The following is a 54,741-nucleotide window of genomic DNA, read 5'->3' as shown; positions in this document are numbered from 1 at the left end:
ATTCGAAGCGCTCAGGCCGGAAGCTGCCGTGCGTAAGAGGCCACGTCATTGCCCGCCGCGGATAAGTTTGCAGCCGGACAATATTGGCCAGCCGGGCGGTCCCAGCATTTGGCGCTTTCTCGGCGAGTCAATACTGAGCCTGCGCTTACGCGCCATCCTGCTCGACAAGACCAACGGCTGGACCCGATCGAGTGCAGACGGGTTCAGTTGGTGCTGGTTGTGGCGGTGAACCCGCACTGCTTTTGTTCCATATCGATCTGCTTCGTGATGCGGACGGCGTTCTGTGCGTAGGCCTCCGTCACGGAGCCACTATTCACAGTCTTGTCCTTCAGCGGGCTCACGCCTGCGCAGAGGTGGAAAACATGCGGCTCGCTGGACTTCGCGGCTCCGTTTTCGGGCGCGATCCAGTAGACGACATCCTGACCGGCGGGGTGGCTCGCGTCCCGCGTCGCCGCCGCCACGGCGGCGGTGTCCGTTGCAATCGCCTGCGCCTGAGCGGCGACATCGGGCGAACAGGCCGTGGTGGGCTGCCCCGACTTGATCTGGGCTGCGCATGCGTTCATATCCTGGGTGTACTGTTCGACCGACGGGGGTTTGAAACTGATCCCCATGACCGTCGCGAGCACGGCCAGCGCAGCGCCGACGCCGCCGGCAACCTTCTTGGTCCGCGGATCCATGTTTTTGTCGGTGAGGATCAGGAAAACCAGCGGGAGGAAGGCAATCAGCGTGATGATTGCGCCGAGCTGGTTTTGGAAGAAGAACCTGGCCGCGTCGGATGCACGAGCCGGATCGTGCCTGTTGGCCGCCTTCCATAGCAAGTTGCCGGCGATTGCGAAAATCGCGATGCCGACCAGAAGGCCGATGACCAGCGGCAGGTGTCCCTGGTCGAACTTGTTCTGGCGAAGGAGCATAATTCCGTAGATCTCGCCGCCAATGGCGACGACCCACGAGAGTGCGGCGAAAAGGCGAAGACGTGTGGCGGAGGACTTCTGGCCCTGCGTCGCTTGCCAATCCTTGGTAACGTCTGGCTTGTTGTCGGTCATTGACCAGATCCCCTGATATCGACACTTCTGCCGGCGGCGTTAGACCAGAAGGCCAACCCGCCCTGCGCAGCGTCATTGAACGAGCGTCACCTGCCTCAGCGACACGGCGAAAATGTGAGCGCCACGGCAGGCCTCATCTCCATTCATGATTCATATTGCGCATGAGTGAATCCGTCCATACCCACGCAGGCAGACGCCTATGCGGCGATGGCTTCGTTCTTGTTAATCTCTGGCTCGAACTTGACGCTGCCTTCCCTCGCTTCCCGGCGGCGGTCGCGCCATTCCCGACACCAGCCGAAGCGAAGTGACGAGCCATTTTTAACGAGACAGTTCTAACGAGACAAACATTGCGGCAAGATCGACGCGGATAGCGGCCGTGGTGTTGGCTTGCATGCTGACCTCCAGGTGATGTTTGGCGACTTCGCTCTGGCAGAGCGCTGGTCGCGATTCAGTCGCCGCATGGACGCCAAGCTTGGCCCCGACCATTTGCATTGATAATAATGCAGATTTGCATTGTCTTATCGCGATGAACAGGAATGTTAACATGACAACGTTGACAGTGACGACAAGGGGACAGGTGACGTTCCGCAAGGACGTGCTGCAACATCTGGGCATCAAACCGGGCGAGAAGATCGAGCTTGATCTGCTGCCCGACGGTCGGGCGGAATTGAGGGCGGCACGGGCAAAGGGGTCGTTCCGGGACCTCCACGGGTTCCTCAGAGGCAAGACGAACGGCCGGGTGCTCAGTATCGAGGAGACCAACGAGGCAATGGCGGAAGCGGGCGCTATGGCCGGGTCCGGCGAGGAATGAGGGTTACGGCCGACACGAATGTGCTGCTGCGCGCCTATGTCGTCGATGATGAGGGGCAGGCGGCCATTGCCGTGGACCTGCTGGCCAAAGCGGACGTGGTGGCCGTGAGCGTGAAGGCCTTGTGCGAGTTCCCAGGGTTCTGGCCCGGCAGTACCAGACAGAGCGCGAAAATTTGCCGCAGCGATCCGGGCGTTGCTGAACACCGCGAGTGGTTGTCGTCAACCGGCCGGCAGTTGAGGCAGGGCTGTCAGTCCTCGATGCCGGCGGCGATTTTCGCGGACGGCGTGATCGCTTTTGACGGCGGCTGGCTTGGCAGGGATAGGCAGGTAGCCGTACAGCTTGCGGAGTTGCGACAATCTCGGACCAAAGGCAACAGGCGAAAAGATGAACAAAATTGATACTTTGATCCACCGAAGAGCTGACGATCGCCGGAAGACCGCGCAAGCCTGTGTAGCGCGTATTCTCCGGAACGCCAAAGCCCGCGGCGTCGATATCTCTGTTGTCGGATCCCTCGCGAAAAACCGTTTCCGCGTCCATTCGGACGTAGATCTGCTGGTGCACGGACGCACAGATCCCGCGCGCCGGGCCATGATAGAGCGCTTGGTGGCAGACCAGCTTCGGGGAACGAACATTCCTTATGACCTGATCTTTGCCTCAGACGTTTCGTCCGAACGAGTGCAGGAATTGCTTAATGACAGCGTTTAAGCATCCGGCATTCGCAAAACTGTCGCCAAAAATCGACTGCGCTGCGAAGGAACTGCAGCAAATCTAGGAATATCTGGCGGCTCATCGGAGTGAGCTGTCATACGGCGAATGGGGCGCGGTCGCAGCAGTTTCGCTGGGAGTCCACAATGTCTACAACGGCATCGAGGACACGCACGACAGTGATGGCGGCGGCGACGGCTCAGGAGGCCGGGCATCAGGTGGTCGCTGAACCAATGGCTCAGTTGTGCGCGCCGGAAGAGACTCTGCGGGCGTTGACCCCTGAGAATTGTCGGCTGATGGCGCTGATCCATCGGTATCGACCGCAAAGCATCACGGAACTGTGCAGATTGGCGGCGCGTCCGCAGCCGAACGTATCCCGCTCCTTGGCGGCCCTTGAGCGGGCGGGAATTGTCTCAATGGCGGGCTCCAGGCCGAAGAGACCCGAATTCGCCGTGCAACGAGTCACGATCGACCTCGCTGAGCTTCCAGAATGGCCGATGCGAGGCCGACGATTCGTGGAGACAAATTGCCGGACCATCATCTTTGCTGCGCGATGGGTGACAGGGGCAAAAGTCGATCAGTGGGTTGCGAAACCGCCGCTGACCAGGTTTCGCAAGTACTGGACGTGAAGCCGCATTTGCGCAGGGCTCGGCGTCCCGGAAGCATCGCCGATGCCTGCGCTGTGACTGCGTCCTTGTTATAGCCGGCATCGCCAACAATCGCCCAGCCTGACCCGTATGGCTTGCTGGCAACGCTGCGCCAGCGAGTGGCCTCTCGCGCCTTGCTGCGCCAAGACGGTCGGCGAAGGCAGGCCGTCCCGGCTCCGATCAAGAGCCCCGCGCGCCAGCCGGCCCACCAAGGTTGCCGCGATCACCCTTGATGTCGTAGAGCCTACGGTCGGCGGTTAAAATTGGTGGAGAAGAATATATGCCAGAGCACCTGAAACTCGTCTCGACTGCCAAGTCGCATGGCGGCGCCCAGCATGTTTACTCTCATCTTTCGACGAGCTGCTCGTGCGAAATGACGTTTGCCCTTTTCGTGCCTCCGCAGGCACGGGAAAGCCGTTGCCCCGTGGTCTGGTACCTCTCCGGGCTCACCTGCACCCATGCGAATGTAATGGAAAAAGGCGAATACAGACGTATTGCCGCCGAACTTGGCGTGATCGTTGTCTGTCCCGACACCAGCCCGCGCGGTGCCGACATTCCGGATGAAAAGGACAATTGGCAGTTCGGCAGCGGCGCCGGTTTCTACCTCGACGCGACGCAAGAGCCGTATGCCAAGAACTATCGCATGTATTCCTATATCGTCGAGGAGCTGCCAGCCGTGATCGGGCGCGAATTTCCCGCCGATATGGCGCGCCAGTCGATCTTCGGCCATTCGATGGGCGGGCATGGCGCGCTGACGATCGCACTGAACAATCCCGCGCGTTTCAGAAGTTGCTCGGCCTTGGCGCCGATCGTGCAGCCAAGCACAGCCGGCTGGTCGAAGCCGGCTTTCGAAAAATATCTCGGCCTGGATGAGGCCTCGTGGCGGCGCTACGACGCCACTTCGCTCATCGAGGATGGACACCGTTTCCCGGAATTCCTGGTCGATCAGGGAACGTCAGACGGTTTCCTCCAGGAGGGCCTCAGGCCTTGGCTGCTCGAAGACGCCTGCTCCAAGGCAGGCATTCCGTTGAAATTGCGGATGCAGGACGAATACGATCACTCCTATTTTTTCATTTCGACATTCATGCATGACCATATGACGTGGCATGCCGAACGGCTTTCACGAGGGTAGGCCGTAGGAATAGGTCGGCAGTCAGGCGGGCTCGGTGACGACGCCGATGCGCCGGTAGACGAATGGTTCGTCCTTCGAAGGAACCGTCGCAGCGCGCTGGGCCTCGTCGATCAGCATTGCCATGCGCGCATGGATCGGCGATTTCGCGCAAGCCGGGTCCGTCGCGGCGGCATCGCCGGCGATTGCCATCGCCTGGCAGCGACACCCGCCCCAGTCGATCTCGCGCCGCTCACAGTTGCGGCAGGGCTCCTGCATCCAGTCCGTGCCTCGAAAGGCATTAAATGCCGGGGAATCGGTCCAGATCGCGGCCAGGCTGCGTGTTCCAAAACGCTCGAAACCGAGCGACGGGATGGTCTGGGCGGCATGGCATGGCAGTACGGTGCCGTCCGGCGTCACCATGAAGGCGTCGCGCGCCCAGCCGCCCATGCACGGCTTGGGATAGATGGCGAAATAATCCGGCGTGACGAAATCTATGTTCATGATGCCGGTGAGCCGTTCGCGCGCCGCCGCGACGATCTCCGCCTGGCGGTCGACGGCCGCACGCTCGGGCATCAGTTGATCGCGATTGGTCAGCGCCCAGCCGGCGTACTGCACGTTGGCGATCTCGAGACGCTCCGCACCCAGCGAAAGGGCCAGATCGATGAATTCCGGTACCTCCTCGATATTGTGGCGATGGATCGGCGCGTTGACGGTAAGCGGCAAGCCGGCCGCGCGAGCGCGGCGTGCCGTTTCCAGCTTCTTTTCGTGGCTGCCCCTGTGATTGCCGATGCGCTCGGTGGTCGCCGGCCGTGCGCCTTGAAAGCTCAGTTGCAGATGGTCGAGCCCGGCTTCGGCAAATGCCTCGATGCGGCCATCCGCAATGCCGACGCCGGCGGTGATCAGGTTGGTGTAGACGCCGCGCGCCGAAAGCCCGGCGATCAATTGCTCGAGATCGCGACGCAGCGTCGGTTCACCGCCGGACAGATGCACCTGGAGAACGCCAAGGTCGGCCGCCTGCGAGAACAAGTCGAGCCAGCTCTGCGTGTCGAGTTCGCGATTGGCCTTCAGCAACTCGAGCGGATTGGAGCAATAGGGGCATTGCAGCGGGCAGCGATGCGTCAGTTCCGCCAGCATGCCGATCGGGGGGAGAGGGGGCTCGCTCATAGCTTCACCAGCAGCTTGTCCGACCATTCCTGCAGGAAGGCGACGACATCGGCCGCCACAGCCTCCCGTTCGGCATCATAATCTGCGGCAAGGCCGGCAATGATGTCGCCGACCGTGGACCGTCCGTCGCAGCGGCGCAATATGTCGAGGCTGATCTCGTTTGGCCAGAACACCTTTTCGGGCGACAGCACTGCGAACGCCTGGCGCACGGGGTCATATTGTATGCGCACGTGCTTCGGCAGCGATGGAACCGACTGCAGCGACACCATGGCTCTTTCGCGCAGTGCCATCATTGGGCTGCCTCCGGACGGAAGGCGCCGGGCGGGACATTGCCCGGCTCGCCATAGGCGTGTTGAAGCGCGTCGAGCATGGCCCAGAGTATATCGCATTTGAACACCAGTGCATCGATCGCCTGCTGCTGGCGTTCTGCCGTGTCGGCATGTTCGAGCACATAGGCGAGCGCGAAGTCGGCGTCGCGCGAGGCCTGTTCGGGCCGTCGGGTGAAATAGGCCAGCGTGTCCTCGGTGATATAATCGTATCTGGCCAGCATCGCGGGTACCCGCTCGCCGATGATGAGCGGCGAGAACATCTCGGTCAGCGACGACGCGACCGCCTCCAGCAGGGTCCGGTTCGTGCAAAAGGAGAGGTAAGCGCCAACCGCAAAACGTGTCGCCGGCAGGGCCAGCCTCTCGCTCTTCACCGCGTCGGCATCGAGACCGAGCGAGGTCGCCAGGTGCAACCAGCGCGCAATACCGCCGCTCCAGCCGTCCTCGCCGTCATGATCCTCGATGCGTTTGCGCCAGGCGGCGCGAAACGCCGGATCCTCGGCATGAGCGAGGATCATGGCGTCCTTGCGCGGAATGACCGCCTGATAGCAATAGCGGTTCAGCGCCCAGGCCTGCATCTCGGTCCTCGACAGCGCACCGCTGGTCATCCTGTGATGGAAAGGATGGCGGTTGTGATAGCGCTCGGCACCGACCTGCCGCAGCACGGCTTCGAGCTCTCTGGAGGACAGGCCGTTGCTGGCCGCGTCGTGCAAATCACTCAAAGTTCCATCTCCATCCCGTCGCAGCCCACTTCCCAGCCAGCCGCTTCGACGGCTGCATGCTCGGCAGAATTCTCGTCCAGAACAGGATTGGTGTTGTTGATGTGGACGAAGACACGGCGGCCGATCCTCACATCGGCCAAGCCGGCGATCGACCCCGCGTCTCCCGACATTGCCAGATGCCCCATGCGTGCACCGGTCTTTTGGCCGACGCCGGCAGCAATCATCTCGTCGTCGGTGAAGACCGTGCCGTCGAACAGAAGGCATGCGGCATCGGCCAGACGCGTGCGCAGGGTCGCATCGATGCGCGCGCAGCCGGGGATGTAGAAGACGGAGCCGCGACTGCCGGCACCGGCGATACGGACGCCGATCGTGTCGCCGGCATCGGAGCTGAAATTGGCATCCGGCTGGCCTCTTTCTTCGAGATAGAGGGCTATCTTCCCGGGCACGGGAAAGCTCTCGACAGCCACCCCGGTGTCGTGGCCGTCTGCGTCGCAGATCGACAGTTCTTGCGCCGGCGGCAAGATGCGTCGCGGCACGAGCGCCGGATCGAGGACATTGAAAATCGAATTCGCCTCCAGCGTCGCCAGAACCTGTGTCGTTGCATAGATAGCGAAAGGCTGCCGCTCACGCAGGCTGAGCAGGCCGGCCACATGATCGACATCGGCATTGGTCAGCACCACCGCGCGAATAGGTGTCGAGCGCAGCGGCGCATCGTGCGCGGGCTGCAATTCAGGCGTTGCCGCGATCTGCTGGCGAATGTCGGGCGAGGCGTTGAACAGAACCCACCCGAGGCCATCCGCCGACGCGGCGACACTCGATTGGGTTCGTGAATGCACACCAGCTACCCCGGTGCGAGCCGCACGGCTCAGACGATAATTGCAGTTCCATTGCGGAAAGCCTCCGCCGGCCGCCGATCCGATGATTCTCAAGCGCATGAAAACGCCCGCCCCGCGGCTTCTCTGACCAGCAGCCAATTTGCAGCCGCAAAAAACGGCCCGCCCGCTTTGCGCGCCTCAAACTCTTTCACGAAAATCCCATACGGCAAGGGGATGCGTGCCCCTGTTGCCAGGGACACGCACCTCTGCGGCCTACTTCTTGGGAGTAATTTCAGCAGGCAGATAGCGCGAAATTTCAAAGCCCGCAGCAACCTGACACATGGTCGGTTTTGTCCAGCTCTTCTTCATAACATTTCTCCTCTTCTACCAGCCCGAAGGGGCCGATCCGGTGGTTAGCCAACCATTGCAGGGCACCGAAGCAATGGCTCGTCCATCACGTTCTCAAAATGGACAAATGAACGCAAGGTTTTGAAAGACCGAAAAACAACTATCGAAAGTAGCTGTAGTCTTCTCTTCAATTGTTCATCGCGTAGGTTTTTCCTCCTCCTGACTCATCCCAACTATTGCGTAATCGGATTGTCGTGCTCGTCGATCAGCGGCACATTGTAACCCAGCAGGAGCTTGGTGATCTCCGCCTGGTTGTCCCTGATCACCCGGTTTAGCGTCCGTTTCCATTCCTGGTCGGACGGACGTACACCCATGGTAATGCGGTAGGACATGCGCGAGCCGGTTTTTTCCTTCAACAGCGGAACAATGGTGACATCGGCTCCGAGTTCCCTGGCATAGTAGCCCGCCATCGGCCCCCACAGGACCGCCGCGTCGATCTTGCCGGCGAGCATGTCCTTGATCATGACCTCCCCCATGGAAGGGGTGACGCGCGTATCCACCGCCAGCGGGTAGATCTTGGCGGTCCGCAGAAGCTTGTTGGCGGCCATGTTGGCGGTTGGCGGCGTGCTTTCGACGACGCCGATTCTCTTGCCGGAAAGTTTCGGGTCTTCGATCGTCTCGATGCCTTCCATGCCGTTGCCTTTGGGGTATACCAGCACATAGGCGGAGCGGTAGTAGGCGTTGGTGTTCTGCACCAGTTCATCGCCTTGGGCGTAGCCCATGATGATGTCGCATCGATTGGCCCCCAGCGTATTGCGCACAAAGCCGGTGACAGTGGGAAACCACGTGTAAGCGACTGATTTCCGCCCCGTCTTCTTGGCAACCAGTTCAGCCAGCTTGTTTTCGAAGCCTTGGCCGTTCTTGTCGGTAAAGGGCATGTTCGAGGGATCGGCGCAGACGCGCAGAATGTCGGGATCGACCAGTTCGCCCGCAGCGCCAAGCCCGGCATTTTGCGCCAGAACATTCGACGGCAGCAAGGCGAGCGCGCCGAGGATCGATAGAACGACACGCAGCTTCGATGCAGTGCAGCCGGTCATATCATCCACCCATGCAGGATGCTTCGGCATCCTTGGCTGCCTGAGCCTTGTTTTCGTGCTTCGGCGGCCTGCCGCGGGGTGCCGCGCCATCGGCGCGCGCGCGCAGATAGACGTAGAGATCGTCCAGGTAACAATAGACGTTCTTGTTGTCGCCAAAGGCGGGCATGACGTTTTCCTTGCCGCCGCCGACATTCTTGCGGCCCTCGGCGACGATCGACAGGAACGTGGCGTAATCCATGGTCTTCAGGCTATTAGCCAGGGCAGGCGCATAGCTCGAACCTGTGGCGTCCTGTCCGTGACAGACATGGCAATCTGAGTGATACCGGCGGTACCCGCTGAAGGTGTACCAATCGACGGTTCCGTTTTCGATCTTGTAGGTCGGATTTCCGTCCGCATCTAAATATTTGCCTCCTTCTTGCTTCACCGCCTTGGCTTTCTCCATGCTGTCTTCGGCCCGTACCAGACTTGAGCTGGCCAGAGGCAGCAGGACCAGGGCGAGAGCGGAAACTGCAATGCGAACGATCATTCAGGCTCTTCCTTCGTTTGCCAGAAATCCTGGCTGCCGTCGTGCAGCGGCATTGATCGGAGTTGGGTGCGCGGCGCAATCGAGAGCCCGGTTCCCGGCTTCGGGGTGACCCGGGCTCTCGTTTTCGAACCTAGCCGTGAGGCTCTTCCCGGTTATCAGTCCGGGAGGCCGAAGACGGTGAGCTGGCCGCCCAGCGTCGTATAGTCGGCAAGTGCCGCATAACCGCCGACGGCACCCAGACCGGCGGTTCCAACGACCGCGGCCTGATCGCCCTGCGCACGGCCCTGATCAACGGCGCCATGCCAGGCGGCGGCGTTATCGGGCGAAAGCAGCCCACCTGCCAGACCGATACCGGCCCATCCACCGACGCCGGACAGAACGGCGACGTACTGCTTGCCGTCATGCTCGTAGGTCGTGATGTTGCCGATGATGCCGGACGGGGTCTTGAACTTGTAGAGTTCCTTGCCGTCCTTATCGACCGCCTTGATGTAGCCTTCGAGGGTACCGTAGAAGACGACGTCGCCATCCGTCGCCAATGCGCCCGACCACACCGAGAACTGCTCGGGCTTCGACCAGACGATCTCACCCTTGGCTGCATCCCAGGCAATGAAGTTGCCCATGTTACCGTCACCGCCGGGCGCCGCATACATCGACACGGTGGCGCCCACATAGGGCTGACCGGCGGTGTAGCTCACTTTGTAAGGCTCATAGTCCATGCAGACATGGTTGGTCGGCACGTAGAACAACCCGGTCTTCGGCGAGTAGGCGGCCGGCTGCTGGTCCTTGGTTCCAAGCGCGGCCGGGCAGATACCGGTCGAGTTGTTGTCTTCGCCGTTCTGCTGGGTCGAATACTTGGCCACGACCTGCGGGCGGCCATACTGGTCGCTCTTGGGATCCATGTTGACTTCCGTCGCCCAGTTCACTGCCGGATCGTATTTCTTGGCGACGAGAAGTTCGCCGGTGGCGCGATCCATTGTGTAGGCAAAGCCGTTGCGGTCGAAATGCACCAGCACGTCGTGCTTGGCGCCGTTGACCTCCATGCCATCGACGAGAATCATCTCGTTGATGCCGTCATAGTCCCACTCATCATGCGGGGTCATTTGGTAGAGCCATTTGGCAACACCGGTATCCGCATCGCGAGCCATGATTGTCATGGACCAGCGATTGTCACCGGGGCGCTGGACCGGGTTCCAGGTCGAGGGATTGCCGGTGCCGTAATAGACCAGGTTCAGCTTGGGATCATAGGAATACCATCCCCATGTCGTGCCGCCGCCCGTCTTCCACTGTTCGCCTTCCCAGGTGTTCGTGCCGGAATCCTTTCCGACAGGCTTGCCGAGATGGGTCGTCTTCTCGGGATCGAGAAGGGTGTCTGCGTCAGGACCTTCCGAATAGGCTTTCCAGGCGAGCTTGCCGTCTTTCAGATTGTAGGCGGCCAGCCAGCCGCGAACACCGAATTCAGCACCGGAGACGCCCACGAGCACCTTGTCCTTGATGACTACGGGTGCCGACGTGCCGGATTCGCCCTTTCCGCCGTCGGTCTGGTCTCCGTTCTTGACAGACCAGACGACCTTGCCGGTCTTGGCATCGAGCGCGACGACGGTGGTGTCGGCCTGGTTGAGAATGATCTTGCCGTCGCCATAGGCAACACCGCGATTGACCGTGTCGCAGCACATGATCGGAATGACGTTCGTGTCCTGCTTGGGCTCGTATTTCCACAGGATCTTGCCGTCATTCTTGAGGTCCAGAGCATAGACGTTGTTTGGGAAAGGCGTGTGGACATACATCACGTCGCCGATGACCAGCGGCCCGCCTTCGTGACCGCGCAGCACGCCGGTGGAAAAGCTCCATTTGACCTGCAGGTTCTTCACATTGTCGGCAGTGATCTGGTTGAGTTTGGAATAGCGGGTGTTGGCGTAGTCACCCGTCTGCATCGCCCAGTTCTTCGCATCCGATGCGAGCTTTGCAAGGTCTTCGTTGGCCGAAGCCGTATAGGCAGCGCCGAGCGATAAAAACGCCGCGGTCGTCAGAATGTAAGTAGTTTTCGCAAGTACACGCATCCAAAATCCTCCCGGGTTCGCAGTGAAGAATCGACCGTCAAGCCCCACAAGGGCTTGCCCAAGCAATTCATGTTGGGAAGTTATTTTCCGGCAGCTGTCACGACCTACCCCGAAGCAGAGGGCACCGTTACCGCCCGCCCCCCTTGGTCTTCGAAAGACTGCCGCCGCTCCCTGATGACGGTGGCGCTCTTGAAGCCGGAAACAGGAAAAAGCTATGTCATCGTAAAAGGCCAGGCAAGCAAAAACCTACAATGGGTCGCTGCACTGCAATATCGATATGGTGCGATGCAATATTTAGAAACAATTGAAATAAGAGCCGCGTGAAAAACTAATAAGAGGATGACCGCCAGCCGCGAGATATATAGCAAACATATTGTTCGCGTATTCTCGAGGTGATACACATTTGACTTTATTTCGATGTATTCTGCGGGGGCACTTACGAGTAAGTATGCGGGCGTCTCGCTCGTTGCCGATAGTGAGCGAAGCATGAAATGAACGTATGAAGGAGGGTGCGCAGCGGGTCATGAAGCGGGCTCTTGTCGGTCGATAGGGCATTCCTCCTTTGGTCCTATACGCAGGCCATGGGAGCTTGACTGGCTTTGCGGCACGTCGCCAATTGGAGCGATGACCCCGTCTGGATGCATGGTGTCCAGGCCAACTGGAGGTTCCTCATGATAAGGTCTGTTGGATCTCTCACCTTGCCGGTGGCCTTTGCGGCGACGCTGGCTTTTGCCAACTTGGCCAACGCCGCGGGAGACTACCCGACGGCAACGATTGCCGACTACGTGCTCGGCTGCATGCAAACAAATGGCCAGACACGTCAGGCGCTTGAAAGCTGTTCCTGCTCGATCGATGTTATCGCCTCGATCCTTCCTTACGATCACTATGAGAGGGCGGAGACCTTCAAAAGCATGTCGCTGACGACAGGGGAGGCGGCAGGGTTGTTTCGCGAAAGCGCGCCAGCGAAGGCGGCGCGCACGGAACTGAAACGCGCGCAGGCCGAAGCCGACGTACGTTGCTTTTAGTCAGGCGGAACAGGCACGCGTGGCAGTGCGCCTCACAGTCCCGCCGTTTCTATGGCCATTGGCTGCGAAATACCTTGCAATCCGCGTTCGAGCCGTAAGGCGATCAGGCCACACCCGGAAATTTTTGCTGGAATGACCGCAAAAGGTCGCTCATCACCTGTGGATTGCGATGTTGTCGCGGCAGTCTTACGTCGAACATGCCGAGCACGTGGGCTGGGCGCTGCGCAAGCACGATGATGCGGTCCGACAGCATCAGTGCCTCGCGCAGATTGTGCGTGACCATCAAGGCGGTCGTAGGCCGCGCTGACCAGACGGTCAAAAGCAATTGCCGAAGCCGCTCGGCGGTCTGTTCGTCGAGGGAGGCAAAGGGTTCGTCCAGGAAAAGCACCGCCGGTTCGGTGGCGAAAGCCCTGGCAAGCGCGGCCCTGCGCGCAAGGCCGAGCGAAAGCTCCGCCGGATAGAGCGAGCGCATGCCGGCGAGGCCGAGAGCGTCAAACAGCTCGTCGAGACTCTTCGCTCTCAGGCTTTTCGGCAGCGCCAGCCTGACATTCTGCTCCACCGTCCGCCATGGCAGCAAAGTAGGCTCCTGGAACACGGCGGCGATGCGGTTCGAGCCGCCTTGCGGCAGTTGGAAAGAGCCGGAAAAGTCTTTGTCCAGTCCAAGCAGGATGCGCAACGTCGTGGTCTTGCCGCAGCCCGACGGCCCAAGCAGGCAAGCGAATTCGCCCTGCCGGACCTCGAAGGACAGACCCTGAAGCGCCGTGATCGAGACGCCTTGCGCCGACCGGAAGATCTTTTCGGCGATATCGACCCTAAGCGGGACGACCGCGCCAACGGGTTGCATGTCGTTCAATGGGCTGCACCAGGAGAATTTCGATCACAAGCATCACCGCCACGAAAGCCAGCGTGTACGCGAGAATGGCGGCGACGTCGAAGAGCTGGAAATAGAGATAGATCTGGAAACCGACGCCATTGGAGCGGCCGAGCAGTTCGACCACCAGGACGATCTTCCAGATGAGGGCGATGCCGGACCGCGAGGCCGCGGCAAAATAGGGCTGCAGTTGCGGCAGCAGGACATGGCGGATGCGCTCGAGTGGGCCGAAGCGGTAGACGGCGGCCATTTCGGCATAACGCGGATCAAACGCCCTGGCGCCTTCGCGCATCGTCACCACGACATTCGGGATCTTGTTCACGGCAACTGCGCCAACCGCCGCCGCCTCGTTGAGGCCGAACCAGATATAGGCGAGCACGATGACCACCAGCGCGGGAATGTTGAGAAACAGGACCACCCATGGACTGAAGAACCGGTCCGCACCGCGGTGGCTCCCGAGGATGACGCCGATGACCGAGCCGATAATCATTGCGACGACGTACGCCGCAGCAACCCGTCCGAGTGTCGCGCCAAGGTGATAAAAAAGGTCGCCGCTCGCCGCTTCCCTGAGCAGCACCTGCCAGACCTGCCCTGGTGAGGGGAAAGCGCGGCTTTGCCACAGATTTGCCGCGAGGCTCCACAGCAGGCAAAGTCCCAGCAGGGAAACCGCTACCGTCAGCACCGGTGTCAGCGCCGTCGCAAAGCCGGATCGACGCGACTTGTCTTCCGTTGCGGTCATTTCGCGAGTTCCGGCCAGAACGTGCCGGGCGCCATCTCGGGCGCCCTGCCAACCAGCTTCTCGCCGCCTATCGCGGCCAGCACGTGATAGAGTTTGCCCGCATCGACCGCTTCTTCGGCGACCGGCCGTCTGGGGATGCCCTGGCGATAGCGGTCGCGCAGTTTTTCCAGCTCCTTGCCTTCTGCGCGCATGAGCGGCGCCAGGCGCAGCCATTCATCATCGGATCTGGCCAGCAAGTCCTTGGCCTGCTTGGAGGCCTTGACGAAGCCCCGGGCGGCATCCGGATTGTCGCTCGCCCATTGGTCGTGGAAGACGTAGCCGAGCGCCGACACGGGGCCCGAGGCACCCAGCGCTTTCGTCGCGTCATCCGCACCGATCAACCGGCGAAAGCCATTGGCCTCGAGCCGGGCGCAGAAATGCCAGAAATTGAGCACGGCATCGAGTTCGCCTTGCATCGCCTTTTCAGAAATCAGCGGCGGCGCGCCAAAGACGACGTCACAGGCTGTCGTCAGGTCGAGGCCGTGCTCGCGTCTGGCCAGCGCCTGGACCAGTAGCCAGCTCTTGTCGAGCGGGCCGCCGGCGACACCGATTTTCTTTCCCTTGAGGTCGGCGAGCGTCCCAATCGGCGATTCCTCCTTCACCATGATTGCCCCCACGGCGGTCGAATAAGGGGCCAATGTAAGATCGCCGCCCTCGGAGCGCTGGCGCGAGACCCACAGCCAGTCGGTCACGATCATGTCGATCGCGCCGGCCAGCAGCGCGACGTTGGTCGCATCCTCCCCGGCGAAGTAGACAATCTCCAGATCGATCCTGTTGGCCTCGTCGAGCTTGTGGCGTTTCAGCGTATCGAGTTCCCAGCTCACGGTGCCGAACTTCAGGACACCAATTCGGACCTTGGCGGCCGCAAAGACGGCAACCGGCCTTGAGGCGAGGATGGCCGCCAGAGCCGCCAAGCGCAGCGTCGTACGCCGCGAAATCATCATGGCGTCTCCTCTTTCAGGGCCGTCGACGAACCAGGAATGTCGATCAAATCGCTCGTTCCTTGCTCGGAACGGCACATTTCCAGCGCACGACCTTGAGACTCGGATGTTCCTGAGACCATTTTGCGATCTCGGCGGGCGCCAGGAACATGCATTGGAACAGAGAGCCGCGGCTCTCGAAATAGAGATGTTCATCTCGGCAATCGCCCGGATTGGCGCTAAGGCACACCGTTAAGTTAATATGAGATCGACCATGTCCATTTGGCACTTATCATCGCCTGCGCGGCGAACTCTCCAGAGTTCGTGCTTTGGAGTTGCGCGGATTCCTGAAGGTGCCCAAACAGCAAACCGGTTGGAGTGAGGCTACGCGTTCGGCCAATAGGCGTCAATGATGTGGACCGCCGTGTCGCTACACACTTCCCGTCGCGCAGTCGGGAAACGAAACAGGACCTTTGTACGATTGACTTCCCTCATCGGCAGTCTAGCTTTTCGAGGTGTGCAGGTCCTGCCAGTCCGGGGAGGAAGGACGAATGGTTCGCTCTCCAGCTTTAAAACGAATGCCGGCGATCAAGGCATCGACACGCGTAAAGTGTCCCGGGCACTCACACGATCAATGAGGAAATGCCATGCGCGCAGTTGCATTTTTCGCCGCCGTGTCCGTCGCCACCTTTGTCACTACCCAGTCTCAGGCACAGGATGCCGCGGCGGGTGAGAAGGTCTTCGCCAAATGCAAGGTCTGCCACGTCGCAGACAAGGACCAGAACAAGGTCGGCCCGTCCTTGAACGGCGTCATCGGCCGAACGGCCGGGACGCATCCGGGGTTCAGCTATTCCAAGGCCATGACCGAGGCCGGCAAGTCCGGCGTCAAATGGGATGAGGCCACGCTGACGACCTACCTTCGCGATCCCAGGGCGATGGTCAAAGGAACCAAGATGGCGTTTGTCGGCCTCAAGAAAGACGAGGACATCGCCAACGTCATTGCTTATCTGAAACAATTCTCAAAATAACGCGGTACTGCCGGCCGTTGGACTGCGCTCGGCCGGCGTTGGCTAGGCTTTGCGCATGGGGTCACGCAGCGTCTTGCAGCCTCTGCATCGCGGACGGCAGATCGAACAGGCTGTCGCAAACGAGGTCGGCGCCAAGCTCTTCAACGGGAATTTGGCTGTATCCGCCACGCAGCAGAATGACTGCCATGCCGGCGGCGCGGGCGGCGGCCACGTCGGCGCTGCTGTCTCCGACCATCAGCGTGTCACGAGGTTCGACCTGAAGCAGGTCGAGCGCCAGCAACAGCGCGTCTGGCGCCGGTTTCAAGTATGTCACCGCGTCTCCGCCGACGATCGCGCCGAGATATTCCGTCAGCCGAAAATGCAGCAGGATTTCGCGCGCCGCCAGCTGCGGCTTGTTGGTCACCACGGCCATGGCTATTCCGCTCAAATGCAAGTGCGTGAGAACCTCCCTGACGCCAGGCATCAGCCCCGTGCGGCCGGTCAGATGCCTGCGATAGATCGGCGCCATGACGCGGTTGGCCTCATCGAGCGCGCTGCCGAGGAGCGGCGTGCCGGAAGCCGCGAAGGCGCGTTCGACCAGTTTCCTGATGCCGCCGCCGATCATGGCCTTGACCTGATCCAGCCGCAGCGGCGGCAGATCGTGGCCGGCCAGCAATTCGTTGACGGCGGCCGCTATATCAGGCGCCGAATCGACCAGTGTGCCGTCGAGGTCGAACAGGATCGCCTTGGGCGAGCGAAACGGCCTGCCTGCGCCGACGTTCATGCAGCATCCTTCCACTTGATCGAACAGCCGATCGAAGCGATCTGGTCAAGCGGTCCGTCGCCGGTTCGGGCAACCTGCTTCATCGCCTCGAACAGGTCGCGCCTCAGCCTGGGCGATTCGGCGTCGCGTCGCGACGCGTCCAGCCGGCCGCGGTATTGCAGCGTCAACTCGCTGTTGAGCCCGAAGAAATCCGGGGTGCAAACGGCTCCGTAGGCACGCGCCACCGTCTGGTGCTCGTCGTGGAGATAGGGGAAAGTGAAGCCGTTCGTCCTGGCAAAGAGCTTCATGTTGTCGAAGGAATCATCTGGATAGGCGTCGCTGTCGTTGGAGTTGATCGCGACAAAGCCGATGCCTTCGGCCTTGAGGTCATTGGCGTCGCGCACCATGCGTGAAATCACCGCCTTCACATAGGGGCAGTGGTTGCAGATGAAGGCCACCACCAGCCCGTTCGGGCCGGCGTGGCTTAAGATCGAATGCGACGTGCCGTCGACGCCTGGCAAAACGGCGTCGATGGCTCGCCAGCCGAAATCGCAGACAGGTGGGATTGCCGCCAAGTTTTCCTCCGATGAAATGTTTGCCCTCCGATGAAACGGTTTACGCCGCTTTCCGGATCGCCCCGTCGGCCGCCTGCCTGATGGCGCCGATATTGGCGCGATAGGCCGCCTCGGTGCCGCCCTTAAAGATGGCCGAGCCGGCGACCAGCACATTGGCGCCGGCCGCGGTGACCAGCGGAGCGGTTTCGGGCGTGACGCCGCCGTCGATCTCTATGTCGATCGGACGATGGCCGACCAGCGCCTTGACCCGCCTGACCTTGTCGACGACCGCCGCAATGAAGGCCTGGCCGCCGAAGCCCGGATTGACCGTCATCAGAAGCACCAGATCGAGCCGGTCAAGTACATATTCGATGACGCTTTCCGGCGTTGACGGGTTCAGCGACACGCCGGCCTTCTTGCCGAGATTTCTGATTGCCTGCAGCGAACGGTCGAGATGCGGTCCGGCCTCGGCATGCACCGTAATGATGTCGCAGCCGGCATCGGCGAAGGCGCCGAGATAGGCGTCGGCCGGCGCGATCATCAGGTGGCAGTCGAAGACCTTGTCCGTTCGATTACGGATCGCCTTGACCACCGGCGGACCGAAGGTGATGTTGGGCACGAAATGGCCATCCATCACGTCGAGATGGATCCAGTCGGCACCCGCCCGGACGACCGCTTCGACCTCGTCGCCGAGCCGCGAGAAGTCCGCGGAAAGCACCGAGGGCGCGATGATTGTCTTGCTATCCATGGTCGTCGGCTCCCATTCTGTCGTCCGTTTCCGGTCGCTGCACACCAACCGCCGTCATCTTGTCAGCGCGCCTTCGTCTCCGGTTCGCCTTCGAGCTTACCTTCCGCGAACACGCGGCTGCCGCGAATATCGGATTCCTCGATGGTGATAAGATCGATTTTCGTCAACGCCCGGTCGCGCGATGCGAAAAGCCGGCCGGCCTGGCGCAGCCGCGCCCGGTCGAGGCTATTGCGAACGGAGCGGGCGTTGGAGAAATGCGGCAGCCGCATGCGGATCGGGAGATACTCTTCGAGCGCCTTGGCCGCCGCTTCGCTGAGGCGGTAATTCTGTTCCGCCAGCATGATCTCGGCGATTGATTTGAGTTCGCTGACGCCGTAGTCCGGAAAATCGAGGTGATGGGCGATGCGCGAGCGCATGCCGGGATTGCTGTCGAAGAAGCGGTCCATCTTGTCCTTGTAGCCGGCAAGAATCACAACCAGATCGTCACGGTTGTTTTCCATGCATTGCAGCAGGATTTCGATCGATTCCTGGCCGTAGTCGCGTTCGTTCTCGGGCTTGTAGAGATAGTAGGCCTCGTCGATGAAAAGCACCCCGCCCATGGCGCGCTTGATCACTTCGCGGGTTTTGGGCGCGGTGTGGCCCACATACTGGCCGACGAGATCGTCGCGCGTCACCGCGACCATGTGGCCTTCGCGGACATAGCCGAGACGATGCAGGATTTCGGCCATTCTGAGCGCCACGGTGGTCTTTCCGGTACCGGGATTCCCCGTAAAGTTCATGTGCAGCGTCGGCGCGCCCGAGGTCAGCCCGAACTTGCGGCGAAGCCGGTCGACCAGAAGCAGCGCCGCGATCTCGCGGATGCGGGTCTTGACGGGCTTCAGGCCGACGAGTTCGCGGTCGAGCCTGTCCATCACCTCGTCGATGTTGGACGCCTCGAACTCGGCCTGTAGATCAACCGATTCGCCCTGCGCGGCAGCGCTCTTAGCTATCGCGTCCAGCATGGTTCGCCTAGCTCCGTTCGCCTTCGGGCCTGTCGGTCGCATAAGGCACGATCGAATAGCCCTGACTGCGGCCGTCACGCTCTTGGCGCAGCAGCCGGAACCCGGGTTCATTGGGTGGCCGGTTGACGATGAATGACATGCGCGGTGCTTCCCAGCCCTTGGTCGAATCGAAGGCGGTGACCCGGACATACATGTTGGGCATAGCTCTCCGGCAATTGTTGACTTCAAGCAGGATGCCCGCCGGGTCCCTCAGGTCGAACATCGGGTTGCCGTACATTTCCCAATAGGTGTTTCGCGGATGTGGATCGTCCGTGTACTCGACGCTGACCGCCCAGTGGTTTTTCAGTGCGTATTTGATCTGCGCCGAAATCTGCTCATCGGTTAGCTCGGGCAGGAACGAAAACTGTCCCTGCGTGACCTTGTTTCCGGGATTGGTCATCATGGCGACGGTTCCTTTCGTCTAGAAGCTCGGCGTTGCGGTTGGCACAAAGTCGGCCGTGTCGGTCGATTCGTAGTTGAAGGTGACGTCCTTCCACGTCTCCAGGGCCGCCTTGAGCGGCGTGCACCATCTGGCCGCCTGTTCGAGGATTTTGGTCCCTTCGCGCAGATAGTCGCGGCCCTCGTTGCGGGCGAGGATCATCGCCTCCAACGCGACGCGATTGGCCGTCGCGCCGGCCTGGATGCCGTCCGGATGGCCGATCGTGCCGCCGCCGAACTGCAGGATGACGTCCTCGCCGAGATAATGGATCAACTGGTGCATCTGGCCGGCATGGATGCCACCGGAGGCGACGGGCATCACCTTGTTGAGCGAGGCCCAGTCCTGATCGAAGAACAGCCCGGTTTCGAGGTTCTGCGGCGTGCGCTCCTCGCGCAGCGTGTCATAAAACCCCTTGATCATAAGCGGGTCGCCTTCCAGCTTGCCGACCACCGTGCCGGCATGGATGTGATCGACGCCGGCCATCCGCATCCATTTGCAGATGACGCGAAAATTCATGCCGTGGTTCTTCTGGCGCGAATAGGTCGAGTTGCCGGCCCGGTGGAGGTGCAGGATCATGTCGTTGCGGCGTGCCCACTTGGCCATCGACTGGATCGCCGTGTAGCCAATGACGAGGTCGATCATGACGATGCAGGAGCCAAGCTGTTTTGCAAATTCGGCGCGCTCGTACATGTCCTCCATCGTGCCGGCGGTGACGTTGAGATAATGGCCCTTGACTTCGCCGGTGGCGGCCGACGCCTTGTTCACAGCCTCCATGCAGTAGAGGAAGCGGTCGCGCCAATGCATGAAGGGCTGTGAGTTGATGTTCTCGTCGTCCTTGACGAAGTCGAGGCCACCCTTCAGCGCCTCGTAGACGACGCGGCCGTAGTTGCGGCCGGACAGACCAAGCTTCGGCTTCGTCGTCGCGCCGAGCAGCGGCCGGCCGAACTTGTCGAGCCGCTCGCGTTCCACCACGATGCCGGTCGCCGGGCCCTGGAAGGTCTTGAGGTAAGCCACCGGGATGCGCATGTCCTCGAGCCGCAAGGCCTTGACGGCCTTGAAGCCGAACACGTTGCCGATGATCGATGCAGTCAGGTTGGCGATGGAGCCGGGCTCGAACAGGTCGAGGTCGTAGGCGATATAGGCGAAGTACTGTTGCTCGATCCTGGTGCCTGGACCTGTGTTCGGCACCGGCTCGGATTTGAATGCCTTGGCGCGGTAGAGCTCGCAGGCGGTCAGCCTGTCGGTCCACACCACGGTCCATGTCGCGGTAGAGGATTCACCGGCGATGGCGGCGGCCGCCTCCTCGTGGTCGACGCCGGGCTGCGGCGTGATCCGAAACATGGCGATCAGGTCGGTCTCCTTGGGCCGGTAGTCCGGCTCCCAGTAGCCCATCTTCTTGTAGGGGATGACGCCCGACCTGTAGCGTTCCTTGCCTTCCTTGAGCGTGCCTGGTGAGGGCATGTCGATCTTGTTCATGGCAGGTCTCCTGTTTGCCGCTCAGGCGGCTTTCGCGGTTGCGATATGGGGGTCGAGCTTTCCTGCGGCGTAACGTTTCGCCATCTCATCCATGGCGATCACCCTGATCTTCGACGCGTGGCCTGCGGTGCCGAAGCGTTCGAAGCGATCGCGGCAAAGGTCGCGCAGGGCGTCCATGGCGGGTTTCAGGAATTTACGCGGATCGAATTCGCGCGGGTCCTCCGTCGCAACGCGGCGGAACTGCCCGGCCATGGCCATTCGGCAATCGGTGTCGATGTTGACCTTGCGCACGCCGTAGCGGATGCCGCGCTCGATTTCCTCGACCGGGACGCCAAAGGTCTGGGGCATCTCGCCGCCATTGTTGTTGATGATATCCTGCAGTTCCTGCGGCACGGAGGAAGACCCGTGCATGACCAGATGCGTGTTGGGCAGCTTTTCGTGAATCGCCTCGATCACCTGCATGGCCAGGATGCCGCCGTCAGGCTTGCGGCTGAATTTATAGGCGCCGTGCGAGGTACCGCAGGCGATCGCCAGCGCGTCGACCCGGGTGGCGGTGACGAAGTCGACCGCCTGATCGGGATCGGTCAAAAGCTGGTCATGGGAAAGCGCACCTTCGGCGCCGTGCCCGTCCTCGGCCTCGCCCTGGCCGGTCTCCAGCGAGCCGAGCACGCCGAGCTCGCCTTCGACCGAAGCGCCGACCCAATGCGCCATGCGTGCGACACGTTCGGTGATGGCGACGTTGTAATCGTAGCTCGCCGGTGTCTTGGCATCCGCCATCAGCGATCCGTCCATCATCACCGAGGTGAAGCCGTGGCGGATCGCCGACAGGCAGGTGGCTTCGTTGTTGCCGTGATCCTGATGGATGCAGAGCGGAATGGCCGGATGGATTTCGGTCAACGCCTCCATCATCTTGGCCAGCATGATGTCATTGGCATAGGAACGGGCGCCGCGTGAGGCCTGGATGATAACCGGCGCATCGCAGGCCCTGGCGGCCTCCATGATAGCGAGGCCCTGTTCCATGTTGTTGATGTTGAATGCCGGCACCCCGTAGCCGTGCTCGGCGGCATGGTCGAGAAGCTGGCGAAGGGTGATGCGGGCCATTGTCGGTTTCTCCTAGATGATGAGCTTCAGCGCCGCTGCCGCGACGGCTTCGGGCGTGATGTCGAAATGCCGGTAGAGATCCGGGGCAGGGGCGCTGGCGCCGAAACCGGCCATGCCGACGAAAGTGCCGGTGTCGCCGATCCAGCGGTCCCAGCCGAGCCGTGCTGCGGCTTCGATGGCAATGCGGGGCGCCGAGCCGAGGACGGCCTTGCGGGTGCCGGCGTCCTGCTGCTCGAAAAGCTCCCAGCACGGCATCGAGACAACCGCGGCGGCGACGCCGTGCCCGGTCTCCAGCCGTTCGGCGGCGGCAACCGCGATCTCGACCTCCGAGCCGGTGGCGATCAGCGTCACCGCGCGTTGCCCGACTGGCTCGCGCAGGATGTAGGCGCCCCGGCTCGACCGGTTCTCGTCGCTGTGTGGCTCGTCGCTAGGTGCTTGGCGCAGCATCGGCAGGTTCTGGCGCGAGAGCACCAGAACGCTCGGCCGCTTCTCGCTTCTCAGCGCCAGTTCCCAGGACTCCGCCGTTTCGATGATGTCGGCCGGGCGGAAGACGTTGAGGTTTGGCGTCGCCCGCAGCATCGCCAGGTGCTCGACCGGCTGGTGGGTCGGGCCGTCCTCGCCGAGACCGATGGAATCATGCGTCATCACATAGATGACACGCTGGCCCATGAGCGCCGAGAGCCGCATCGCGCCACGCGCATAGTCGGCGAAGCACAGGAACGTGCCGCCATAAGGCACGAAGCCGCCATGCAGTGCGATGCCGTTCATGGCTGCGGCCATGCCGTGCTCGCGGATTCCATAGTGGATGTAGCGGCCTGCGTAGTCGCCCGGCGCGATGCGGCTCATACCCTTGGTGATCGTCAGGTTCGAATGCGTCAGATCGGCGGAGCCGCCGACGGTCAGTTCGGTTGCGCCATTGATCGCAGCGAGTGCCATTTCCGAGGCTTTTCGCGTTGCAACCTTGGTCGCCTTCCCGACATGCTCCTTGCGGAAAGCGTCGAGTGCTTCGAAGACCGCGTCGGGCAGGACGCCGGCGACCGCGCTCTCGAAGGCCTGCCGCCGTGGTGAGGCGGCAAGCCGCTGCTCCCAGGCGCGGCGTGCCGCTTGACCGCGGGCGGCAACCTCGCGCCAGGCGACAAGGATATCGTCCGGCACCTCGAACGGCGCGAAGGCCCAGCCGATGTTTTCGCGCGTCGCGGCGATCTCCGCATCGCCCAGCGGCGCGCCATGCGTCTTTTCCGAACCACCCAAATTTGGGGCGCCCTTGCCGATCACCGTGCGGCAGGCGATCAGAGACGGCTGGTCCGATTGCTGCGCCGCTTCGATTGCCGCCGCAACGGCTTCCGTGTCGTGGCCGTTCACCGACTGGACATGCCATCCAGCGGCTTTGAACCGCGCCGGCTGGTCCATCGATGTCGACAGGGAAGTGGGCCCGTCGATCGAGATCGCATTGTCGTCCCAAAAGACGATCAGCCGGGAGAGCTTCAGGTGACCGGCAAGATCGATCGCCTCGTGGCTGATGCCTTCCTGCAGGCAGCCGTCGCCGGCGATTGCGTAGGTGAAATGGTCGACGAGATCGGCGCCGTGGCGGGCCGCCAGCATGCGCTCCGCCAGCGCCATGCCGACAGCGGTCGAAATGCCTTGTCCAAGCGGGCCGGTCGTCGTCTCGATGCCAAGCGCATGGCCATATTCCGGATGTCCGGCGGTGCGGCTGCCCAGCTGGCGAAACCGCTGCAATTCTTCGATAGGCATGTCTTCAAAGCCTAGCAGGTAATGCAGCGCATACTGCAGCATGGAGCCGTGCCCGGCTGAGAGCACGAAGCGGTCACGATCGGGCCAGTTGGGCGCCGACGGATCGATGTTGATGAAGCGGCTGAACAGCACCGTCGCGACATCGGCCATGCCCATCGGCATGCCCGGATGACCGGAATTGGCCTTTTGGACGCTGTCCATCGCCAGTGCGCGAATGGCGTTGGCCATGTCGCGCTCCGAGACGGCGGCGACGGGCTTCAGTGCTGCTGCCTGGCTGTTCATGGCGTCCTCCTCACGACACACGGTTCTTGCGTTCGATCAATTGCAGGATGAGCGGCGTCAGGATCAGCTGCATGGCAAGGTCGAGCTTGTTGCCGGGCACCACTATGGAATTCGGCCGCGACATGAACGAGTCGTGGATCATCGAAAGCAGGTAGGGGAAATCGATGCCGCGGGGATTGGCGAAGCGGATAACCAGCATCGATTCGTCAGGCGTCGGAATCCAGCGCGCGATGAATGGATTGGACGTGTCGACGATCGGCACGCGCTGGAAGTTGATGGCGGTCTGCGAAAACTGCGGGACGATGTAGCGGACATAGTCAGGCATACGGCGCAGGATGACGTCCATCACCGCCTCGGTGGAATAGCCGCGCGTTGCGCGGTCGCGATGGATCTTCTGGATCCATTCGAGATTTATGACCGGCACCACGCCGATCTTGAGATCCGCGTGCCTGGCCAGGTTGATCTTGTCGGTGACGACGCAGCCATGCAGGCCCTCATAGAAGAGCAGGTCGCTCGGCGGAAATTCGCGCCATTCGGTGAAATGTCCCGGCGGCGTGCCGTACTGCTTCTCCTCATCCTCATCATGGATGTAGGTGCGGGTCTTTCCGGTTCCCCGGCGGCCATATTGCTCGAATACCTCTTCGAGGATTGCCAGTTCATTGGCCTCGGCATGGAAGTGGGTGAAGTTCGGATTGCCCGCCTTTTCCTCCTCGGCCACCTTCGCCTTCATCGTGGCGCGGTCGTAGCGATGGAAAGCATCGCCTTCGATGAAGGCGGCCCCGATGTTCTCGCGCCGGAAGATCAGTTCGAAGATGCGCTTGACAGAGGTGGTGCCTGCGCCCGACGACCCGGTGATGGTAATGATGGGGTGCTTTGCCGACATGGTCTTCAGGCCCTGAAAAGGCCGCGGCGGCTGAACAGCGGCGCGCGCTCGCCGATGGCACTCGGCTCGGTGTGGTAGCGGGTGATGCGCGCGACTTCCCGCGCCGATCCGAAAACCATGGGCACGCGCTGGTGCAGGCTCTCGGGTTCGATTTCGAGGATGCGGGTCATCGTGTCGGTGGCCGCACCGCCCGCCTGTTCGACGAGATAGGCGATCGGGTTTGCCTCATAGACGAGGCGAAGTCGCCCCTGCCTGTAGCCCTTGCGCTTGTCGCCTGGATACAGGAATACGCCGCCGCGCATCAATATGCGGTAGCAGTCCGCAACCAGGGAGGCGATCCAGCGCATGTTGAAGTCCTTCTCACGTGGGCCTTCGGTGCCTTCAAGGCAGTCATCGATGTAGAGCCGCACCGCCTCGTCCCAATGCCGGTAGTTGGCGGCGTTGATGGCGAACTCCTGGGTTCGCTGCGGGATGATCCGGCTCTCGTAGGCCTGGACGAAGGTGCCGAGCCTGGTCGAGTGAACGAAGACATGGGTGCCGCTGCCGAGCGACAGAACCAGCGCCAGCTGCGGGCCGTAGATGAAGAAACCGGCGCCCAGCTGGTTCACCCCTGCCTGCAAAAACGAGGCGGCCGGATTCCCATCCGGCGCGCCAGTTGCAGGGAGAAGCGAGAAGACCGTTCCGATCGACACGTTGGTGTCGATGTTGGAAGAACCATCGAGCGGGTCGATGGCGATGGCAAGAGGCGCTTGCCTGTCGAGCAGCACCGGCTGCTCCAGTTCCTCGGAAGCGTAGAGCGCGACCGGAGCGTGGCGCATGGCGTCGAGGAAGATATCATCGGCGAAGACATCGAGATCCTTCTGGATGTCGCCGTCAGCATTGGCGCCGCGGGTTCCCGCAAAGGCGGTGCCGAGCACCCCTTGATTGATGGTGTTGCGGATCGTGGTGGCCGCCTGCGTCAGCTGACGGATGGTCGCTACGACCGCGGAGCGCAGTTCGTCCGGCTCGCCAAGATAGGAGTTCAGAAAAGCGTCGAGCGTTGCCGCTGGCATCGTAACCTCCCGATCGAGCCGCCTCTCCTCGGGTCGGCCGGACTGGGAAAGGAGAACAAACGACGCTGGATAAGTAAAATTCAATAACTTTACTCAAGCAGTAAAAAAATTTTAGTATGCCGCATGAGAAACCTCACGCTCAAGCAGTTCAAGACCGTTCAGGCAATCATCAGCCACGGAAAAATCGTCAGTGCGGCCAAGGTCTTAGGCCTGTCTCCTCCAGCGGTGACGATCCAGTTGCGGCAAGTGGAGGAGGAGTTCCAACTGGCCCTGTTCGACCGGACGTCGGACGGCATGCGTCCCACTGCCGCAGGTCTGGCCTTCGTCGAGACGGCACAGGCCATCGAGGAGCGGCTTCGTCTGCTCGAAGACAAGATGGATGCGATCAAGGGCGTGCGCGCCGGCAGCTTGCGGCTCGGCGTCGTTTCCACAGCCAAATATTTCGCGCCGCGGCTGATGGCCGCCTTCATGAAGGAACATCCCGATATCGACATGCGCCTTGCCATCGGCAACCGCGCCGAGACGATCGACAATCTGAAGAACCACGACATCGATATCGCGCTGATGGGACGCCCGGCCAAGGAAGTCCCGGTGCGTGCTTCGGTCTTCGGCGATCACCCGCTGGTCATCATCGCACCGCCCGACCACCCGCTGGCGTCGGCACGCGACATTTCCAAGGAGCGGATCGCCGAGGAGCATTTCCTCATTCGCGAGCCCGGCTCCGGAACGCGCATCTCACTGGAAATATTCCTGAGCGACGTGCCCGGCCGCATCGACGATCTCGGCGTCGAGATGGACTCGAACGAGACCATCAAGCAGGCGGTGATGGCCGGGCTCGGCATCGCCTTCATCTCTGCCCACACCATCGCTGCCGAAACCGAAGCCGGCCGGCTGGTTATCCTCGACGTTGTCGGCATGCCGATCCGCCGGCAATGGTTTTCGGTGATGCGCAGCGATCACGCGATCTCGCCGGCGATGGCGACATTCCACGATTTTCTGATGCGCAAGGGCGCGATGTACCTGCCACTGTTCGGCAAGCTCTATCCGCACGAGGAGCCGAACACCAAACGTCGCGCAACTTAGGGCGCGCGCGGTCCAGGCAAACGCTTCAGACAAACGATGGTGCATATCAGCGGCTGATCGGCTGTGATCTCCAGACCGACGTGCACGAGCCGAGGATAGGGAGGCATCGCGGTGGCACGCATTTGCGGAGCGAGGCGACCGCCCTCCAGCGCTGGGGCCACGGGTAGGGGCCCCGCGTTCACGGAACGGTGGGCTTTGATTGAGCGTCTGCTAGCTTACAATTGGTTCGGCGACAGCTTCTTCGAGGCCAGCTGCCGCTTGGGCGGCAAGACCGCGGGCCGCTGCTTGTGAATCGTAAAATTCCTCAAGTGCATAGACTCTGCCCCACCGCAGGGTGAACACGTGGAGACCACGGTTGACGTACGACGCGTCGCCATTGAGCAGCGTTGCGGTGCCGTCCCACTGGGCAAACACGGTGGTATGCCACGGCCAGCCCTTCACCCAGATGTGGTTGACCGTGAGATGGAGATTGGGCAGGACGCGGCCGAGGCGCTCAAACCAGCGGCGCATGGCTTCTTTGTCGTGGCGCTCACCACCAAGCGCGTGAGCGCCCGAAACGCGGTGATGGACATGCAGCGCGAGTGCCTTCACCGCCTCATCCCAGCGATGGTTGTTGACGTGGTCGAAGCTCTCTCGGATCGATTTCTCGACAAAATAACTGTATAGCATTTGACCTCTCCCCAAACTTATTCGATGGCGTGATCGAGGCACCGTGTGGCGAGCCGAGCGGACGCGAGAGCCCACGGCCAGCAGCACGCCGGCTGCAATCCGAACTTCGGCTCAGCGTATTGTCGCGTCGGCTCGCAGACGCATGTCAGTCTCGGTCGACACCGTCACCTCATCCCCGGACCTTGAGAACGCGTAGAGCGAGCCTCGGTGGCCCGGCATGGAAAAGGCCACGGAGTCATCGTCGGCGAGACCCATGACGACGCGCAGCGGATCACCCCCGGTCTTCGGCGCGAAGGTGGCGGTGACCTCCAGGAGGCCGCCGTCGACCGGGACGTAGTAGACAACCATGTCAAGGTGTCCGTTGTGCAGGCTGCCGCCCTCGATCGGGCGTCCGACGGTGGCTTCCTCGGCAAAAGCCGGGGTCGCAAGAAACAGCGCGGCCAGGAGCGATGCGCTCAGGGTTTTGCGGATCATTTCGCATCTCCTTTTTAGATTGCGTTCGAACTCTATATAGGCTATAGATTACGAACGCAATCTAAAAAAGAGGTCAACAATGCGCGTAAGTCGTACCCAGGCAGCGGAAAACCGAGAAACCGTCATCAACGTGGCAAGCCGCCTTTTTCGGGAGCGCGGCTTTGACGGCATCGGCCTTAAGGATCTGATGAAGGGTGCCGGACTGACCCAAGGCGCGTTTTACAAGCAGTTCGCATCCAAGGACGACCTGGCGGCGCAGGCGTCCAGGCGGGCGATGGAGAGCGCCACCCAACGATGGTCGGCCGCGACTACGGCAAAACCTGAGGATCCGCTTGGCGCGGTGATCGCGTTCTACCTCAGCATGGACCATCGCGGAGAAAGGATGGACGGCTGCCCGATCGTGGCGCTCGGTTCGGATGCCGCCAGACAGGGCGTGGACGTGAGAGCGTCGTTCGAAGCCGGGATCAGGGAATATCTTGAGATGTTTGGTAGTTGGGTTGGCGAGGCCGACGGCGAGCGGCCCGGCGACAAGGCCATGGCCATTCTCTCGACAATGGTCGGTGCGGTGCTCCTTTCGCGCGTCGTCAACGACCCCGACCTCGCGCAGGCATTTCTGGATGCGGCGACAGAACAGGTTCGCGAAGCAGCCGGCGCTTGAACGGCGTGCGCAGCGCTGGCGGCGCACCCAAATTGATAGGAAAATAGATGCGACGGATTGTTGTCACAGGCATGGGAGCGGTCACGCCCCTTGCTGCCGATGTCGAAGCGTCCTGGTCGCGTCTCCTGGCCGGCCGCTCGGGCATCCGCAGGCTTGCGGATGATGTGGTGTGCGACCTGCCGGCGAAGGTCGGCGGGGTGGTGCCCTCCACAGAAGAAGATCCGGACGCTGGTTTCGATCCGGAAGCGATCCTTCCGCCGAAGGATCAGCGCAAGGTAGACCGGTTCATTCTCTTTGCGCTGGCCGCGGCACGAGAAGCGCTCGCCCAAGCAAGATGGGCCCCCGTCTCGGAAGCGGATCGCTTGCGCACGGCCACGATCATCGCCTCGGGCGTCGGCGGGTTCCCGGCCATAACCGAGGCGGTGCGCACGGTCGACCGGCGCGGCGTCCGCCGTCTATCACCTTTTACGGTGCCGTCCTTCCTGGTGAACCTCGCGGCAGGCCACGTCTCGATCCGCTACGGCTTCAAAGGTCCGCTCGGTGCACCCGTGACGGCGTGCGCGGCCGGCATTCAGGCGATCGGCGATGCGGCTCGCCTGATCCGCGCCAACGAGGCCGATATTGCCGTGTGCGGCGGGACGGAAGCATGCATGAATCTTGTCAGCCTCGGTGGGTTTGCGGCGGCACGCTCTCTTTCGACGTCCTTCAATCACCGTCCTGATGAGGCCTCCCGACCGTTCGACAAGTCGCGGGACGGCTTCGTCATGGGCGAAGGAGCAGGCATGCTGGTCATCGAGGAATTGAGCCACGCGCTGGCGCGCGGCGCAAGACCGCTGGCCGAGCTTGTCGGCTACGGCACGACGGCGGATGCTCATCACGTCACCTCCGGTCCCGAGGACGGCGACGGTGCGCGCCGGGCCATGGAGGTCGCAATCGCCCAAGCAGGGATTTCGCCCCGCGAGGTTCGTCATCTCAATGCCCATGCGACCTCCACGCCGGTGGGCGACCTGGGTGAGATCGAAGCGATCAAGAGCGTGTTCGGGCGCGATTTCGCGATAGCTGTCAGTGCAACGAAATCGGCGACCGGACACCTGCTCGGAGCCGCCGGCGGGCTCGGAGCAATCTTCGCAATCCTGGCGCTCAGGGATCAGATGGCACCGCCGACCCTCAATCTGAGCGCTCCCGATCCGGCCGGCGACGGGATCGACTTCGTCGCAAACCGGGCCCGGCCGATGGCGACGGGCTACGCAATCGCCAATGGCTTCGGCTTCGGAGGCGTTAATGCCAGCGCGCTGTTCCGGCGCTGGACGGATGATCTGGCCGGCGCGAGTACCGGAGGCGCTCATGATTGACGCCTTTCGCTCCGACCTGTCGTGCTTCTCCCACGCCAATCCAAAACGAAGAAAGAAGTGACCTCCATGAACAAGACCAATCTAGGCGTCGCCCTGGTGACGGGGGCATCCAGCGGTATCGGGCACACAACGGCCAAAGCCCTGCAGAACGCGGGCTTTCGCGTGTTCGGAACCAGCCGTCGCGCGGTCGTCGACCGATCCGATGGCGTTACCATGCTGGCCTGTGACGTGACCGATGAGGCGTCCGTGGCGAAACTTGTCCAGGACGTGCTGGCCGAGACCGGGCGCATCGACCTGCTTGTCAACAATGCCGGCGTTGGCCTGCTTGGTGGCGCGGAGGAGTCCTCGATGGCCCAGGCCAAGTCGTTGTTTGACGTGAACGTCTTTGGCGTTATGCGAGTAACCAAAGCGGTGTTGCCGACAATGCGCCGCCAAGGCAAGGGCAGAATCGTCAATTTGAGCTCGGTGCAGGGGTTCATTCCAGCTCCCTATTTCGCGCTTTATTCGTCGACCAAGCATGCCGTTGAGGGCTACTCCGAATCGCTCGACCACGAACTGCGTCCTTTCGGAATTCGCGTCGTGTTGGTGGAGCCCGCCTATACCCGCACCTCATTTGAAGAAAATCTCGCCAGGCCGGATCAGTTGCTCGATATCTATGACACTGCGCGCGCCGGCATGAATGCAGCTGTGCGGAAAGCGATGGAAAAAGGCGATGCGCCGGAAGTGGTGGCCAGGACCGTTTTGGCGGCTGCGACCGATCCCGCTCCGAAGGGGCGCTATGCGGCTGGAAAAATGGCGCGCCAGGTCAGTTTCCTGCGCCGTTTCGTCCCCGCATCCGCATTCGACAAAAGCCTGCGAAAGCAACTCGGGCTCCCGGTTTGATGACATCGACGAACACCCGTCAAGATCGGAATCATCGACGCTGGAAACATCGGCACCACATTGGCGCGGCGCAACCTGACGCGATTGCTCTGCAGAACGCCCTGCGGTCGTTGGCGTTAGATTAGCGCTATGTTATATTGCGGCGCGAAAGAGCGGGGGTCACGTTCCTTTCACACACGTAAGTGATCCGTATGTGCGATCGCTGCAGACTGGTCGGAATCACGGAAACCTCCCGGGCATGGGGTTCGGGATCGATGGGGACAAGGGGCAATGCTTTACACGCTCGTTATGATGGTCTGCCTGACGGCTGTGCCGCAGACCTGTGAACAACGCGAACAGATGGTGGACGGCCTGGCGATGAATCCCGGGACCGCCTTCATGCAGGCGCAATCGCTGGTCGCCCAGTGGATCGAGACGCATCCCGGTTATGTCGTTCAGCGCTGGCGCGTGCTGCCCGGCCGTGGATCATGATATCCGCCGCGAAGATCGAATGAGGTTCTATTTCTTCGCGGCGAGCGTTTCCGAGACAGCCTTGGACAATTGATAAAGCCGCTGCTCGATTATTGTCGGCACTTCACAGACGTAGGTCAGTGATTGGACGCGTTCATCGAAAATTCGCGTTGCGAATTTCAGCTGTTCGGTTCGCCGATCGATCTCTTCGGGATCTGCATCCGGCTTTGCCCGCAATGCATCGACCTCGGACGCTTCCTTGCGCAACGCGGCGGCCATTTCGAGCTGCTTGTGGGCGTAGCGGGAAATGCCGGAGATCACCTGCGAGCGCTCGGCGTCCAGGTGGTCGAACATGCCTTGCACCATCATCGCCATTTTGGGTGCACGTTGCTCGGCCGGCAAGGAGGCCGCGAAATCCCTGATCTTCTTTTGAGCTTCCGCAATCGGCATCCGGCGAGCCGACACTTCCTCGATCAGGGCGGAGATGGTGGGGTCCTTCGACCAGTCCTTCGCGGCTGAAGGAAGGTCCGGTCCGCTCCAGATCTGGCCGAGCGAGAGTTGCGGCACCTTGCGCTGCATGCAGGGCCAGTCTGGATCGGGGTTGGCTGCCATGGCGTTGACGCCCGGCGCGAGCATGGCGACCAGAGCCAGACCGCGAACATGGATCATTCGCGGCATCAGGCATTTCCTCCCGTGTCCTGTTTGCGGGTCATCAGGCCGCGCGAAGGGTCGTAGGCGATGATGGCGGCGGCAAGGAACAGCAGCGTGCAGCCGGCAACGACGCCCAGCGATAGCCAGTCAACCTGGCCGTAGAAGGCGAAGCGGATCAGTTCGACGGCGTAAGTAAATGGATTGGCGAGGCAAATTTTGTAGAGCAGGGGGCTAGCCTCCTGGATACGCCACAAGGGATAGAGTGCCGGAGAAGCGAAATAGCCGGGAAAGATGACGAAGTTCATGATGCCAGCGAAGTTTTCGAGCTGCTTGATCATCGAAGACAGAAGCATGCCGAGCGCGCACAGCATCATGCCTGACAGGAACAGCGCCGGCAGCACGGTGAGATAGCCAAGCGGCGGCGCTTTGACGCCCCAGAACCAGGCAACGATCAGGAACGCGTAAACCTGCGCGATCGACACGGCGACACCGGCGAGCATCTTCGACATCAGCAGGAACCAACGCGGGAAGGGGCTGACCAGCAGGGTGCGCATGTTGCCCATCTCGCGGTCATAGACCATCGACAGCGAAGACTGCATGCCCGAAAACAGCAGAATCATGCCGCACAAGCCCGGCGTGATGTAGACCTCGTAGAGCACGTAGGTCTTGTAGGGCGGGATGATCGATACGCCGAGCACCTGCCGGAATCCGGCGGCAAAAATGAACAGCCAGACGAGCGGCCGAACCAGCGAGGATATAAAGCGCTCGCGCTGATGCAGGAAGCGCAGGCACTCCCGCACGACGATCCCTTTGAGGCAAACGAGGTAGTGGCGGAGCCCAAACTGTTCGAACTTCACCGGCGTGAGGGCGGCGACTTTTGCGGGCATTGCGGGAGCGCTCATGGCGACATCTCCGCGATGCCGCTTGTCTCGATGCGGTTGAGCCTGGAAAAGGCGTCGCGGATCGAACTGGCACCGCTCGTCGCAACGACATCGGCCACCTTACCCTTGGCAACCAGGTCGCCCTGCCGCAGCACGACGACATGGTCGCCGTCTTCAACCTCATCGATCAGATGCGTCGCCCACAGCACACCGATGCCCTCGGTTTCGACGAGTTTGCGGATGGTGGCCAAAATGCCCGCACGCGACTGGATGTCGAGACCGACCGTCGCCTCGTCGAGCAGCAGCAGGGAAGGGCGGTGGAGCAGCGCCCGCGCGATCTCGATGCGCCGCATTTGGCCGCCGGAAAGACTGCGTGCCTTGTCATGCTGACGGCCCTGCATGTTGACTGTATCGAGCAGCGCGGCAATGCGCTGCCGGGCTTGGTGTCCGCCAATGCCATGCAGCGAGGCGTGGTAGGAGAGGTTCTGGTGGACGCTGAGGTCGAGGTCGAGCGTGCGTGCCTGGAATACGATGCCCACACGCCTGAGCGCTTCGCCCGAAGCGCGGCTGACGTCATGGCCGAAGATGCGAATCGATCCGCGGCGGGTGCCGTAAAGATGGCTGATCAGTGAGAACAAAGTTGTCTTGCCGGCCCCATTGAGGCCGAGCAGAACGGTGAAAGTTCCCCGCGCGATCGAGAATGAGACGTCCTGGAGCGCTCGCTTCGGACCATACGAATGGCTGACGCCGGCAACATCGAGCGCTGCCACCTCCTCTCCAGCTCCGCTTGTCCTCACATGCTGCATGCCGCTGGCTCCTTCGGGGCGCGCTGGTCATCTAGTGCACTTGCAACATCCCGCGGCAAATATTCATCACGTCGGTCTCCCTGATCATTGCTGCGGTCTAGTGGGGCGATATGGCCACGCCCCAAGGCTGCTGGCCCACCGTAACCGATTGAACCGGCTCGTCCGTCGCCGTGTCGATGAAGGTGATGTCGTTGGAATTGCCGTTGGTGGTGATCAGCGTCTTCTGATCGGGGGTGAAGTCGAGATGCCAGACGCGCTGGCCGACCAGGATGTATTTTTCCACCTCGTAGGTTTCGGTGTTGATGACGGCGACGTGGTTCGCTGGGCCGAGCGCGACATAGGCTTTCTTGCCGTCCGCGCTGATTGCGATGCCGACCGGCTGGATGGTTTCGGGCCGCAGTCCCGCAATCGCGAACTGGATCTTCTTCACCACCTCGCGTTTGATACTGTCGATGACGCTCACGGTGCCGCCGATTTCGGCACTGACCCAGATCTGGGATCCGTCGGGCTTGAATTGCGCAAAGCGGGGACGCGTGTCGACCAGGACGTTGTCGGTCACCTCATGGCTGTCGGTGTCGATGAAATGCGCCATGCTGGTGGTTTCGGAGGTGTTGACCATGGTTTTGCCATCGGGACTGACGGCCATGCCCTCAGGCTCCACCCCAACGGGAATCTCGGTCATGACCTGCTTGCTCTCGACGTTGATCGCGGTGACGAGATTGTCGTCCTCGTTGGCGACGTAGAGCGTCTTGCCGTCGGGCGAAAGCACGAACAGTTCGGGATCGGGGCCTGATGGCAGCGTGCCAACGATCTGCAGCGTCGCGCTATCGATGATTTCGATCGTATCGTCATCGCTGGCGCACAAATAGATGAACTTGCCGTCATGCGAGATGGTGATACCGCGCGGCCTCTGGCCGACTTCGACGGTCTTCACCACTTGCATCGTCGCCGTGTCGACGACCGTTATCGTATTGTCTTTCTCGTTGGAGACATAAACGGTGTAAGCCCACGCCGGATTGGCCATGAAGCCGAGAATGGCGAGTGCGCAAGCTCGTCTCTGCACGAAAATTCCTCCCGATTGGTTCTACTTAAGGACGCATTTCGTTTCCGGCTGATCGACGCCGAGCGTATCGAGCTCGGAGATCTGGTGGAGATAACCCTCCTGTGGCGATGTCGAGACCACGGATTTGGTGTCGCCGAGCAGGATTGGCTGGCGAAGCTGATGGTTCCACTTGCGGAAGGTCAGCTTCTGTCCCTTGAAGGCGGCGACCGAGAAATCGTCCGAGCGGATGTAGTCGCTGATCTTCTTCGGATCGTCGCCATTGGTCCGTGTGCTGGCTTCGCCCACCGCCCGCACCGCCGTCCAGGCCGACATATCCTTGGACAGCATTCGCCGGCCGGTCGTCCTCAGGAAACGGCTTTGCATTTGAATGCCACCCCATTGCTCGCTCGCGGGATGCCAGGACGATGCGACAAGACCGGCCGTGCCGGCGACCAGCCGCGGTGTCCAGGTGCGGTAGGGCACATAGGTTCCGAACACCTCGCTCTCATCGGCGACAAGCACCACGTCATGCTCCGGCAGATCCTGCGTGAACACGGAAATCTGCTGCTGTATCTGCGTGGCGCCAGTGTCGGTGCGGCGCGCCGTGCCATTGTCTTTGAACTCCTTCTCGGCGACGATCTGACCGCCGAAGCGAGCCGCCGCGCGGCGCAACGCGGCCGCATAGAGATGATCCCGCTCATGCGAACCATAGAGCAGCACCCAATTCGGCCATTTCTTTACCACGAGATACTGCGCCAGCGCGTCAGCCAGCATGCTTCGTGTCGGCGCCACATGGAAAATGTTTATGCGGCAGTCTTCCTCGCGCAGGCTGTCGTCTGTGGCACCGACATTGAAGACCAGAACGCCCTTGTCGCGGGCGATGTCGGCGATCGACAGCAATTGCCTGGCCGAGAGGTCAGCGACAACATAGCGGTCACCTTTGGCAATCAGATCGTTGAACGCCTGAACCGCGTCGGCGTCCGGCTTGACCTCGGCTATGTCGAGGCTGAATTTCTGGCTGAGGAACTTTCCTGTCGTGTTGTTGTCGCCGATCGCCACATTGGCGCCGGCGACACCTTCGTCGCGTGGCGGCAGGTCCAGCAGGGAAAGCGCCAGTTGCGGCGCGTAGGCCCGCAAATAACCTATTCTGATTTCGGTTATCTTTCTTTCCGGCCTGTCGGCTGCGACCGGTTGCTTGCCCGTCACTTCCTGGGCCATCACGCCTGTAACGTTGGCGGTCTGGAAAAAAAAGCACAAAAAGGCCGCGAGAGTGCCTGGCACCGCGCTCGTCATCGATAAAACTGCCCATTCTTGCACTAAAGTCCGATTGTTCCCGGACCAGCGCGAATTCAAGGTGCCCACAATGAGCTTAGCGGACGCCACAAGATTTATCAAAGCCCCGCAAGTGGACTTACGTGTCTGCTTTAGTCCTATTCCTTTTCGCGGGGATACGGCGATGAATGAGCGTATTGCGGTCTCATCCGCAGCAATGGCGGAATGAGAAACTCTATGGGTCGTCATGGGAGGATTGCCTGATGAAAACGCGCGCCGCTGTCGCCGTCGCCGCCGGAAAGCCGCTGCAGATCATGGAGGTCGACCTCGAAGGTCCCCGCGATGGCGAGGTGCTGGTCGAGATCAAGGCAACCGGCATCTGCCACACCGACGAGTTCACGCTGTCGGGCGCCGACCCGGAAGGCCTGTTTCCGGCGATCCTCGGCCATGAGGGCGCCGGCATCGTCGTCGACGTCGGCAAGGGCGTCACCTCGGTCAAGAAGGGTGACCATGTCATCCCGCTCTATACGCCGGAATGCCGGCAGTGCCCGTCCTGCCTGTCGCGCAAGACCAATCTGTGCACCGCCATCCGCGCCACGCAGGGACAGGGCTTGATGCCGGACGGCACCTCGCGCTTCTCGATCGGCAAGGACAGGCTGTTCCACTATATGGGCTGCTCGACCTTCTCCAATTTCACCGTGCTGCCCGAGATCGCGGTGGCCAAGGTCAATGCCGACGCCCCGTTCGACAAGATCTGCTACATCGGCTGCGGCGTCACCACCGGCATCGGCGCTGTCATCAACACGGCCAAGGTCGAGCAAGGCGCGACGGCGGTCGTGTTCGGCCTCGGCGGCATCGGCCTCAACGTCATCCAGGGATTGCGCCTTGCCGGCGCCGACATGATCATCGGCGTCGACCTGAACAACGACAAGAAGGAATGGGGCGAGAAATTCGGCATGACGCATTTCGTCAATCCGAAGGAGATCGACGGCGATGTCGTGGCTCATCTCGTCAACATGACCAAGCGCGGCGCCGACCAGATCGGCGGCGCCGACTACACGTTCGACTGCACCGGCAACACCAAAGTCATGCGGCAGGCGCTCGAAGCGTCGCATCGCGGCTGGGGCAAGTCGGTCATCATCGGCGTTGCCGGCGCCGGCCAGGAGATCTCGACGCGGCCGTTCCAGCTGGTCACCGGCCGCACCTGGATGGGCACCGCCTTTGGCGGCGCGCGCGGCCGCACCGACGTGCCGAAGATCGTCGACTGGTACATGGCCGGCAAGATCGAGATCGATCCGATGATCACCCACACGCTGAAGCTCGAGGACATCAACAAGGGCTTTGACCTGATGCATGAAGGCAAGTCGATCAGGAGCGTGGTGGTTTACTGACGAGAAGAAAGCCGCCGGCAAACCGGCCAGCGGCCGAAAAATGCAGATGTTCAACAAGGGAGGAGACAAAAATGCCGGAAAAACTGCATCCTAAAATCGACAATGGACTGCCACGGGAAAAGGCCGACTTTGCCGGCGGCACGCTGGTCTGCGCCTGCACCAGCAACCCGGTCAAGGTGAAGGTCAAGGGCCAGATCGCCCACAACCATGCCTGCGGCTGCACCAAATGCTGGAAGCCGGAAGGCGCGCTGTTCTCGGTCGTGGCGGTTGCCGGTACAAACGACGTGACGGTGACCGAAAACGGCGACAAGCTGAAGATCGTCGATCCGGGCGCGCTGATCCTGCGCCATGCCTGCACCGGCTGCGGCGTCCACATGCACGGCCCGGTCGAGCGCGACCACGCGTTCAAGGGGCTGTCCTTCATCCATCCGGAACGCTTCCAGGAAGACGGCTGGGCGCCGCCGGGCTTCACAGCCTTTGTCTCCTCGATCATCGAGTCCGGTGTCGATCCAAGCCGCATGGACGGCATAAGGTCACAGCTGAAGTCGATCGGGCTCGAACCTTATGATTGCCTCAATCCAGGACTGATGGACTATATCGCCACCTGGACGGCCAAGAGGTCCGGCGCGTTGCCAGCCTAACGACTGATCAGACACTTTGGGGGCCGGACGAAATCGCCCGGTCCCAGGCGTTGGAACAAACGCAGGCGAGCGCGTAAACGGACACGCTTCGTAAGTTATTGCCGACGTGCTGTCAGCCTCGGGGGGCGTTGGGCTCAACGGGAATACGCTGAAATTGGTCCAACCGGATCGTATAGCTTCAAGATCAGCGACTGCGATCAGTTGGTTCTGGCTTGGCGCGGCCCAGATCGTGGACTAGCTTGGATATCGCGGGCAATGTCGCGCCCAAAGCGCGATGGCGGCAAGGTGGTGCTCCTTACCAGTACGATATCGAGCGCCTAGCGGGGCTTGAACAGCAGCACCATCAGCTTGCGGCGTTTTGTCCAGGAAACCAGCCCGTACACCAGCGCGACCCCAGACCAGCCGATACCATCGGTGCGGCCGCGAACAAGGCGGGCGTCGGGGAAGCGTCGTGTGGCGGCCGGCAACAGTGCGAAAGCCGGCGGTCACTGCTGTCACGCGAAGCCGGAAGTCGGTCACGACCTGTCTCTGTTTCAATGGATCTGTCGCCGGCACATTCGGCCGATTTGGGCCACCGGGCAAGGCATTGCATTTCAGAACGGCCACATCTGCCGCGTGGCGCCGCGGAAATCATGGGCACATTCTGCTTTAGCCGGCCAAGATGGCAATGTACTATTTGCCAATAAGCTGGCCATGGTTGCAGGACTATTCTAGGCCAGACCAAACCGAAATGAAGCTGATGACCGATCGCGCCAGGTTCCTGATCATTGACGACCATCCGCTGTTTCGCGAGGCGCTGCATAGTGCCGTGCAGATGGCCTATCCGGAAGTCGACACGGTGGAGGCGCGCTCGATTGCCGAGGCGCTCGAGCTTCTGACGGATGCCAAGCCGTTCGACCTGGCACTGCTCGATCTCAGCATGCCCGACGTGCATGGGTTTGACGGGCTGCTGCAGCTCAGGACGCGTTATCCGCGCCTGCCGGTGGTCATCGTCTCCGGCTATGAGGAACCGAAGATCATTTCCGAGGCGCTGTCCTACGGTGCGGCCGGCTTCATCCCGAAATCGGCGCGCAAGAGCGACCTTGCCGCCGCCATCCGCTCGGTGATGGAAGGCGCGATCTATGTTCCCGACACTTATGAAGGCCGGCCGCGCGACGCCGACAGCACCGACCGCGCCGAGATGGTGCAGCGCCTGGCTACGCTGACGCCGCAGCAGCTCAAAGTGCTGCAGATGCTGCGCCAGGGCCTGCTCAACAAGCAGATCGCCTACGAGCTGCAGGTCGGCGAGACCACCGTCAAGGCGCATGTCTCCGAAATCCTGCGCAAGCTCAACGTCTACAGCCGCACCCAGGCGGTGATCGAGGTCTCAAAGCTGGACAATGCCGAGCTGTTTCGCGATCCGGCGGGGTTTTGAGGGGTCGGTGCCGATGCCCCTGCAAACGAAGCAGCAAGGCGCTGCGATCAGGTGAATGTCTCAAAGGCGTTTGATCTGCTGCTCCCTACCCGAATGATATAGACGAAATGATTTCTCTCCTTTCGCCTACCTCATCGATGAGATCGTATTCCTCGCCTTGCGCGAGGTAGGTCACGAATGCAAAATCGTTTCCATTCGACAAATACCAGGCCAATAAGGTTGATCTGTAGTCCGCGACGAAACGCCAACACACATTACGTCGCAAATTTTCTCTCAAAAATCCGCTCGACATCTATGAAATTGTTTCGACAAAACTCGACCATAAACGTTCTAAGAACATCGAAATCTGCATTTGGCTTTTCCCCGCTTCGATATTTCGCAATAGAGAATTGAAGGGTGCCGCCGGCATCTGATTCTTTAAACTAAGGTAGGCGGCGATCCCTCGGGGAGGTTGTCAGTTATGTCTTCCCATCCGACGGGCAAGTCGAAGGTGCCGTAGAACTGCACTGTCATTGTGGGTTTCCCGGGCTCCCTCAGTCGCGCATGGGCATGCCCGGCATAGTCACGGCACCGCGTCGGCGCGCATAAGCGTCACCCTTGTTATCCGGTTTGCATGAGCGTGATATGAGATATGTATTGAATGATGCGCCTCGTCGAAGCGGTCCCAAGGGCCGTATTCACCCAAAAAAGGATCTCTCCGTGCCGCGCCGCTTTTTGAGGGCACGCCAAAGATATTCAGCACGTCGTTGCGACTGGATGAAAAGGGGATATCAAGGAGGTCTCGATCCAAATTGTCAGCTTCTATGAATATGGTGTCTATTTTTTCATCGCGATCGCAGATGAAGGAAAATTTGTGACGCGCAGAAACGTAATCTATGCGGATTTCCGGAAGATCATGATCTACAGTTCGTTTGAACTTCCAGGATTCAAAAGTCGGTGATGTCAAAAGAGATGACGCCGGTTTTCCCAAGTAATCGAGGATCGCGTTAGCCATTCTCTAAGCCAGCAGATGCGCCAGCAACGCCCTCAGTTGGGCCGGCTTCAGCGGCTTGCGCATCAGCTCGATGCCGGCGGCGCGGGCGGCCTTGGCGACACTTTCCGAGCCGTCGGCGGTGACGATCAGCGCCGGCACCGCGCGGCCGAGACAATCACGGACTTTGGCGATTGTTGTGGTGCCGAGGTCGCCGCCGTCGAGATGCTGGTCGGCTATGACAATATCTGGCAACCAGTCGGTGTCGCCAAGCATGTCGAGCGCGTCACCGGTCGAGGTGGCGGGGCGCACCAGACATTGCCAGCGCTCGAGCAGGGAGGTCATCGCCTGCAGCACGTCGATGTCGTTCTCGACCAGCAGCACCCTTGTGCCGAACAGACCGTAGCCGCGCGGCCGCTCCATGTCGACGGTGCTGGCGATTGGATCGGCCGTGTCGCCGATCCCGACCGGAACGTCGATATGGAAAATCGTGCCATGTCCGACCTTCGACGAAAACGTGACGGGATGGCCGAGGGCCGCGGCGATGCGGCGCACGATGGCCAGCCCCAACCCCAGCCCGCCGGCGGCAAGCCCGGCATCCGTCGGGATCACGCCGCGATGGAATTCCTCGAACACCGCCTCGCGCTGGTCGTCGGGGATGCCGCAGCCGGTATCGGCGACGTCGATGCGGATCGTGTCGCCGCGATGCCTGGTGCCGACCAACACGCCGCCCGAGCGGGTATAGCGCAGTGCATTGGACAGGATGTTCTGCAGGATGCGGCGCAGCAAGGTTCGGTCCGAACGAACGAGCGCATCGACCGGCCGGAACTTCAGCGTCAGCCCCTTCATCTCCGCGACCGGCTGAAAATCCGAGCGCAGAGACGAAAACAGCGTCTCCAGGCTGACATCGGTGATGTCGGGCTGCACGACGCCGGCATCGAGCTTGGAAATGTCGAGCAAGGTGCGGAGCAGGTCCTCCATCGTCTCCAGCGATCGCTCGACCTGGCGGACCAGCTTTCTGCCTTCCTCGCTGGTCTGTACTTCAGCAAGCGCCGAGACCGACAGATGCGCGGCGTTCAGCGGCTGCAGCACGTCATGGCTGGCGGCCGCCAGGAACCTGGTCTTGGACAGGTTCGCCAGCTCGGCGTTTTCCTTGGCTGCGTTCAAGTCGATGTTCGACTGCTCCAGCCGGCGCAAGGTCGAATGCAGCTCTTCGGTGCGGCTGCGCACCCGGCTCTCAAGCGAAATGGCGGTCTGGAACAGCGAAAAGGCATTGCCTTGCTGGTCCATGGAACGCTCGACGCGGCTGATCAGCGCGGCGTTGATCTTCTTCAGCCTTTCCAGGTCGTCGATGTTCCTGAGCGGCATCCCGGATTTCCTACTCCGCCGCTTCGGCCGCATTGCGTTCACCGAAGGCGATGCCGGTGAAGGTCTGGTTCAGATGCATCGAACGGTACTGTTCGCCATAGGTGCCGAAGCCGAGGACGTTGTTGACCTTGTAGAGTTCCGAAATCTCGCGATAGACCTGCCGATTGCGCGCGTCGAGCCGGCGCAGCACGCAGTCGAAACCGAGGATCAGGTCAATGCCGCCAAGCCTTTCGCTGACGTCGCTGAGCGCGGCGCGGGTCGCCTCGACCATGTCCTTAGGCTGGGCGACGGCAAGCACGACACCATCGTCGATGGCGCAGAAGAACGACAGCGAGCCGTCCGCGTGCATCTTCTGGATTGAACGGCAGTAAAATTCGCCGCCGACTTTCACCACCACCGGATGCGAGGCAAAACTCAATGGCGTCAGCATCTGCGCGACAACGCCGACCGAGGCGGCATATTCCTCGGCGGCAATGGTGGCGTTGAATTCGCGCACGATGCGATGGTCGGGATCGGATGCCGTCACCACCAGCTTCTCGTCGGTGGGAACGAAATTGTCGGTCTTGAACACGTGGAAAGGAATTTCCGTGGTGACCAGCACGATGATGGCGCTGTCGGAGGTCACTTTGCCGTTCGAGATCAGCCGTGTTGTCTCGAATTTCAAATCATCGCCAGCCGACCCACCGATCAGTGGGATGTCGTCGAGCCCCCAATGGATGGCGGAGGTCACCGCTTCTTCGGCATAAGACAGGCCGTCGATCAAGCAGAGCGCGAAAGTGGTGTCGGCCCGCTCGTGCCCGAGGCGCTCGTGTAACGAACGCCTCAGCGCCTCGACTTCGCCGGTAATCCCGTCCATGCCCGATGAGGACAGATTTTCGACCATGGTGCTGGCTGCCGAAAACGATACGGAGGGAAGCAGCATAGCCAGGATCTGGCCTTCCTCCAGCCCTTTGGGCGTTATCTCACCGGCTGTCGAGCAGCCGGCATAGTGGAGCGCCGGTGCGTGGGTCTTCAGCGCTTCCGACAGGGCGACGGCCTCTATGAGGCTCTGCGAGAAAAACAGGAGGGCAAACCCGGCGTCAATGGCCGCTGCTTCCGCTGCCACCGCCCGGGCGAACGCATCCGCGTCAGATTCGTCGGTGGTGAGCACCGAAACGCCGCATGCATAGCGCGTCCGTGACTTGGCCAGCGGCTTCCTCCTCCATTTCCTCCAACGCTCTTTTTTGTGCGCGTCTGGCGCGCCGGCGTCGAGGTCATTGTTGTCTTGAAGCGGCGCTTTGGCAATGAGCCAACATGATGGATTTGAAGTTTCTGCCGTTTGACGGCGTCCGCGCTGCCGCTCACAGACGAAAGGCCGCGTCGCACCGCCATCCGTGCAACGAAGGCCCAGCTGAATTTGCCGCAGGCGAATGTCAAGGCTCGACGTGCCAAGAATGGGGCAGGATATCGCGCTTAGCCGTTGCCGCTTTGGACAGGGTGTTAGTCTAGCCTGGCGGTTGTCGTGGTCAATCCGGGGCAGGTGACAGCCTACGCCAATGCGCTCGGCAAGCGGGCCAGGACCGACACCACCGATGCTGCTGTAACGCTGCCTTCGTTGGGTCGAGCAAGCGGCAAGTGCCCGTTGCGCGGCACCGAAGCCGAGGCCCTGGCCGGGCTCGTCGCTCGCCGCCGTCAGATTGTGCGGATGATCGCAGCCGAGAGAGCCATGCCCGCACCGCCATGGCAACGCAGGCACCAAAGAGCATCCAGCCAAAAGGAAAAAGACCGGCTGGAGAAGGTGTTGTTTCGCGGTTATTTCCGATCGCTTAGACTCAATTAGGCGACTTTGAGATCTTTCATCGCCTTTTCAACGACATCCTTGATCGGCCTCGATACATCTTCGGCAGCCTTGGTCGTCACGGCCTGAAATTCCTTGGCCTGCTCGACGGTCTTTTCGAGCTGCGTGCGCAAGAAGGCAGTCTGCAGTTCGATGAACTCGGACGGCGACTTCACGGCAACCAGGGCTTCGAGGTGCGAGAAGCCGGCTTCGGCATTGGCGCGCAGAGCAGCAATTGTCTTCAGCGACAACTCGTTGCCGACGGTCTTGGCGGTTTCGAAGCTCGACTGCAGAGCCTTCTGGGTCGTCTCGGTGCCTGACGCAAATTTCGCATAGGCTTCTTTCGACTGCTCGACGCCCTTTTCGGCGACAGCGCGGACCTGGTCGGCAGCCTTCGACGCGTCGAAGGTGGGGAATGCGGTATTTTCAACGGTGTCAGCGGTCTTGGCCATAGTTTCCATCCTTTCCGGTGGACGGCCTTTCACAAAAGCCGTCTCGTTCATTTACGAAACTGACGTTACGGCATTTATAGTGCATTGCAATATTTTTGTGCGACGCACCATCCCTCTTCCAGCGTTCCGAGGGGGCATGCGGAGGGTCGGTGGCATCTCGAGATCGCCGGTTCTGCAGGAAGAACTCTTCTGGACGGATCACCTGATCCAGCATAGCCTCGCAACAGAGCACGACGTTTTGCCACCTGCGTATCTACTTCAGTCGCTATTCGGCGACCGTCCAAGTCTACGTCAACGAAAGCGTTAAATTCGTGCGCCGCAAACTTTCAGTCGGCGTACCCGCTGGGCACAAGGCGATCGCTTTCCTTAGCGCGCCATCGAGAAGTTGCCTCGATATGGCGGTGGTTGACGCGAAGGCGCGCCTCTACCGCTTCCAGTGCGCCGTGAAGTGACCACCCCTGGTGGTCTATCGGTTAGCCAAGTTCCGGATCAGTGCGGATGCCTGAAGAAGACAACCGCTTCCTATCATCCAGGCATACAGTCCCACATGATCCGACGGGCTGAAGCCGGTGGGCAAATGCACGATAGGCATTCGAAACGACTTATCGTCGACCACCAACCCAACGGATCGAAGATCCGGTGGCACGTTTCCGGGAATTGCCAAAATTGGGGTATCCTTGTCCCAGACCAAGCTTGTCGCCAGCGACTCTTCATTATAGACAACCGAAACATCCGCCCTGTGCCCCGGTGGGCGCCAAAGCTCCAGTTTGAGGTCATAAACGCAGCCTGTCAGACCATTTTCGACCGGTACCATCCAAGGTTCCAAGGTGGCGGCCGTCGTGTCGGAAACGCCACGAGATCCACCTATGGTTTGGAGCTGACCAGCGGCATTCCCCAATAGATCCGAAATCGCAGTCAAACTCGAAGAAGCGCCTGCCGCCCCGTTAGACGTTGATCCAGAATCCGATGCGTCGTCAGTCACCACAATATCGGCAGGTCCCGGCAACGCAGTGACCGAGCCATCGTCACCCATCAAAGTGACAGTCGATCCACCCTCGATATGCACGAGGTCGCCCAGTCTGAACAGTTTGCCGAGCTGAGGGCTGTCCGCGGGAGGATCGACAGCGACAACGACATACTCGCTGGCCGCAAGAGCGCTCGAGCAGGAACCAACTGCTGCGATGGCCGCAGCCAGTAGGAAAATGATTTTGGGTTGCCGATACATGACGCACGTTCAACCATACGCTTGTTTTACTTGCCTTCAAGATAGATCCTATCGCCAGCCTCACCCTGCTTCAGTCTCCCAAGGTGATAAGCAACGAGGCCATCGTTGGGATATTGAATGGCCAGCGATGCAAAGGCAGCAGCGGCAGTCTTGTCGCGCGCGGACATCAGCAAGTAAGCTTGCGAGTAAGCCTCCACCATCTCGCGATTCATACGCCCGTCTTCCAGCAACTCGAAGGCTGAGATCCACTCAGTCTTGCCTTTCAGACACAACACACCGGACGGCCGAAGCAGGTAGTCATCGGAAGAGTTCGCCACCTCCTCGCTGATGCAGTTCACGGTACCTAGAAACTTGTTCGCGCCTTCGAGCCTGGCAGCGGTGTTCACCGTATCGCCCATGGCCGTGTAGTTGAAGAATCGATTGCCCCCAAAATTTCCGACAACTGCAGGTCCTCGATGGACGCCGATACGAGTGACGCCAACGTCATGGCCTCTAGACTTTAGATCTGTCCGAAATCTTCGAGACATCGCGACGGTAGCAAGCGTTAGTTTTAGGGCCCTTTCGGCTTGGTCCTCCTGCACACCCGGTGCGCCAAAAAAACCAATGACTGCATCGCCTATTAGTTTGTCTATCGTGGCGCCATGTTCAATGAAGAGACCACAAACCGCCTCGAGGTATTCATTCAGAACCGTAGCAAGTACCTCTGGTTCCGTCCGTTCGCCCAAACTGGTGAATCCCTCAAGGTCGGTGAACACGCACGTTATCAAGCGTTCGGATCCGCCGAGGCGCAGCGACGCCGGCTTGCTGACTAGCTCTGCCACGACTGCCGGGCTGAGATACTGAGAGAACGCGTTCTGGACGAAACGCCTTTCTTTCGAGTCCCGGTGCCATGCCAGAATGGCGACGAATCCGGAGAGCCCTAGCAGCAGCATCGACGGCGCGACCATAGGTAACAGAATTCCGGCCTTGGCAAACGCGGTTGCTTCTAAGATCAAGACCGAAACGACTGCGCCGATGATGACCACAGGTTTCACCAACACTGATATGCGGAGCCAAGCGACCCAGATGCAGAGCGCCGTCGCGAGAACGAAGGGCGCAAACGCCGCCACCGCCTCTGGCGTAATGATTTTGTCGCCCTTGATCAATCTCGCCAGCGCATTGGCATGAATAACGACACCCGGCAGCGCTCCGGCAACAGAGCCGTTCAGCACGGCAAAGGGGGTTGCATGACGATCCTGCAGCGGGAGGTCAACGCCGATCAAAACGAACTTCCCGGCGAACCAGGCCGGGGGCGCGAAAGCGGCGGCGTGTGCCGGATATATTGTCCATCGTGCCGGATGAATGCCTGTAGCCCGATAGTAGACCATCTTCTCCGCAGCTTGCGATGCCGATATGCCGGCGGTCTGCGCAAGCGCTGATGCAAAGCTAGGTTGCCAGTTGCCATTCACCACGCGCCCTGGAAATTCTTCCCGCACAACCCCGTCGACCCTATCATGAGACAGGGCGGCCAGTCCGCGGATGGCGCTTGGCGCGAAGCGACTAAGATACGACAGTTGCTTGTCGGTAAGGTCGTCCCCGTGTGATGCAGATGCGACAATTACCGGACTTTCGGCCGCCTCGATAACCTCAGCTAGGCGCCGATCCTTTTCCGCCTCGGTTGGCTGATCGAAAAGCAAGTCGATGCCTATTGTTCTCGGATGAGCCTTATCGATTCTCTGCACGAGGTCGGCCAAGGCACCCCGATCCAGCGGCGATCTATAGGGAAACCTTTCCAATGTCTGCTCTGTGATCGTTACGATCACGATGTCTGTCGGGGGCGCGACGAAGGGCGAGATGGTCGTCATCAAGACGTCGCGCAGCAGTTTCTCGCCTGAGGGAGAGAATGTGGCAATGCAGGCGCCCAGAATGAAAAAGAATCCGAGCGACGCGAGAAGGCGCCCTTTTTGAACCATTCCGATCAGCGTGAAGACGGCCAAGCTGCGTGCAATTCGTTTCGGTGTCTATCGGCGTGAATCTACACAGCATAGACCGCTGACGAACTGTGGGCTAGCGGCGGGCCCTTCGCTAGATCCGCTGGACTTGACACTGCGAAGCACCGGGCTCAGTCTCGCAAGACTGCTCCGGTTTTATCCTGTCCATCGACTGGTGAATCCGCTGCATGAGCTGAGACTAAGGATATACAGCCATGATGGCGCTTCGCTTCGCCATTGCGCTTCTTCTAGTTTCGCTGAGCGCCCAAGCGTGGGCAGAACGGCGCGTCGCGCTGGTCATCGGTAATTCTGCCTATAGATACGCGGTTCCACTTTCCAATCCAAAAAATGATGCGGTGGATATGACCGCAAAACTGCAGGCGTTGGGCTTTGAGGTGGTTGCAGGCGAGGACCTCGATCTGAGCGGGATGCGCGGCACGGTTCGAGATTTCATCGGCAAGCTGGATGGTGCCGACATGGCGCTTCTCTTCTATGCCGGCCATGGCGTCCAGGTGAACGGCACCAACTACATGGCTCCCGTTGATGCGCGGCTATCCACATATAACGACCTCGACTTCGAAGCCGTGCCCATGGACCTCGTCTTGTCGGCCATGGAGCGAACCACGAAGGTCAACCTGGTATTTTTGGATGCTTGCCGGGACAGTCCTTTCTCACAGAACCTTGGGCGCTCGATGGGTACGCGATCAGGGTCGGTCGGTCGGGGCTTGGCAAAGCTAGGCACGGGCGTTGGATCGCTCATAGCCTTTGCAACGCAGCCCGGGAACGTTGCGCTGGACGGCGAGGGAAGGAACTCGCCGTTCACATCTGCGCTGCTGAAGAATCTTGGTACGCCTGGCCAGGACATCTCCCGCGACCTCATCAACGTCCGTAGGGATGTGCTTGAAGCAACCGACGGCAAACAAGTGCCATGGGACAACTCCTCGCTGACGGGCGACGTCATTTTGCAACCGTTGGCCGGAAACACCGCTGTCACGTCGGGTGCGAAAGGAGGGGACGTAGAAGTCGCCTATTGGGAGACCATCAAGGAAAAAACGGACAAGCGCTTCTTTGAGGCCTATCTCAGACAGTATCCAAGCGGCGCCTTTGCGGCGTTAGCCAGCTTGAAGATCGACGAGATCGAACAGGCAGCAACAGATCGTGGCAAAGCCCCCTCGATTTCCATCGAGGGCGTGGAGGTTGCAGAAGCTCATCCTGATTTAGATGTGACGCAAGCTTCGGCTGATCCGCGCGCGTTGACAAAGGCAACGCAAACAGAGCTAACGCGAGTCGGCTGCCTTGTCGGACAGGCAGACGGCAAATGGGGACCGGGAAGTCGGAAAGCTCTTCAAGCCTTTGCCGAGCAGCGGGGATTGAAGCTTGCCAGCCTGGAGCCGACGAAAGAGGTGTTGCGCGCAATCAAGAATATCCCAGAACGTGTCTGCGCTCCGGTCAAGGTAAAGGCTTTTGATGGCGCGTGGGCACTGACGCGGCGCGCAGGTAATTCCGCTGCGATTACACTGAACAGTCAACGACAATCTTTATCGATGGAACGGAAATTTCCGCGATGGTGCCTTTGGCCGGAACAATCACCGCCGACGGGGCATTCGACATCTATTTAAGTTTCGTCGATGACGATGGTGCGCCAAGGCAAAACCATATCATCGGCAGGCTTCAAGGTGCGAAAGGCAGCGGTGAGTTTTCTCGAGTCGGAGGCGAGTGTGCAGGTGTCGTAAGACTTGACAAGCGTACTGAATAGGGCCGGCATTTGCGGGTCCGTGCAAACGCCGACCAAACCATTCGGACGTGGTCCGTCTCATTGAACCAACGTTGAAGTCGCGTGGACTTTGCCGTCGTCGCGTACCTCGTAAAATTTGTCGTTGTCAATGTAGATAAGATGACAAACTGGTTTACCTTGGTCTTGTGAACAGGCCTTGTCGCCGTCGAAAGTCAATGGAACTTTGACCTTTATCTTAGTTTTGTTGTTCACCAAAGCTTCACCAATGATCTGTTTTTTCTTCCAGTTCCAGACAAGAGTGGCAGTTATGGCAGCTCCAGCGTCGTATATAATTACGTTTACCTTTTTCCCATTAGCAAAAGTCTTAAATTCTTCCATCGATGCTTTCTTCGCGCTACTTGGTAGATCCTCGGCCCAAGCGGACATAGCAAGTGAAAACGTAGCTGCGACAACAAGCGATAACAGTTTCATCCTATCCTCCCCATCCCCCGCCGGTTTGACTGAAATGTCTATATATTCTTAAGCGAGGAGACTGAAAATTATCATGATAACAAGCTTTCAAGAAGCGGAAATCAGCGCGTCCTAGATGTCGTTGGGGACATTTGCTCAAGTTGAGCGAAGCCGCACATTCTAGCATGTTCCCTAGGATTTTGCGCTTAAGCCAACGCGTTCTCGGTGTTTACAATGCGCAGACCGCCCGAGCGTGTGATGCGTGGTGTTTGGATTGCGAGCCTCTTTGCACTTACCGCCGCCTATGTTGCCGACCAAGCGGGCCTTGAGGGCATCGTCTCGAAGCGCGCCGACAGCCCGTATCGAAGCGGCCCGACGACGAATTGGCTGAAGACGAAGAGCTTCACAGTCCAGGAATACGAACTATTGGGCGTCGAGCGCGAGCCGGGCAAGGCGGCATTCGCCTTGCTGGCGAAGCCCGGTCCCGGAAAATATGCCGGTTCGGCTTTCATCCACCTTGAACCAGGAGATGCGCGAACGGCTGTGGAAGCGTGTCCAAGAGCACGCCGGGCCACCGCCGAAGGGCAAAAAGCGGCCGGCGACCATGGGTCAGGCCGGGCTGAAAGCCCACGTCAAGCATCTACGGGGCGAGTTCGGATTTCGCCACGCCTCACTGCAGGATTCAGAGAGGAGTGATACCTCCAGCGAACACGGCACGAATTAGCCGGCAAACCGCGGCGGGCGGGTGCCTCGGGGACAAGATGGTAGATTGCTAATGCGTTTGCGGGTGTGGCCTTAAGTCGCAAACTATTGGCTTCAGAAGCAGGGCGTCGGGCTTCATTGACGGTGCTGCCAACACCATATGGTGATCCATAGCCTCCCAAACGAGAGAAGCTCGCCCCTGACGGGTCGCACTGCGGCCGTCACCCGGCAATTGCTACGAACTAGGAAACCATCATGCCTGAAAATATCAGACTAACTTCGAGAGATGTCCCCCTCATTCAGCTAGGCCTCTATCAATGCCGCTTCCCGGTGAGCGAAGACCCGTCAGTACCCGGTGGTTATCGTTTTTGTGCTGGGCCAACTTCGCCGGATCGCGTCTACTGCGATCACCACCACAACATTGTGACCGCCGTGGACCCTCGTCGAGCCCGTTCGGGTCTCCACCTCGCTCAGCGACGCGCTGCGTAAGTCTGACTGGCGGCGGCCTCCCAGCCAGGCGCTATGCGCTCCAAGGCCTTGGCTACGACCATTCCGTCGGCTCGGTCTGGCGCATCCTCCCTTATGCCGTCTTCGCCGATGTATCCCCCGTCGCCCGATTGAGAACGACGACTTCTCGCCGAAGCGATCGCTTCGTAGCCCGACTGGAAGCTCAGTGTGCTTTTGTAGAGGTCGAGGGTCCAATCCAACGTCTGGACTCCACTGGAGTGCCTGCACTCGAGAGCGATTGGCTCTGCGGCAGCCGATAAGGACCAAATGCGCCATCTGCGGAAGTTCGAGGCATCGCCGATGAACGGCAGCCATCGGGCCCGTCGCAGAAGTTGGGGTGCGAGCGCACTATGGCGCAAGTCGGCCCCATTGCCGACTTTCCCGCACCCAATATTCCTATGAAGGATGATCTTGCTTTGAGGGCAACCACCGTCCACAACACAAAGGCTTCAACGGTTTTTATGCGGCCAATCGGACTTCTGCCGGGCCACAACCGGACAGCCGTTCACTCCGGCAACCCCGCGAACCGCATGTGTCCGATCCAGCGATCGAGGGCCCCGGGGGCGAGGTAGTTTTTCTCCCATTGCCTGCGTTGTTTGCTGATGGAGTCGCCGGGCGAGTCTTTGAGGAAAACCGCAAGTGCTTGCTTTGCTTCCCGCTTGTTTCCCAGACAAGCGTGGATCCCGGCAAGCATGCGCTGTGCGCCGCTCGGGATTCTAGACATTTTCCGCATCGCCGTCAGCGCAGCCCCGCAATCGTTCTTTTCGTAGAGCGCCCAGCCCATCTGCCAGTGGAACCAGTCGGGGTGGAAGGGATCGATGCCCTTGGCCTGCTCGATCCGATCAATCGCTTCGTCCGTGCGGCCAACGTTCAGCAGCACGCCTGCACTCATGACGAGGATATTCGAGTCGCTGGGGTTCAGGGCGATCGCCTGATCGTACCGGGCAAGGGCCTGCTCCATCTCGCCGGCTTCGGTGTGGATGCTGGCGCGGATGTTATGCGCCTCGGAATCGTCGGGAGCGAGTAGAATAGCCTTGTCGGCGTATTCGGCAGCCCGCTTCAACGCCTCGTCGGGGTTATTTTCCTGCTTGTGCCAGAATACCGCGTCATTGCGATAGGACCAGGCCATCCCGATATAGCCGAACTGGGCGTTCGGATCCGCTTCGATCGCCTTGAGGCTGAACTGCCTTAGCAGATCGTTCCCCGCGGCAGAGAAATTGATCTCGGCCCTTCCCATCAACTCGGCCCTTCCCATCAGGTAGTAGCGGAGCGCGCTGACCTGCGCGGCGTCACTCCTTGGCAGCGGGCGCTGGATTCTCTGCCCGACCCGATCCGCAAGCGTGCGGATGATTTCCTCCTGGACGACGAAAAAATTGCCAATCTCCCGGTTGTAGGTGTTGGCCCAGACATGCGATCCGTCATGCGCATTCAGCAACTGGGCGGTCACTTTCAGCCGGTCTCCGACCTTCTGCTGGCTGCCTTCGAGCAGGTAGTCGACGCCGAGTTCATCTCCGATCTTCCTGGTGTCGACCGGCTGGTCGCGGTACCTGAAGCTCGAGTTTCGGGCGATGACGGCATAAGTCTTGCTCCGCGAAAGCTCGGTGATGATCCCCTCGGCGACGGCATCGCTGAGATATCCCTTATCCGCGCCGGTACTGAAGTCGTCGAAGGGAAGGATCGCAATCCTCGGCATGTCGCTCGAAGGAACTGGAGCGGCTCGCCATATTTCCGCGCCGTAGTATGCGCCGATCGCTGCCGGAGCGAGAACGATTGCAGCAAGAATGAAGCCGCGCTGCGAGAATCGTGTCTTGGCACGTTCCGTGTCGGCTGCGGCGTTTGCGTCCGCCGCGTCCGACGGATTGGCATTCAGCCGGTAGCCTCGCTTGGGGAGGGTTTCCACGATCACGTGCGCGTCGTCCCTCAATGCGCGGCGAATATCGGCAATGCATTGAGTGAGGCTGTCGTCGGTCACGAAGGTCTCGGGCCAAACCGCCTGCATCAGCGCATCCTTGGACACGATTTCGCCCGGTCGCGCCGCGAGCACCGAGAGCACCTCGGCGGACTGGCTGCGAAGATTGACCGCTTTGCCTTCGACGGTTCGGAGTTCTTTGCTTTTCGTCAGGAAGGCAAAATCGCGAAACGTGATCGTTTCAGCAGATTTCAGGTCAATTTCAGGGGCCGTTCGGGACATTTCACCTTCCTGGCGCGCTTCCTAGTTTAGCCCATTCGGCCTTCGCCTCCAAGCGATCCCAGCAGCACCGGATGAAACGGAGGACGACATGAATCGCACCAAGCTCATCATCGCTCTCGCTCTTCTTTTGGCAACGCAAACGGCTGCAAAACCGGATTCCCGCATCGCGAGATTCTGTGGTCCTGACCATGTCAACGAGGTTGCCTCAGACGACGTCCGTCCCAACTCCGGCGGTTATTGTATCGCCAGCCTTAAGTCGATGGATAACCAGGCCATGTTCACCGCCATCGCTGTCACAATCCTTCTGACCAACCAGGGGGAGCTAATCAGGCTCCCCGACGTGAAATCCATGACCTCCATGGCGGAGTGCAGAGCTTGGACCCATCAACAGGAGTTCATGCGCGTACTCCCCGGCTATCTCGCCACCTTCCATTACTGCGACAACGCATCAGAACCATGATTTTGCAAGGCCTGGCTGTTCACGCTCGGACCGAAGGATGGCACCACTCCTGCCGGGACCAAGGTCGTCGAGATCGGGCCCGCTCCGCCGATCAGTGCGAGCGAGTATTTGCTGCGCGTCAACCGTGCCGGTGGAGCGCCCGGTGCCAAGACGCCGATCCATACACATCCGGGACCGGAGGCCTTCTATGTGCTGGGCGGCAAGCTCGGCCAAAGAACGCCCCACGGCGTGAGCTATGCCGAAGCCGGCACGACCATGGTCGGACACGGGGTCGACATGCCGATGGAGGTGTTCAGCGCCGGCACAACCGCTGTTGATGAGCTGGCCATCTTCGTGGTGGACGCCAATCGGCCGTTCTCGTCGCCGGCCAGCCTCGACTGAGGCGACGTTTCGCAGGGTGGCGCGCATGTTTGGTACGAACTGAGGCGGCACCCCAGCGAAGATCCGCAAGATTCGGGAAATTTGGATTTTCGCTTACACGCATCATCGAAGCCGTCGGGCGGCACTGGGCGCGGCGCTGTCCGCATCTCAGCCGCAGCTCGCGCTGGCTCCCGGATCATATCGAGTCCGGCGGGACAAGAAAACAGTTCTCATGCTCTTGGGTCGGATGGAGGCATATATGATAGTCGCCGTCCTGCGACGGAATCTCATCACCATATGGGATGAAATATCGCTGTTGCCGCGTGATCTTCCGATGATCCCCGGGCCTCAGGATCACAACCCAGCCACCGAGACGAACATGAACCGCGCCGTTTGGGATTCGCTGACACTCGCCATGTTCGGCGTCGCCGTGACAGCAGGCCGGCGGATAGCTCCATCCGGACGGGGCATCATGTGCGCTCGAGGGAACCAAGAATCCTGACGACGAAAGGGCCGCAAGGACGACCGCGGCAGGGCTTGGCGCCGCGGCATTCCCTTTTCCGATTGCCGCTTCGGCCACATGTTGAAGCAATTACACGCCTTTATTAGCATTAGCTAACAAAAAGGTGCTGAGGCGTCATCTTATGCACCCGTTCTTGCGTTCCGTTTCGGCATGCTGTCTACCCGGTTCTATCCCGGTAGTGTGTCTCAGTCGTCTAATCGCGGACCGAAATGCAAGCCCAAATTTGTATTGAGGTGTCGTTTGCCGGGAGCACGGTCGTCTTCGCGGTCGACATGAAGCCGCC

General features: G+C 60.7%; 59 protein-coding genes. 21 read left to right on the top strand and 38 right to left on the bottom strand.

All coding sequences use genetic code 11. From position 1 onward, the window contains the following. Positions 1-203: 203 nt before the first annotated feature. Positions 204-1,043 (bottom strand): succinate dehydrogenase/fumarate reductase transmembrane subunit, encoded by an 840-nt coding sequence (locus tag NKH49_RS29265; protein ID WP_352686130.1) that lies wholly within the window; start codon positions 1,041-1,043, stop codon positions 204-206. A gap of 544 nt (positions 1,044-1,587) precedes the next feature. Between NKH49_RS29265 and NKH49_RS29260 the strand changes: the two genes are divergently transcribed. From NKH49_RS29260 to fghA, 5 genes are all read left to right on the top strand, one after another. Continuing rightward, entirely contained in the window at positions 1,588-1,854 is a 267-nt protein-coding gene (locus NKH49_RS29260) for an AbrB/MazE/SpoVT family DNA-binding domain-containing protein (RefSeq protein WP_352929039.1), read from the top strand. Beyond that, complete coding sequence (locus NKH49_RS29255; RefSeq protein ID WP_352929037.1) at positions 1,851-2,252, top strand: PIN domain-containing protein; 402 nt, start codon at positions 1,851-1,853, stop codon at positions 2,250-2,252. Before NKH49_RS29260 ends, NKH49_RS29255 begins: the two co-directional genes overlap by 4 nt. Next, complete coding sequence (locus NKH49_RS29250; RefSeq protein WP_352686134.1) at positions 2,239-2,559, top strand: nucleotidyltransferase domain-containing protein; 321 nt, start codon at positions 2,239-2,241, stop codon at positions 2,557-2,559. Before NKH49_RS29255 ends, NKH49_RS29250 begins: the two co-directional genes overlap by 14 nt. Positions 2,560-2,705: 146 nt before the next feature. Beyond that, positions 2,706-3,188 carry an HVO_A0114 family putative DNA-binding protein gene (locus NKH49_RS29245; RefSeq protein ID WP_352929035.1) on the top strand — a complete coding sequence of 161 codons (483 nt, stop codon included), beginning with the start codon at positions 2,706-2,708 and terminating at the stop codon, positions 3,186-3,188. Positions 3,189-3,486: 298 nt separating this feature from the next. After that, the gene (gene fghA, locus NKH49_RS29240; protein WP_352929033.1) at positions 3,487-4,338 is read left to right on the top strand and encodes an S-formylglutathione hydrolase; all 852 of its coding nucleotides are present in this window, start codon (positions 3,487-3,489) and stop codon (positions 4,336-4,338) included. Between the two features lie 21 nt (positions 4,339-4,359). On the opposite strand, the gene pqqE is transcribed toward fghA, so the two are convergent. From pqqE to NKH49_RS29200, 8 genes are all read right to left on the bottom strand, one after another. Next, positions 4,360-5,481, bottom strand: coding sequence for a pyrroloquinoline quinone biosynthesis protein PqqE (pqqE, locus tag NKH49_RS29235; protein WP_352929031.1), 1,122 nt, complete (start codon positions 5,479-5,481; stop codon positions 4,360-4,362). Then, positions 5,478-5,774 (bottom strand): pyrroloquinoline quinone biosynthesis peptide chaperone PqqD, encoded by a 297-nt coding sequence (gene pqqD / locus NKH49_RS29230; protein ID WP_352929029.1) that lies wholly within the window; start codon positions 5,772-5,774, stop codon positions 5,478-5,480. Before pqqD ends, pqqE begins: the two co-directional genes overlap by 4 nt. Beyond that, complete coding sequence (pqqC, locus tag NKH49_RS29225; protein WP_352929027.1) at positions 5,771-6,529, bottom strand: pyrroloquinoline-quinone synthase PqqC; 759 nt, start codon at positions 6,527-6,529, stop codon at positions 5,771-5,773. Before pqqC ends, pqqD begins: the two co-directional genes overlap by 4 nt. Next, positions 6,526-7,464, bottom strand: coding sequence for a pyrroloquinoline quinone biosynthesis protein PqqB (gene pqqB, locus NKH49_RS29220; protein ID WP_352929025.1), 939 nt, complete (start codon positions 7,462-7,464; stop codon positions 6,526-6,528). Before pqqB ends, pqqC begins: the two co-directional genes overlap by 4 nt. A 153-nt stretch (positions 7,465-7,617) precedes the next feature. Continuing rightward, entirely contained in the window at positions 7,618-7,713 is a 96-nt protein-coding gene (locus NKH49_RS29215; protein WP_101918690.1) for a pyrroloquinoline quinone precursor peptide PqqA, read from the bottom strand. A 212-nt stretch (positions 7,714-7,925) separates the two neighbouring features. Continuing rightward, the gene (locus NKH49_RS29210; RefSeq protein WP_352929023.1) at positions 7,926-8,789 is read right to left on the bottom strand and encodes a substrate-binding domain-containing protein; all 864 of its coding nucleotides are present in this window, start codon (positions 8,787-8,789) and stop codon (positions 7,926-7,928) included. A 1-nt stretch (position 8,790) separates the two neighbouring features. Beyond that, entirely contained in the window at positions 8,791-9,315 is a 525-nt protein-coding gene (locus NKH49_RS29205) for a c-type cytochrome, methanol metabolism-related (RefSeq protein WP_352474919.1), read from the bottom strand. A 155-nt stretch (positions 9,316-9,470) separates the two neighbouring features. Beyond that, entirely contained in the window at positions 9,471-11,372 is a 1,902-nt protein-coding gene (locus NKH49_RS29200; RefSeq protein WP_352617352.1) for a methanol/ethanol family PQQ-dependent dehydrogenase, read from the bottom strand. A 69-nt stretch (positions 11,373-11,441) separates the two neighbouring features. Here NKH49_RS29200 and NKH49_RS29195 point away from each other — a divergent pair, with 69 nt between their 5' ends. Both NKH49_RS29195 and NKH49_RS29190 read left to right on the top strand, forming a co-directional pair. Then, the gene (locus NKH49_RS29195) at positions 11,442-11,696 is read left to right on the top strand and encodes a hypothetical protein (RefSeq protein ID WP_352929021.1); all 255 of its coding nucleotides are present in this window, start codon (positions 11,442-11,444) and stop codon (positions 11,694-11,696) included. A gap of 347 nt (positions 11,697-12,043) precedes the next feature. Next, positions 12,044-12,397: a hypothetical protein gene (locus NKH49_RS29190; RefSeq protein ID WP_023678826.1), complete on the top strand. Its 354-nt coding sequence runs from the start codon at positions 12,044-12,046 to the stop codon at positions 12,395-12,397. A gap of 103 nt (positions 12,398-12,500) precedes the next feature. Here the strand turns inward: NKH49_RS29190 and NKH49_RS29185 are convergent, their stop codons facing one another. Genes NKH49_RS29185 through NKH49_RS29175 form a run of 3 tightly spaced genes read right to left on the bottom strand, consistent with a single transcriptional unit; the run spans position 12,501 to position 14,990 of the window. Next, on the bottom strand, positions 12,501-13,241 hold the full coding sequence (locus tag NKH49_RS29185; RefSeq protein ID WP_352929045.1) for an ABC transporter ATP-binding protein: 741 nt from the start codon (positions 13,239-13,241) through the stop codon (positions 12,501-12,503). Beyond that, entirely contained in the window at positions 13,210-14,007 is a 798-nt protein-coding gene (locus NKH49_RS29180; protein WP_352929019.1) for an ABC transporter permease, read from the bottom strand. Before NKH49_RS29180 ends, NKH49_RS29185 begins: the two co-directional genes overlap by 32 nt. After that, positions 14,004-14,990, bottom strand: coding sequence for an ABC transporter substrate-binding protein (locus NKH49_RS29175; RefSeq protein WP_352929017.1), 987 nt, complete (start codon positions 14,988-14,990; stop codon positions 14,004-14,006). Before NKH49_RS29175 ends, NKH49_RS29180 begins: the two co-directional genes overlap by 4 nt. A gap of 623 nt (positions 14,991-15,613) precedes the next feature. Here NKH49_RS29175 and NKH49_RS29170 point away from each other — a divergent pair. After that, positions 15,614-15,994, top strand: a complete 381-nt coding sequence (locus tag NKH49_RS29170; protein ID WP_352503280.1) for a c-type cytochrome — start codon at positions 15,614-15,616, stop codon at positions 15,992-15,994. A gap of 61 nt (positions 15,995-16,055) precedes the next feature. Here the strand turns inward: NKH49_RS29170 and gph are convergent, their stop codons facing one another. The 10 genes from gph to NKH49_RS29120 form a co-directional block, all read right to left on the bottom strand. After that, complete coding sequence (gene gph / locus NKH49_RS29165; RefSeq protein ID WP_352929015.1) at positions 16,056-16,757, bottom strand: phosphoglycolate phosphatase; 702 nt, start codon at positions 16,755-16,757, stop codon at positions 16,056-16,058. Beyond that, positions 16,754-17,311, bottom strand: a complete 558-nt coding sequence (locus NKH49_RS29160; protein ID WP_352474623.1) for a thioredoxin family protein — start codon at positions 17,309-17,311, stop codon at positions 16,754-16,756. The genes gph and NKH49_RS29160 overlap by 4 nt, the downstream gene beginning before the upstream one ends. A 40-nt stretch (positions 17,312-17,351) precedes the next feature. Further along, positions 17,352-18,038 carry a ribulose-phosphate 3-epimerase gene (rpe, locus tag NKH49_RS29155; RefSeq protein WP_352541879.1) on the bottom strand — a complete coding sequence of 229 codons (687 nt, stop codon included), beginning with the start codon at positions 18,036-18,038 and terminating at the stop codon, positions 17,352-17,354. Positions 18,039-18,100: 62 nt separating this feature from the next. Next, positions 18,101-19,039 (bottom strand): CbbX protein, encoded by a 939-nt coding sequence (gene cbbX / locus NKH49_RS29150; RefSeq protein ID WP_352503284.1) that lies wholly within the window; start codon positions 19,037-19,039, stop codon positions 18,101-18,103. Positions 19,040-19,046: 7 nt separating this feature from the next. Beyond that, positions 19,047-19,481, bottom strand: coding sequence for a ribulose bisphosphate carboxylase small subunit (locus tag NKH49_RS29145; RefSeq protein ID WP_352541881.1), 435 nt, complete (start codon positions 19,479-19,481; stop codon positions 19,047-19,049). Between the two features lie 18 nt (positions 19,482-19,499). Continuing rightward, positions 19,500-20,993: a ribulose-bisphosphate carboxylase large subunit gene (locus NKH49_RS29140; RefSeq protein WP_352929013.1), complete on the bottom strand. Its 1,494-nt coding sequence runs from the start codon at positions 20,991-20,993 to the stop codon at positions 19,500-19,502. Between the two features lie 21 nt (positions 20,994-21,014). Next, positions 21,015-22,094 carry a class II fructose-bisphosphate aldolase gene (gene fba / locus NKH49_RS29135; RefSeq protein WP_352929011.1) on the bottom strand — a complete coding sequence of 360 codons (1,080 nt, stop codon included), beginning with the start codon at positions 22,092-22,094 and terminating at the stop codon, positions 21,015-21,017. Between the two features lie 12 nt (positions 22,095-22,106). Then, positions 22,107-24,128: a transketolase gene (gene tkt, locus NKH49_RS29130; RefSeq protein ID WP_352929009.1), complete on the bottom strand. Its 2,022-nt coding sequence runs from the start codon at positions 24,126-24,128 to the stop codon at positions 22,107-22,109. Between the two features lie 10 nt (positions 24,129-24,138). Then, complete coding sequence (locus tag NKH49_RS29125) at positions 24,139-25,011, bottom strand: phosphoribulokinase (protein ID WP_352831948.1); 873 nt, start codon at positions 25,009-25,011, stop codon at positions 24,139-24,141. A 5-nt stretch (positions 25,012-25,016) separates the two neighbouring features. Beyond that, positions 25,017-26,063, bottom strand: coding sequence for a class 1 fructose-bisphosphatase (locus NKH49_RS29120; protein ID WP_352929007.1), 1,047 nt, complete (start codon positions 26,061-26,063; stop codon positions 25,017-25,019). Between the two features lie 123 nt (positions 26,064-26,186). Here NKH49_RS29120 and NKH49_RS29115 point away from each other — a divergent pair, with 123 nt between their 5' ends. After that, positions 26,187-27,146 carry a LysR family transcriptional regulator gene (locus NKH49_RS29115; protein ID WP_352474611.1) on the top strand — a complete coding sequence of 320 codons (960 nt, stop codon included), beginning with the start codon at positions 26,187-26,189 and terminating at the stop codon, positions 27,144-27,146. A 210-nt stretch (positions 27,147-27,356) separates the two neighbouring features. Here NKH49_RS29115 and NKH49_RS29110 read toward each other — a convergent pair whose 3' ends face one another. Beyond that, positions 27,357-27,815: a nuclear transport factor 2 family protein gene (locus NKH49_RS29110; protein WP_352474610.1), complete on the bottom strand. Its 459-nt coding sequence runs from the start codon at positions 27,813-27,815 to the stop codon at positions 27,357-27,359. 111 nt (positions 27,816-27,926) lie between these two features. Next, positions 27,927-28,289 (bottom strand): hypothetical protein, encoded by a 363-nt coding sequence (locus tag NKH49_RS29105; RefSeq protein WP_352929005.1) that lies wholly within the window; start codon positions 28,287-28,289, stop codon positions 27,927-27,929. 79 nt (positions 28,290-28,368) lie between these two features. Between NKH49_RS29105 and NKH49_RS29100 the strand changes: the two genes are divergently transcribed. The 4 genes from NKH49_RS29100 to NKH49_RS29085 all read left to right on the top strand — a co-directional run bounded on the left by NKH49_RS29100 (position 28,369) and on the right by NKH49_RS29085 (position 31,652). Further along, positions 28,369-28,947: a TetR/AcrR family transcriptional regulator gene (locus tag NKH49_RS29100; RefSeq protein ID WP_352929003.1), complete on the top strand. Its 579-nt coding sequence runs from the start codon at positions 28,369-28,371 to the stop codon at positions 28,945-28,947. A 47-nt stretch (positions 28,948-28,994) separates the two neighbouring features. Further along, positions 28,995-30,299, top strand: coding sequence for a beta-ketoacyl-ACP synthase II (gene fabF, locus NKH49_RS29095; RefSeq protein WP_352617312.1), 1,305 nt, complete (start codon positions 28,995-28,997; stop codon positions 30,297-30,299). Positions 30,300-30,365: 66 nt separating this feature from the next. After that, positions 30,366-31,181, top strand: coding sequence for an oxidoreductase (locus tag NKH49_RS29090; RefSeq protein WP_352929001.1), 816 nt, complete (start codon positions 30,366-30,368; stop codon positions 31,179-31,181). A gap of 270 nt (positions 31,182-31,451) precedes the next feature. Then, complete coding sequence (locus NKH49_RS29085) at positions 31,452-31,652, top strand: hypothetical protein (protein WP_352617307.1); 201 nt, start codon at positions 31,452-31,454, stop codon at positions 31,650-31,652. A gap of 27 nt (positions 31,653-31,679) precedes the next feature. On the opposite strand, the gene NKH49_RS29080 is transcribed toward NKH49_RS29085, so the two are convergent. The 5 genes from NKH49_RS29080 to NKH49_RS29060 all read right to left on the bottom strand — a co-directional run bounded on the left by NKH49_RS29080 (position 31,680) and on the right by NKH49_RS29060 (position 36,304). Then, positions 31,680-32,309, bottom strand: coding sequence for a hypothetical protein (locus NKH49_RS29080; protein ID WP_352928999.1), 630 nt, complete (start codon positions 32,307-32,309; stop codon positions 31,680-31,682). Next, on the bottom strand, positions 32,309-33,169 hold the full coding sequence (locus NKH49_RS29075) for a lanthanide ABC transporter permease protein PedC (RefSeq protein ID WP_352929043.1): 861 nt from the start codon (positions 33,167-33,169) through the stop codon (positions 32,309-32,311). The genes NKH49_RS29080 and NKH49_RS29075 overlap by 1 nt, the downstream gene beginning before the upstream one ends. An 11-nt stretch (positions 33,170-33,180) precedes the next feature. Beyond that, a complete protein-coding gene (locus NKH49_RS29070; RefSeq protein ID WP_352928997.1) occupies positions 33,181-33,969 on the bottom strand; it encodes a lanthanide ABC transporter ATP-binding protein PedB/LutE in 789 nt (262 codons plus the stop codon). Between the two features lie 97 nt (positions 33,970-34,066). Beyond that, positions 34,067-35,032, bottom strand: coding sequence for a YVTN family beta-propeller repeat protein (locus tag NKH49_RS29065; RefSeq protein ID WP_352928995.1), 966 nt, complete (start codon positions 35,030-35,032; stop codon positions 34,067-34,069). A gap of 21 nt (positions 35,033-35,053) precedes the next feature. Further along, positions 35,054-36,304: a lanthanide ABC transporter ABC transporter substrate-binding protein PedA1 gene (locus tag NKH49_RS29060; RefSeq protein ID WP_352928993.1), complete on the bottom strand. Its 1,251-nt coding sequence runs from the start codon at positions 36,302-36,304 to the stop codon at positions 35,054-35,056. A 242-nt stretch (positions 36,305-36,546) separates the two neighbouring features. Here NKH49_RS29060 and NKH49_RS29055 point away from each other — a divergent pair, with 242 nt between their 5' ends. Then, a complete protein-coding gene (locus NKH49_RS29055) occupies positions 36,547-37,674 on the top strand; it encodes an S-(hydroxymethyl)glutathione dehydrogenase/class III alcohol dehydrogenase (RefSeq protein ID WP_352928991.1) in 1,128 nt (375 codons plus the stop codon). A gap of 71 nt (positions 37,675-37,745) precedes the next feature. Next, on the top strand, positions 37,746-38,315 hold the full coding sequence (gene gfa, locus NKH49_RS29050) for an S-(hydroxymethyl)glutathione synthase (protein WP_352697755.1): 570 nt from the start codon (positions 37,746-37,748) through the stop codon (positions 38,313-38,315). 317 nt (positions 38,316-38,632) lie between these two features. Here the strand turns inward: gfa and NKH49_RS29045 are convergent, their stop codons facing one another. After that, on the bottom strand, positions 38,633-38,782 hold the full coding sequence (locus tag NKH49_RS29045) for a hypothetical protein (RefSeq protein ID WP_352831971.1): 150 nt from the start codon (positions 38,780-38,782) through the stop codon (positions 38,633-38,635). 263 nt (positions 38,783-39,045) lie between these two features. Between NKH49_RS29045 and NKH49_RS29040 the strand changes: the two genes are divergently transcribed. Beyond that, positions 39,046-39,729 carry a response regulator gene (locus NKH49_RS29040; RefSeq protein ID WP_352831973.1) on the top strand — a complete coding sequence of 228 codons (684 nt, stop codon included), beginning with the start codon at positions 39,046-39,048 and terminating at the stop codon, positions 39,727-39,729. Between the two features lie 562 nt (positions 39,730-40,291). On the opposite strand, the gene NKH49_RS29035 is transcribed toward NKH49_RS29040, so the two are convergent. The 3 genes from NKH49_RS29035 to NKH49_RS29025 are packed head-to-tail and all read right to left on the bottom strand — an operon-like array spanning position 40,292 to position 43,217. Next, a complete protein-coding gene (locus NKH49_RS29035; protein WP_352928988.1) occupies positions 40,292-40,723 on the bottom strand; it encodes a DUF6392 family protein in 432 nt (143 codons plus the stop codon). A gap of 3 nt (positions 40,724-40,726) precedes the next feature. Then, positions 40,727-42,067 (bottom strand): ATP-binding response regulator, encoded by a 1,341-nt coding sequence (locus tag NKH49_RS29030; protein WP_352503406.1) that lies wholly within the window; start codon positions 42,065-42,067, stop codon positions 40,727-40,729. 10 nt (positions 42,068-42,077) lie between these two features. Next, complete coding sequence (locus tag NKH49_RS29025; RefSeq protein ID WP_352474319.1) at positions 42,078-43,217, bottom strand: FIST N-terminal domain-containing protein; 1,140 nt, start codon at positions 43,215-43,217, stop codon at positions 42,078-42,080. 351 nt (positions 43,218-43,568) lie between these two features. On the opposite strand from NKH49_RS29025, the gene NKH49_RS29020 reads away from it, so the two are divergent. Next, positions 43,569-43,886 carry a hypothetical protein gene (locus NKH49_RS29020; protein WP_023679214.1) on the top strand — a complete coding sequence of 106 codons (318 nt, stop codon included), beginning with the start codon at positions 43,569-43,571 and terminating at the stop codon, positions 43,884-43,886. Here NKH49_RS29020 and NKH49_RS29015 read toward each other — a convergent pair. From NKH49_RS29015 to NKH49_RS29005, 3 genes are all read right to left on the bottom strand, one after another. Further along, entirely contained in the window at positions 43,883-44,344 is a 462-nt protein-coding gene (locus tag NKH49_RS29015) for a phasin (RefSeq protein ID WP_352531729.1), read from the bottom strand. The genes NKH49_RS29020 and NKH49_RS29015 overlap by 4 nt on opposite strands. A 457-nt stretch (positions 44,345-44,801) precedes the next feature. Beyond that, positions 44,802-45,560: a hypothetical protein gene (locus NKH49_RS29010; RefSeq protein WP_352928986.1), complete on the bottom strand. Its 759-nt coding sequence runs from the start codon at positions 45,558-45,560 to the stop codon at positions 44,802-44,804. A gap of 26 nt (positions 45,561-45,586) precedes the next feature. Beyond that, positions 45,587-47,536 carry a CHASE2 domain-containing protein gene (locus NKH49_RS29005; RefSeq protein WP_352928984.1) on the bottom strand — a complete coding sequence of 650 codons (1,950 nt, stop codon included), beginning with the start codon at positions 47,534-47,536 and terminating at the stop codon, positions 45,587-45,589. A 209-nt stretch (positions 47,537-47,745) separates the two neighbouring features. Here NKH49_RS29005 and NKH49_RS29000 point away from each other — a divergent pair, with 209 nt between their 5' ends. Further along, a complete protein-coding gene (locus tag NKH49_RS29000; protein ID WP_352928982.1) occupies positions 47,746-49,149 on the top strand; it encodes a caspase family protein in 1,404 nt (467 codons plus the stop codon). A gap of 194 nt (positions 49,150-49,343) precedes the next feature. Here the strand turns inward: NKH49_RS29000 and NKH49_RS28995 are convergent, their stop codons facing one another. Continuing rightward, a complete protein-coding gene (locus tag NKH49_RS28995; RefSeq protein WP_031212493.1) occupies positions 49,344-49,736 on the bottom strand; it encodes a hypothetical protein in 393 nt (130 codons plus the stop codon). A 213-nt stretch (positions 49,737-49,949) separates the two neighbouring features. Here NKH49_RS28995 and NKH49_RS28990 point away from each other — a divergent pair, with 213 nt between their 5' ends. Continuing rightward, positions 49,950-50,411, top strand: a complete 462-nt coding sequence (locus NKH49_RS28990) for a hypothetical protein (RefSeq protein ID WP_352928980.1) — start codon at positions 49,950-49,952, stop codon at positions 50,409-50,411. Positions 50,412-51,429: 1,018 nt separating this feature from the next. Here NKH49_RS28990 and NKH49_RS28980 read toward each other — a convergent pair. After that, a complete protein-coding gene (locus NKH49_RS28980) occupies positions 51,430-53,115 on the bottom strand; it encodes a winged helix-turn-helix domain-containing tetratricopeptide repeat protein (RefSeq protein ID WP_352928978.1) in 1,686 nt (561 codons plus the stop codon). A gap of 88 nt (positions 53,116-53,203) precedes the next feature. On the opposite strand from NKH49_RS28980, the gene NKH49_RS28975 reads away from it, so the two are divergent. Together NKH49_RS28975 and NKH49_RS28970 are read left to right on the top strand one after the other, a co-directional pair. Continuing rightward, positions 53,204-53,575, top strand: coding sequence for a hypothetical protein (locus NKH49_RS28975; RefSeq protein ID WP_352928976.1), 372 nt, complete (start codon positions 53,204-53,206; stop codon positions 53,573-53,575). Between the two features lie 108 nt (positions 53,576-53,683). Further along, complete coding sequence (locus NKH49_RS28970; RefSeq protein ID WP_352616199.1) at positions 53,684-53,956, top strand: cupin domain-containing protein; 273 nt, start codon at positions 53,684-53,686, stop codon at positions 53,954-53,956. The last annotated feature ends 785 nt before the right edge of the window (positions 53,957-54,741 follow it).

The sequence above is a fragment of the Mesorhizobium sp. M1088 genome (assembly GCF_040318575.1).
Classification (GTDB): domain Bacteria; phylum Pseudomonadota; class Alphaproteobacteria; order Rhizobiales; family Rhizobiaceae; genus Mesorhizobium.
This window is presented reverse-complemented; position numbering and strand designations above follow the sequence as displayed.

Bases quoted from the DNA above. Each gene is read 5' to 3' on its own strand.
- NKH49_RS29265 (WP_352686130.1), bottom strand. From the start codon at position 1,043: ATGACCGACAACAAGCCAGACGTTACCAAGGATTGGCAAGCGACGCAG.
- NKH49_RS29260 (WP_352929039.1), top strand. From the start codon at position 1,588: ATGACAACGTTGACAGTGACGACAAGGGGACAGGTGACGTTCCGCAAG.
- NKH49_RS29255 (WP_352929037.1), top strand. From the start codon at position 1,851: ATGAGGGTTACGGCCGACACGAATGTGCTGCTGCGCGCCTATGTCGTC.
- NKH49_RS29250 (WP_352686134.1), top strand. From the start codon at position 2,239: ATGAACAAAATTGATACTTTGATCCACCGAAGAGCTGACGATCGCCGG.
- NKH49_RS29245 (WP_352929035.1), top strand. From the start codon at position 2,706: ATGTCTACAACGGCATCGAGGACACGCACGACAGTGATGGCGGCGGCG.
- fghA (WP_352929033.1), top strand. From the start codon at position 3,487: ATGCCAGAGCACCTGAAACTCGTCTCGACTGCCAAGTCGCATGGCGGC.
- pqqE (WP_352929031.1), bottom strand. From the start codon at position 5,481: ATGAGCGAGCCCCCTCTCCCCCCGATCGGCATGCTGGCGGAACTGACG.
- pqqD (WP_352929029.1), bottom strand. From the start codon at position 5,774: ATGATGGCACTGCGCGAAAGAGCCATGGTGTCGCTGCAGTCGGTTCCA.
- pqqB (WP_352929025.1), bottom strand. From the start codon at position 7,464: ATGCGCTTGAGAATCATCGGATCGGCGGCCGGCGGAGGCTTTCCGCAA.
- NKH49_RS29215 (WP_101918690.1), bottom strand. From the start codon at position 7,713: ATGAAGAAGAGCTGGACAAAACCGACCATGTGTCAGGTTGCTGCGGGC.
- NKH49_RS29210 (WP_352929023.1), bottom strand. From the start codon at position 8,789: ATGACCGGCTGCACTGCATCGAAGCTGCGTGTCGTTCTATCGATCCTC.
- NKH49_RS29205 (WP_352474919.1), bottom strand. From the start codon at position 9,315: ATGATCGTTCGCATTGCAGTTTCCGCTCTCGCCCTGGTCCTGCTGCCT.
- NKH49_RS29200 (WP_352617352.1), bottom strand. From the start codon at position 11,372: ATGCGTGTACTTGCGAAAACTACTTACATTCTGACGACCGCGGCGTTT.
- NKH49_RS29195 (WP_352929021.1), top strand. From the start codon at position 11,442: ATGTTGGGAAGTTATTTTCCGGCAGCTGTCACGACCTACCCCGAAGCA.
- NKH49_RS29190 (WP_023678826.1), top strand. From the start codon at position 12,044: ATGATAAGGTCTGTTGGATCTCTCACCTTGCCGGTGGCCTTTGCGGCG.
- NKH49_RS29185 (WP_352929045.1), bottom strand. From the start codon at position 13,241: ATGCAACCCGTTGGCGCGGTCGTCCCGCTTAGGGTCGATATCGCCGAA.
- NKH49_RS29180 (WP_352929019.1), bottom strand. From the start codon at position 14,007: ATGACCGCAACGGAAGACAAGTCGCGTCGATCCGGCTTTGCGACGGCG.
- NKH49_RS29175 (WP_352929017.1), bottom strand. From the start codon at position 14,990: ATGATGATTTCGCGGCGTACGACGCTGCGCTTGGCGGCTCTGGCGGCC.
- NKH49_RS29170 (WP_352503280.1), top strand. From the start codon at position 15,614: ATGCGCGCAGTTGCATTTTTCGCCGCCGTGTCCGTCGCCACCTTTGTC.
- gph (WP_352929015.1), bottom strand. From the start codon at position 16,757: ATGAACGTCGGCGCAGGCAGGCCGTTTCGCTCGCCCAAGGCGATCCTG.
- rpe (WP_352541879.1), bottom strand. From the start codon at position 18,038: ATGGATAGCAAGACAATCATCGCGCCCTCGGTGCTTTCCGCGGACTTC.
- cbbX (WP_352503284.1), bottom strand. From the start codon at position 19,039: ATGCTGGACGCGATAGCTAAGAGCGCTGCCGCGCAGGGCGAATCGGTT.
- NKH49_RS29145 (WP_352541881.1), bottom strand. From the start codon at position 19,481: ATGATGACCAATCCCGGAAACAAGGTCACGCAGGGACAGTTTTCGTTC.
- NKH49_RS29140 (WP_352929013.1), bottom strand. From the start codon at position 20,993: ATGAACAAGATCGACATGCCCTCACCAGGCACGCTCAAGGAAGGCAAG.
- fba (WP_352929011.1), bottom strand. From the start codon at position 22,094: ATGGCCCGCATCACCCTTCGCCAGCTTCTCGACCATGCCGCCGAGCAC.
- tkt (WP_352929009.1), bottom strand. From the start codon at position 24,128: ATGAACAGCCAGGCAGCAGCACTGAAGCCCGTCGCCGCCGTCTCGGAG.
- NKH49_RS29125 (WP_352831948.1), bottom strand. From the start codon at position 25,011: ATGTCGGCAAAGCACCCCATCATTACCATCACCGGGTCGTCGGGCGCA.
- NKH49_RS29120 (WP_352929007.1), bottom strand. From the start codon at position 26,063: ATGCCAGCGGCAACGCTCGACGCTTTTCTGAACTCCTATCTTGGCGAG.
- NKH49_RS29115 (WP_352474611.1), top strand. From the start codon at position 26,187: ATGAGAAACCTCACGCTCAAGCAGTTCAAGACCGTTCAGGCAATCATC.
- NKH49_RS29110 (WP_352474610.1), bottom strand. From the start codon at position 27,815: ATGCTATACAGTTATTTTGTCGAGAAATCGATCCGAGAGAGCTTCGAC.
- NKH49_RS29105 (WP_352929005.1), bottom strand. From the start codon at position 28,289: ATGATCCGCAAAACCCTGAGCGCATCGCTCCTGGCCGCGCTGTTTCTT.
- NKH49_RS29100 (WP_352929003.1), top strand. From the start codon at position 28,369: ATGCGCGTAAGTCGTACCCAGGCAGCGGAAAACCGAGAAACCGTCATC.
- fabF (WP_352617312.1), top strand. From the start codon at position 28,995: ATGCGACGGATTGTTGTCACAGGCATGGGAGCGGTCACGCCCCTTGCT.
- NKH49_RS29090 (WP_352929001.1), top strand. From the start codon at position 30,366: ATGAACAAGACCAATCTAGGCGTCGCCCTGGTGACGGGGGCATCCAGC.
- NKH49_RS29085 (WP_352617307.1), top strand. From the start codon at position 31,452: ATGCTTTACACGCTCGTTATGATGGTCTGCCTGACGGCTGTGCCGCAG.
- NKH49_RS29080 (WP_352928999.1), bottom strand. From the start codon at position 32,309: ATGCCGCGAATGATCCATGTTCGCGGTCTGGCTCTGGTCGCCATGCTC.
- NKH49_RS29075 (WP_352929043.1), bottom strand. From the start codon at position 33,169: ATGCCCGCAAAAGTCGCCGCCCTCACGCCGGTGAAGTTCGAACAGTTT.
- NKH49_RS29070 (WP_352928997.1), bottom strand. From the start codon at position 33,969: ATGCAGCATGTGAGGACAAGCGGAGCTGGAGAGGAGGTGGCAGCGCTC.
- NKH49_RS29060 (WP_352928993.1), bottom strand. From the start codon at position 36,304: ATGACGAGCGCGGTGCCAGGCACTCTCGCGGCCTTTTTGTGCTTTTTT.
- NKH49_RS29055 (WP_352928991.1), top strand. From the start codon at position 36,547: ATGAAAACGCGCGCCGCTGTCGCCGTCGCCGCCGGAAAGCCGCTGCAG.
- gfa (WP_352697755.1), top strand. From the start codon at position 37,746: ATGCCGGAAAAACTGCATCCTAAAATCGACAATGGACTGCCACGGGAA.
- NKH49_RS29040 (WP_352831973.1), top strand. From the start codon at position 39,046: ATGAAGCTGATGACCGATCGCGCCAGGTTCCTGATCATTGACGACCAT.
- NKH49_RS29035 (WP_352928988.1), bottom strand. From the start codon at position 40,723: ATGGCTAACGCGATCCTCGATTACTTGGGAAAACCGGCGTCATCTCTT.
- NKH49_RS29030 (WP_352503406.1), bottom strand. From the start codon at position 42,067: ATGCCGCTCAGGAACATCGACGACCTGGAAAGGCTGAAGAAGATCAAC.
- NKH49_RS29015 (WP_352531729.1), bottom strand. From the start codon at position 44,344: ATGGAAACTATGGCCAAGACCGCTGACACCGTTGAAAATACCGCATTC.
- NKH49_RS29010 (WP_352928986.1), bottom strand. From the start codon at position 45,560: ATGTATCGGCAACCCAAAATCATTTTCCTACTGGCTGCGGCCATCGCA.
- NKH49_RS29000 (WP_352928982.1), top strand. From the start codon at position 47,746: ATGATGGCGCTTCGCTTCGCCATTGCGCTTCTTCTAGTTTCGCTGAGC.
- NKH49_RS28995 (WP_031212493.1), bottom strand. From the start codon at position 49,736: ATGAAACTGTTATCGCTTGTTGTCGCAGCTACGTTTTCACTTGCTATG.
- NKH49_RS28990 (WP_352928980.1), top strand. From the start codon at position 49,950: ATGCGCAGACCGCCCGAGCGTGTGATGCGTGGTGTTTGGATTGCGAGC.
- NKH49_RS28980 (WP_352928978.1), bottom strand. From the start codon at position 53,115: ATGTCCCGAACGGCCCCTGAAATTGACCTGAAATCTGCTGAAACGATC.
- NKH49_RS28975 (WP_352928976.1), top strand. From the start codon at position 53,204: ATGAATCGCACCAAGCTCATCATCGCTCTCGCTCTTCTTTTGGCAACG.